General features: G+C 66.2%; 53 protein-coding genes and 1 pseudogene (2 of these 54 only partly in view). 29 read left to right on the top strand and 25 right to left on the bottom strand.

Going from position 1 to position 54,914, the window contains the following annotated elements:
- Nucleotides 1–1,048, bottom strand: partial view of an NAD(P)/FAD-dependent oxidoreductase gene (locus tag ACEF39_RS19540; RefSeq protein WP_500286262.1) — the 5' portion only. 161 nt of this gene lie to the left of the window's left edge; the window shows 1,048 of its 1,209 coding nt (coding positions 1–1,048); the start codon lies at nucleotides 1,046–1,048; the stop codon falls past the left edge of the window.
- Between the two features lie 12 nt (nucleotides 1,049–1,060).
- Entirely contained in the window at nucleotides 1,061–1,555 is a 495-nt protein-coding gene (locus tag ACEF39_RS19535) for a lipocalin family protein (protein WP_500286261.1), read from the bottom strand.
- Nucleotides 1,556–1,737: 182 nt separating this feature from the next.
- On the opposite strand from ACEF39_RS19535, the gene ACEF39_RS19530 reads away from it, so the two are divergent.
- Complete coding sequence (locus ACEF39_RS19530) at nucleotides 1,738–1,986, top strand: hypothetical protein (protein WP_176022161.1); 249 nt, start codon at nucleotides 1,738–1,740, stop codon at nucleotides 1,984–1,986.
- Between the two features lie 90 nt (nucleotides 1,987–2,076).
- Nucleotides 2,077–4,503 carry a DUF3772 domain-containing protein gene (locus ACEF39_RS19525; RefSeq protein ID WP_500286260.1) on the top strand — a complete coding sequence of 809 codons (2,427 nt, stop codon included), beginning with the start codon at nucleotides 2,077–2,079 and terminating at the stop codon, nucleotides 4,501–4,503.
- Between the two features lie 568 nt (nucleotides 4,504–5,071).
- Here the strand turns inward: ACEF39_RS19525 and ACEF39_RS19520 are convergent.
- Both ACEF39_RS19520 and ACEF39_RS19515 read right to left on the bottom strand, forming a co-directional pair.
- Complete coding sequence (locus ACEF39_RS19520; RefSeq protein WP_500286259.1) at nucleotides 5,072–7,177, bottom strand: phosphoglycerol transferase I; 2,106 nt, start codon at nucleotides 7,175–7,177, stop codon at nucleotides 5,072–5,074.
- A gap of 271 nt (nucleotides 7,178–7,448) precedes the next feature.
- Nucleotides 7,449–9,101: pseudogene (locus tag ACEF39_RS19515) on the bottom strand (ABC1 kinase family protein); the annotation flags it as partial.
- 203 nt (nucleotides 9,102–9,304) lie between these two features.
- On the opposite strand from ACEF39_RS19515, the gene ACEF39_RS19510 reads away from it, so the two are divergent.
- Nucleotides 9,305–10,231, top strand: a complete 927-nt coding sequence (locus ACEF39_RS19510) for a DUF808 domain-containing protein (RefSeq protein WP_500286258.1) — start codon at nucleotides 9,305–9,307, stop codon at nucleotides 10,229–10,231.
- A 280-nt stretch (nucleotides 10,232–10,511) separates the two neighbouring features.
- On the opposite strand, the gene ACEF39_RS19505 is transcribed toward ACEF39_RS19510, so the two are convergent.
- The gene (locus ACEF39_RS19505) at nucleotides 10,512–12,050 is read right to left on the bottom strand and encodes a GGDEF domain-containing protein (protein WP_500286257.1); all 1,539 of its coding nucleotides are present in this window, start codon (nucleotides 12,048–12,050) and stop codon (nucleotides 10,512–10,514) included.
- A 106-nt stretch (nucleotides 12,051–12,156) separates the two neighbouring features.
- Between ACEF39_RS19505 and ACEF39_RS19500 the strand changes: the two genes are divergently transcribed.
- The 3 genes from ACEF39_RS19500 (at nucleotide 12,157) to ACEF39_RS19490 (ending at nucleotide 14,117) form a co-directional block, all read left to right on the top strand.
- The gene (locus ACEF39_RS19500; protein ID WP_500286256.1) at nucleotides 12,157–12,792 is read left to right on the top strand and encodes a Rossmann-fold NAD(P)-binding domain-containing protein; all 636 of its coding nucleotides are present in this window, start codon (nucleotides 12,157–12,159) and stop codon (nucleotides 12,790–12,792) included.
- Nucleotides 12,792–13,499, top strand: coding sequence for a helix-turn-helix transcriptional regulator (locus tag ACEF39_RS19495; RefSeq protein WP_500286255.1), 708 nt, complete (start codon nucleotides 12,792–12,794; stop codon nucleotides 13,497–13,499). Before ACEF39_RS19500 ends, ACEF39_RS19495 begins: the two co-directional genes overlap by 1 nt.
- Before the next feature lie 231 nt (nucleotides 13,500–13,730).
- On the top strand, nucleotides 13,731–14,117 hold the full coding sequence (locus tag ACEF39_RS19490) for a VOC family protein (protein ID WP_500286254.1): 387 nt from the start codon (nucleotides 13,731–13,733) through the stop codon (nucleotides 14,115–14,117).
- Between the two features lie 107 nt (nucleotides 14,118–14,224).
- On the opposite strand, the gene ACEF39_RS19485 is transcribed toward ACEF39_RS19490, so the two are convergent.
- Genes ACEF39_RS19485 through pdhA form a run of 4 tightly spaced genes read right to left on the bottom strand, consistent with a single transcriptional unit; the run spans nucleotide 14,225 to nucleotide 18,113 of the window.
- Entirely contained in the window at nucleotides 14,225–15,619 is a 1,395-nt protein-coding gene (locus ACEF39_RS19485) for a dihydrolipoamide acetyltransferase family protein (protein WP_089237418.1), read from the bottom strand.
- Entirely contained in the window at nucleotides 15,616–15,969 is a 354-nt protein-coding gene (locus ACEF39_RS19480) for an SH3 domain-containing protein (protein WP_025874583.1), read from the bottom strand. The genes ACEF39_RS19485 and ACEF39_RS19480 overlap by 4 nt, the downstream gene beginning before the upstream one ends.
- 1 nt (nucleotide 15,970) lies before the next feature.
- The gene (locus ACEF39_RS19475) at nucleotides 15,971–17,038 is read right to left on the bottom strand and encodes an alpha-ketoacid dehydrogenase subunit beta (RefSeq protein ID WP_500286253.1); all 1,068 of its coding nucleotides are present in this window, start codon (nucleotides 17,036–17,038) and stop codon (nucleotides 15,971–15,973) included.
- Complete coding sequence (pdhA, locus tag ACEF39_RS19470; protein WP_032976633.1) at nucleotides 17,031–18,113, bottom strand: pyruvate dehydrogenase (acetyl-transferring) E1 component subunit alpha; 1,083 nt, start codon at nucleotides 18,111–18,113, stop codon at nucleotides 17,031–17,033. The genes ACEF39_RS19475 and pdhA overlap by 8 nt, the downstream gene beginning before the upstream one ends.
- A 325-nt stretch (nucleotides 18,114–18,438) precedes the next feature.
- Between pdhA and ACEF39_RS19465 the strand changes: the two genes are divergently transcribed.
- The 4 genes from ACEF39_RS19465 (at nucleotide 18,439) to ACEF39_RS19450 (ending at nucleotide 22,923) form a co-directional block, all read left to right on the top strand.
- Complete coding sequence (locus ACEF39_RS19465; RefSeq protein WP_140225246.1) at nucleotides 18,439–19,314, top strand: tryptophan 2,3-dioxygenase; 876 nt, start codon at nucleotides 18,439–18,441, stop codon at nucleotides 19,312–19,314.
- A 179-nt stretch (nucleotides 19,315–19,493) separates the two neighbouring features.
- A complete protein-coding gene (locus tag ACEF39_RS19460; RefSeq protein WP_500286252.1) occupies nucleotides 19,494–20,993 on the top strand; it encodes a peptide MFS transporter in 1,500 nt (499 codons plus the stop codon).
- Between the two features lie 16 nt (nucleotides 20,994–21,009).
- Entirely contained in the window at nucleotides 21,010–21,612 is a 603-nt protein-coding gene (locus tag ACEF39_RS19455) for a thioredoxin family protein (RefSeq protein WP_100462741.1), read from the top strand.
- A 171-nt stretch (nucleotides 21,613–21,783) separates the two neighbouring features.
- The gene (locus tag ACEF39_RS19450) at nucleotides 21,784–22,923 is read left to right on the top strand and encodes a hypothetical protein (RefSeq protein WP_500286251.1); all 1,140 of its coding nucleotides are present in this window, start codon (nucleotides 21,784–21,786) and stop codon (nucleotides 22,921–22,923) included.
- A gap of 41 nt (nucleotides 22,924–22,964) precedes the next feature.
- Here the strand turns inward: ACEF39_RS19450 and ACEF39_RS19445 are convergent, their stop codons facing one another.
- The 3 genes from ACEF39_RS19445 to ACEF39_RS19435 all read right to left on the bottom strand — a co-directional run bounded on the left by ACEF39_RS19445 (nucleotide 22,965) and on the right by ACEF39_RS19435 (nucleotide 25,309).
- The gene (locus tag ACEF39_RS19445) at nucleotides 22,965–24,026 is read right to left on the bottom strand and encodes a PDDEXK nuclease domain-containing protein (RefSeq protein WP_191077707.1); all 1,062 of its coding nucleotides are present in this window, start codon (nucleotides 24,024–24,026) and stop codon (nucleotides 22,965–22,967) included.
- A 19-nt stretch (nucleotides 24,027–24,045) separates the two neighbouring features.
- Nucleotides 24,046–24,273 (bottom strand): hypothetical protein, encoded by a 228-nt coding sequence (locus ACEF39_RS19440; protein WP_500286250.1) that lies wholly within the window; start codon nucleotides 24,271–24,273, stop codon nucleotides 24,046–24,048.
- A 541-nt stretch (nucleotides 24,274–24,814) separates the two neighbouring features.
- The gene (locus ACEF39_RS19435) at nucleotides 24,815–25,309 is read right to left on the bottom strand and encodes a MarR family winged helix-turn-helix transcriptional regulator (protein ID WP_050815698.1); all 495 of its coding nucleotides are present in this window, start codon (nucleotides 25,307–25,309) and stop codon (nucleotides 24,815–24,817) included.
- 129 nt (nucleotides 25,310–25,438) lie between these two features.
- On the opposite strand from ACEF39_RS19435, the gene hppD reads away from it, so the two are divergent.
- Both hppD and hmgA read left to right on the top strand, forming a co-directional pair.
- Complete coding sequence (gene hppD / locus ACEF39_RS19430; protein WP_251474013.1) at nucleotides 25,439–26,551, top strand: 4-hydroxyphenylpyruvate dioxygenase; 1,113 nt, start codon at nucleotides 25,439–25,441, stop codon at nucleotides 26,549–26,551.
- A gap of 85 nt (nucleotides 26,552–26,636) precedes the next feature.
- Nucleotides 26,637–27,935, top strand: coding sequence for a homogentisate 1,2-dioxygenase (hmgA, locus tag ACEF39_RS19425; RefSeq protein WP_500286249.1), 1,299 nt, complete (start codon nucleotides 26,637–26,639; stop codon nucleotides 27,933–27,935).
- A 116-nt stretch (nucleotides 27,936–28,051) separates the two neighbouring features.
- On the opposite strand, the gene ACEF39_RS19420 is transcribed toward hmgA, so the two are convergent.
- A complete protein-coding gene (locus ACEF39_RS19420; RefSeq protein ID WP_500286248.1) occupies nucleotides 28,052–28,588 on the bottom strand; it encodes a hypothetical protein in 537 nt (178 codons plus the stop codon).
- Between the two features lie 124 nt (nucleotides 28,589–28,712).
- Here ACEF39_RS19420 and ACEF39_RS19415 point away from each other — a divergent pair, with 124 nt between their 5' ends.
- Both ACEF39_RS19415 and ACEF39_RS19410 read left to right on the top strand, forming a co-directional pair.
- Entirely contained in the window at nucleotides 28,713–29,357 is a 645-nt protein-coding gene (locus ACEF39_RS19415) for a hypothetical protein (protein ID WP_500286247.1), read from the top strand.
- Nucleotides 29,358–29,431: 74 nt separating this feature from the next.
- On the top strand, nucleotides 29,432–30,388 hold the full coding sequence (locus ACEF39_RS19410; RefSeq protein ID WP_500286246.1) for a sodium:calcium antiporter: 957 nt from the start codon (nucleotides 29,432–29,434) through the stop codon (nucleotides 30,386–30,388).
- A 36-nt stretch (nucleotides 30,389–30,424) separates the two neighbouring features.
- Here ACEF39_RS19410 and ACEF39_RS19405 read toward each other — a convergent pair whose 3' ends face one another.
- From ACEF39_RS19405 to ACEF39_RS19370, 8 genes are all read right to left on the bottom strand, one after another.
- A complete protein-coding gene (locus ACEF39_RS19405; protein WP_099819703.1) occupies nucleotides 30,425–30,811 on the bottom strand; it encodes a Na+/H+ antiporter subunit G in 387 nt (128 codons plus the stop codon).
- On the bottom strand, nucleotides 30,808–31,092 hold the full coding sequence (locus ACEF39_RS19400) for a K+/H+ antiporter subunit F (protein WP_500286245.1): 285 nt from the start codon (nucleotides 31,090–31,092) through the stop codon (nucleotides 30,808–30,810). Before ACEF39_RS19400 ends, ACEF39_RS19405 begins: the two co-directional genes overlap by 4 nt.
- Complete coding sequence (locus ACEF39_RS19395) at nucleotides 31,089–31,595, bottom strand: Na+/H+ antiporter subunit E (protein ID WP_093818195.1); 507 nt, start codon at nucleotides 31,593–31,595, stop codon at nucleotides 31,089–31,091. The genes ACEF39_RS19400 and ACEF39_RS19395 overlap by 4 nt, the downstream gene beginning before the upstream one ends.
- Nucleotides 31,592–33,127, bottom strand: a complete 1,536-nt coding sequence (locus ACEF39_RS19390; protein ID WP_500286244.1) for a monovalent cation/H+ antiporter subunit D — start codon at nucleotides 33,125–33,127, stop codon at nucleotides 31,592–31,594. The genes ACEF39_RS19395 and ACEF39_RS19390 overlap by 4 nt, the downstream gene beginning before the upstream one ends.
- Nucleotides 33,124–33,501, bottom strand: coding sequence for a Na+/H+ antiporter subunit C (locus tag ACEF39_RS19385; RefSeq protein WP_500286243.1), 378 nt, complete (start codon nucleotides 33,499–33,501; stop codon nucleotides 33,124–33,126). The genes ACEF39_RS19390 and ACEF39_RS19385 overlap by 4 nt, the downstream gene beginning before the upstream one ends.
- Nucleotides 33,501–36,329, bottom strand: a complete 2,829-nt coding sequence (locus tag ACEF39_RS19380; protein WP_500286242.1) for a monovalent cation/H+ antiporter subunit A — start codon at nucleotides 36,327–36,329, stop codon at nucleotides 33,501–33,503. Before ACEF39_RS19380 ends, ACEF39_RS19385 begins: the two co-directional genes overlap by 1 nt.
- 331 nt (nucleotides 36,330–36,660) lie before the next feature.
- The gene (locus ACEF39_RS19375; RefSeq protein WP_049467559.1) at nucleotides 36,661–37,146 is read right to left on the bottom strand and encodes an Mpo1 family 2-hydroxy fatty acid dioxygenase; all 486 of its coding nucleotides are present in this window, start codon (nucleotides 37,144–37,146) and stop codon (nucleotides 36,661–36,663) included.
- Between the two features lie 209 nt (nucleotides 37,147–37,355).
- On the bottom strand, nucleotides 37,356–38,282 hold the full coding sequence (locus tag ACEF39_RS19370; protein ID WP_162291998.1) for a phosphoribosylaminoimidazolesuccinocarboxamide synthase: 927 nt from the start codon (nucleotides 38,280–38,282) through the stop codon (nucleotides 37,356–37,358).
- Between the two features lie 141 nt (nucleotides 38,283–38,423).
- Here ACEF39_RS19370 and ACEF39_RS19365 point away from each other — a divergent pair, with 141 nt between their 5' ends.
- From ACEF39_RS19365 to yegS, 4 genes are all read left to right on the top strand, one after another.
- Complete coding sequence (locus ACEF39_RS19365; protein ID WP_005411327.1) at nucleotides 38,424–38,753, top strand: J domain-containing protein; 330 nt, start codon at nucleotides 38,424–38,426, stop codon at nucleotides 38,751–38,753.
- Between the two features lie 57 nt (nucleotides 38,754–38,810).
- Complete coding sequence (gene rpe, locus ACEF39_RS19360; protein ID WP_046983681.1) at nucleotides 38,811–39,488, top strand: ribulose-phosphate 3-epimerase; 678 nt, start codon at nucleotides 38,811–38,813, stop codon at nucleotides 39,486–39,488.
- Between the two features lie 12 nt (nucleotides 39,489–39,500).
- Nucleotides 39,501–39,983 carry a GNAT family N-acetyltransferase gene (locus tag ACEF39_RS19355; RefSeq protein ID WP_500288055.1) on the top strand — a complete coding sequence of 161 codons (483 nt, stop codon included), beginning with the start codon at nucleotides 39,501–39,503 and terminating at the stop codon, nucleotides 39,981–39,983.
- 260 nt (nucleotides 39,984–40,243) lie between these two features.
- Complete coding sequence (yegS, locus tag ACEF39_RS19350; RefSeq protein WP_500286241.1) at nucleotides 40,244–41,176, top strand: lipid kinase YegS; 933 nt, start codon at nucleotides 40,244–40,246, stop codon at nucleotides 41,174–41,176.
- 8 nt (nucleotides 41,177–41,184) lie between these two features.
- Here yegS and ACEF39_RS19345 read toward each other — a convergent pair whose 3' ends face one another.
- A complete protein-coding gene (locus ACEF39_RS19345; protein ID WP_500286240.1) occupies nucleotides 41,185–42,210 on the bottom strand; it encodes an ankyrin repeat domain-containing protein in 1,026 nt (341 codons plus the stop codon).
- Here ACEF39_RS19345 and ACEF39_RS19340 point away from each other — a divergent pair.
- From ACEF39_RS19340 to ACEF39_RS19310, 7 genes are all read left to right on the top strand, one after another.
- Nucleotides 42,148–44,529, top strand: coding sequence for a Tle-like phospholipase domain-containing protein (locus tag ACEF39_RS19340; protein WP_500286239.1), 2,382 nt, complete (start codon nucleotides 42,148–42,150; stop codon nucleotides 44,527–44,529). The two genes, ACEF39_RS19345 and ACEF39_RS19340, sit on opposite strands and share 63 nt — an antisense overlap.
- Before the next feature lie 177 nt (nucleotides 44,530–44,706).
- Nucleotides 44,707–46,182, top strand: a complete 1,476-nt coding sequence (trpE, locus tag ACEF39_RS19335) for an anthranilate synthase component I (RefSeq protein WP_500286238.1) — start codon at nucleotides 44,707–44,709, stop codon at nucleotides 46,180–46,182.
- A gap of 67 nt (nucleotides 46,183–46,249) precedes the next feature.
- Nucleotides 46,250–47,029, top strand: coding sequence for an SIMPL domain-containing protein (locus ACEF39_RS19330; protein WP_500286237.1), 780 nt, complete (start codon nucleotides 46,250–46,252; stop codon nucleotides 47,027–47,029).
- A gap of 2 nt (nucleotides 47,030–47,031) precedes the next feature.
- Nucleotides 47,032–47,619, top strand: a complete 588-nt coding sequence (locus ACEF39_RS19325; protein ID WP_088101793.1) for an anthranilate synthase component II — start codon at nucleotides 47,032–47,034, stop codon at nucleotides 47,617–47,619.
- A 16-nt stretch (nucleotides 47,620–47,635) separates the two neighbouring features.
- Nucleotides 47,636–48,667, top strand: a complete 1,032-nt coding sequence (gene trpD / locus ACEF39_RS19320) for an anthranilate phosphoribosyltransferase (RefSeq protein WP_089237368.1) — start codon at nucleotides 47,636–47,638, stop codon at nucleotides 48,665–48,667.
- A gap of 74 nt (nucleotides 48,668–48,741) precedes the next feature.
- Nucleotides 48,742–49,536, top strand: a complete 795-nt coding sequence (gene trpC / locus ACEF39_RS19315; protein ID WP_500286236.1) for an indole-3-glycerol phosphate synthase TrpC — start codon at nucleotides 48,742–48,744, stop codon at nucleotides 49,534–49,536.
- The gene (locus ACEF39_RS19310) at nucleotides 49,533–50,249 is read left to right on the top strand and encodes a haloacid dehalogenase-like hydrolase (RefSeq protein WP_500286235.1); all 717 of its coding nucleotides are present in this window, start codon (nucleotides 49,533–49,535) and stop codon (nucleotides 50,247–50,249) included. Before trpC ends, ACEF39_RS19310 begins: the two co-directional genes overlap by 4 nt.
- 167 nt (nucleotides 50,250–50,416) lie before the next feature.
- On the opposite strand, the gene ACEF39_RS19305 is transcribed toward ACEF39_RS19310, so the two are convergent.
- Together ACEF39_RS19305 and crp are read right to left on the bottom strand one after the other, a co-directional pair.
- Nucleotides 50,417–51,178, bottom strand: a complete 762-nt coding sequence (locus tag ACEF39_RS19305; protein WP_500286234.1) for a sulfite exporter TauE/SafE family protein — start codon at nucleotides 51,176–51,178, stop codon at nucleotides 50,417–50,419.
- A gap of 139 nt (nucleotides 51,179–51,317) precedes the next feature.
- Nucleotides 51,318–52,007 carry a cAMP-activated global transcriptional regulator CRP gene (crp, locus tag ACEF39_RS19300; RefSeq protein WP_089238148.1) on the bottom strand — a complete coding sequence of 230 codons (690 nt, stop codon included), beginning with the start codon at nucleotides 52,005–52,007 and terminating at the stop codon, nucleotides 51,318–51,320.
- A 150-nt stretch (nucleotides 52,008–52,157) separates the two neighbouring features.
- Between crp and speD the strand changes: the two genes are divergently transcribed.
- Nucleotides 52,158–52,952 carry an adenosylmethionine decarboxylase gene (gene speD, locus ACEF39_RS19295; protein ID WP_025874620.1) on the top strand — a complete coding sequence of 265 codons (795 nt, stop codon included), beginning with the start codon at nucleotides 52,158–52,160 and terminating at the stop codon, nucleotides 52,950–52,952.
- Nucleotides 52,953–53,117: 165 nt separating this feature from the next.
- Nucleotides 53,118–53,438, top strand: a complete 321-nt coding sequence (locus ACEF39_RS19290; RefSeq protein ID WP_025874621.1) for a DMT family transporter — start codon at nucleotides 53,118–53,120, stop codon at nucleotides 53,436–53,438.
- 72 nt (nucleotides 53,439–53,510) lie between these two features.
- On the opposite strand, the gene coq7 is transcribed toward ACEF39_RS19290, so the two are convergent.
- The gene (gene coq7, locus ACEF39_RS19285; protein WP_500286233.1) at nucleotides 53,511–54,155 is read right to left on the bottom strand and encodes a 2-polyprenyl-3-methyl-6-methoxy-1,4-benzoquinone monooxygenase; all 645 of its coding nucleotides are present in this window, start codon (nucleotides 54,153–54,155) and stop codon (nucleotides 53,511–53,513) included.
- A 197-nt stretch (nucleotides 54,156–54,352) separates the two neighbouring features.
- On the opposite strand from coq7, the gene rplM reads away from it, so the two are divergent.
- Together rplM and rpsI are read left to right on the top strand one after the other, a co-directional pair.
- Nucleotides 54,353–54,781, top strand: a complete 429-nt coding sequence (gene rplM / locus ACEF39_RS19280; RefSeq protein ID WP_025874623.1) for a 50S ribosomal protein L13 — start codon at nucleotides 54,353–54,355, stop codon at nucleotides 54,779–54,781.
- A 2-nt stretch (nucleotides 54,782–54,783) separates the two neighbouring features.
- Nucleotides 54,784–54,914, top strand: the 5' portion of a protein-coding gene (rpsI, locus tag ACEF39_RS19275) for a 30S ribosomal protein S9 (RefSeq protein ID WP_005411311.1). The gene runs 262 nt beyond the window's last position; 131 of the gene's 393 nt are visible here — the first part of the coding sequence; the start codon lies at nucleotides 54,784–54,786; the stop codon falls past the right edge of the window.

Here is a 54,914-nt window from a genome sequence, read left to right as displayed (position 1 = left end):
ACGGCAGGCCGTCAGCGGTCTCGGCAAAGGTGCCCGCCCATGAAAACGCCGGGGTCGGCTGCAGGTGCGGGAACCACTGCAGCAGCTGCTTCATCAGTTTGCGGGCCTTGCTGTCCACCCGGCCATCGCGGCGGGCGGGGATATCGATGGCATCGTCCAGCCCGCCCACCAACAGCCTGCGGTCGCCGGTGGCACGCAGGTAGAGGTAGGGGCGGGCGCTCTCCCAGACCATCGTGCGCTGCAGCCAGCCCAACTCGTCGGCGTTGACCGGGTCGGTGATGAACGCATAGCTGCTGCGGTTGCGGGCCACGCGCGGGTCCAGCCACTGCTGGTTGGCATAGCCCATCGCCAGCACCACGTGGCGGGCGCGGATCTGCATGCCGGATTCGGTGCGGGCGGTCACGCCGCGCGCGCTGGGGGTGAGGGTATGCAGCACGGTGCGGTCATGCGCCACGCCGCCGCGCCGCTGCAGTCGCCGCAGCAGCCCGTAAGTGAAGCAGTAGGGATCGACCCGTGCGGCCTGGCGGGTCAGCAGCGCGCCGCCGGCATCGACGCTGAAACGTTCCTGCAGCGCATCCCGGTCCAGCCAGCGCGCATCCAGGCCGATGCCACGGCGCGCCGCGCCTTCGGCCATCAGCCGCGGTACGTCACGGCGGCGACTGGCCAGGTACAGACTGTCCATCTGCTTGAAATTCACGTCCTTCAGGCCGCGCGCGACCTCGCCCAATGCAGGGATCGCGTCCGCACAGGCCTGGTAGGCCAGTGCCGCCGCGTCCTGGCCATACTGCGAGGCCAGTTCCAGCAGATGGGTATCGATCTCGTACTGCAGCAGCGCGGTACTGGCTGCGGTGCTGCCCCAGCCGATGTCACGCTGCTCGATCAGCGCAACGTTGTGGCCATGGGCCGACAGCTCATCGGCGATCAGCGCGCCGGTGATGCCGCCACCGACCACCAGCACATCGCACTGCAGATCCTGTTCCAGCGGCGGAAAGGCCTGGATCAGGCCGTTGCGCACCGCCCACCACGGGTAGCCACTCTTCAGGTCCATGCGGGTTCGTGCTCAGGCCGTGGGGTGGCCGGTATGCGGGGTCTGGATCAGTTCGGACAGATCGAAGCCCTGCAGGCGTGCGGCTGCCAGATAATGGTCCTGCACGGTGGCATCGAGCCGGGGCTCGCGCGCCAGCAGCCACAGGTACTTGCGGTCCGGGCTGCCGACCAGGGCAACGCTGTAGTCCGGCGCTACCTGCATCACCCAGTAGTCACCCTTGGCGAAGGGGAGCCAGCGCAGGCCCTTGGGCAGGAAGCTGACTTCCAGCCGCGCGCTGTCGTTGTCGATGGCGCAGGCCTCACCGGTGGCTTCCTCGATCTCGCCGTCCATGCGGCAGCGGTTGGTCACGCCCACGTTGCCGTTGTCCAGCAACTGGTAATGGGCCGACACATCGGTGCAGCCCTGCGGCTCGTGGCGCATCGGCAGGCGGGCGATCTCGTACCAGGTGCCCAGGTAGCGGGGCAGCTTGAGGTCGGTGACTGTCTTCAGGGGTGGCAGGTCGGTCATTGTCAGGCGTGGCAGAAGAGGACCTCCACGATGCCGAGGACACTGCCACGGGCGGGTGAAGCCGGGGCGAGGGCCATGTCCAGAACGTTCCGTCGCCTCGGCGGAGCGCGTACCGTCATCGGCGCAGCGGTATGCTTCCGCCAGCGCCGCGTTTTTCCGATCCAACCGAAGTGGAGGTGCCGATGTACCAGGTGATCCTGTTGAAGAGTGAAACCCAGTTCGCCCGCGAGCAGTGGCCGCAGGTCGACGATCTGGTGGACTACGAAGGCGTGGCCTACAGCCTGCGCGCCGGCCCGCGCCAGCCGTTGCCGACCGATCATGATTGGCACCCGATCGCGGTGTACGCACCGGACGAGATCACCGAGGAAGAATTTCAGGACTGGTACGCGCTGCAGCAGCCGCAGGTGGAAGAGCTGCGCCTGAAGTACTGAGCCACAGCCAGCGGCCAGCGCCTGCGTATCCGCTGTTTACGGCACCTGCCGTATAGTCGCGCGCAGGCGCGGTGGTCCGCGTGAACCGGTGTGGCTGGCTTGTCTTCCTTCTTCCGAACGATCCTGGTGCGCGGCCCCTGGTTGGGCCTGCTGGTGTGCTGCATGCTGCTGCTGGCTGTGCCGGCGCTGGCCCAGGAGGACGACCCCACGCCCAAGCAGCAGCTGGCACAGATCGACAGCACGCTGAAGGATGTCGAGCGCAAGCGTGTTGACGCCGCAGCTGTGGAAACCCTGTCGATGTTGTCCGAGGAGGCTTCGCAGGCGCGACGCGATGCTGAAGCCCTGGAGAAAGCGCTGCAGCCGCAGCTGGATCGGCTCGACGAACAGCTGGCGCAGTTGGGTACACCCGCCGAGGGAACCACCGAGCCGCCGGAGCTGGTGACGCAACGGCGGACCATTACCCGCCAGCGCGATGGCCTGGTGGCCTCGATGGCACAGGCAAAGGCCAGCGCGGTGCGCGCCCAGCAGATGGCGGCCGACATCGACCAGCAACGCACGGCACAGCGCACGGAGGAGCTGGGGCAGAAGGTCGCTTCGCCGCTGTCTCCTGCGCTGTGGACCAAGGTGGCCGAGCGCTTACCGATCGATATCGCACGCGTCGCACCGCTGGCGCAGATGGGCCGGGACGCGCTGGTCGCCGGCATCCGTACGCACGGTTGGGGCACCCTGTTGCTGGGCGTGGTGGCCGCACTGGTGATGATGTTCCCGCTGCGGCTGTGGCTGCGCGCGCTGGGGCGCCGGTTCGCCGCATCCGAACGTGCGCCTGACGGCCGACTGCGCCGTTCCGGGCTCGCTATGTGGCTGCTGCTGATAGGTACGCTGCTGCCCGGCTATGCCGTGGTGGTGCTGATGGCGGCACTGAGTGCGATCAATGCGATCGCACCGCGCCTGCAGGTGGTGGCCGAGGGGGTGGAGACTGCCACCTTCCGCGCGGCCTTCATCGCCGCGCTCAGTGCCTGCATGTTGGTGCCCCAGCGTCCGTCGTGGCGCCTGTTGAATCTCGATGACACCGCCGCGCTGAAGCTGCGCAAATACGCCTGGGGTGCGGCGGCACTGGCCTGGCTGAGCACGGTGCTGGTGGCTGTCGACCAAGCCACGCGCACCAGCGATGTCACCACGGTGGCGCTGGACGGCGTGATCGCGCTGACCTATCTGGGCCTGATCATGGCCATGCTGGTGACCCTGGCGCGCCTGCATCGGCGCCAGACCGCCGAGGCCGAGGCGAAGCTGGAAGCGCAGGCCGACGGTCAGGGCGCGGCCGTTCCGGTACGCCGCAGCAGCTGGCTGGTGCTGGCACGCGTGGCCGGCAACATCGCCGTGGTGGCCGCGATCATCGCCACCCTGATGGGCTATGTGAACTTCGCCAAGTTCGTCAACCAGCAGTTGATCGGCGGCAGCATAGTGGTGCTGGCGGCAACGCTGCTGTTCAAGTTCGTCGACGATTTCTCCACCTGGCTGCTCAACGCCGACAGCAAGGTCGGCCAGACCATCCTGCTCAGCACCGGCCTCAGCGTGTCGCGGCTGGAACAGGCCGGTGTGCTGCTGTCCGCCGTGTTGCGAACGTTCGTGGTGTTGATCGCGCTGCTGGCGCTGGCGGCGCCGTTCGGCAACATCGGCTCGGTGGTCGAGCGCGTCGCTTCGCTGGCCAACGGCATCCCCATCGGCGACATCACGCTCAAGCCCGCGCGGATCGCCATAGCGCTGCTTGTGATGCTGGTCGGGCTGGGGCTGACGCAGCTGCTGCAGCGCTGGTTGACCGACACCTACCTGCCCAAGACCGAACTGGACCTGGGCGCGCGCAATTCAATCAGCACGATCACCCGCTACGTGGGCATCATCCTGGTGGGCCTGTGGGCGCTGACCGCGATGGGCCTGAACCTGAAGAACCTGGCGCTGCTGGTCAGTGCGCTCTCGGTGGGTATCGGCTTCGGCCTGCAGGCGATCATCCAGAACTTCGTCTCCGGCCTGATCCTGCTGACCGAGCGCCCGGTGAAGATCGGTGACTGGGTGAAGCTGGGCGATCAGGAAGGCGACATCCGCCGGATCAACGTGCGTTCCACCGAGATCCAGGTGAGCGACAAATCCACGCTGATCGTGCCCAATTCGGAACTGATCACCAAGACCATCCGCAACATGACGATGGGCAACAACCAAGGCCGTATCCAGATCCAGTTCGCGGTGCCGGCCAGCACCGACGTGGCCGGTCTGCGACAGGCGCTGCTGGATGCATACGGCGCCCACACTACGGTGCTGCAGCAGCCGGCGCCGTCGGTGTACATCGACAGCATCGCTGGCGGCCAGATCACCATCAACAGCTTCGCCTACGTGGCCAGTCCGCGACAGGTGTATGGCACGCGCAGTGATCTGTATTTCAGCCTGCTGCAGATCCTGGCCGAGCGGAGCATCCCGCTGTCCACGCCGACCGACATCCACATCACCCGCGATCCGCCGCAGTAAGAGGGTGGGTCGGCAGGGCTGCGCCCTGCACCTGCAGAGGCCGAGGCAACGGCAACAGCCGAAGCAACAGCAAACGCGGGTATTCCGTGGGGTGGCGGGGCGGTGTCGGATTGCGGGGACGCCGCAAGTACGTCCTTGTAGGCTTGGCAGCCGCATCCATGCGGCTGACACCCCGCAATCCGACACCGCCCCACCTTCGACAGTTTCCCGATGTCTGGTAGATCCACGCTATGCGTGGATGAATCTCCATCGAAATCGAATATTTCGACAATTGATCAAAAAGCATCCACGCATGGCGTGGATCTACGTGTCGACCAAGGTCGACACCCACCAACAGCAACACAGAACGCCGTTCCGACAGATCGCGGAGACCTGTCGAAGGCGGGGTGGGTCCGGTTGCGGGGGTGTAAGCGCCATGGATGGCGCGCCCAAGCCTCCATGGACGGATTCACGGCGTCCCCCGCAACCGGACCCACCCCGCCATCCCTCAGGAAACCCGCTTTTGCTGTTGCCGTTGCTCTGGCTTGAGGCCTCGGCAGGTGCAGGGCGCAGCCCTGCCGAACCCCCTTTACCCCCGCGGCCGCCCGCGCGAGGGCACCAGTGCGAACGTATCCACTGCCAGCTTCTCGGCGTGGTTCAACCACGCGCGGATTTCCAGATCGTCCACTTCGTGGTCAAGACCGAACGATACGTTGATCTTGCCGTCGGCGTCGGGCTGCACCCACTGCTGGGCCAGCACCACCTTGCGCTGCGAGGACACCGCTTCGATCCAGAAACCGCGGTCCGGGCGCGTGCTCGCCACCAGCTGCAGCATGTACTGGCCGGCGCGGGTACGGCGGCCCTTCTGCGTGATCATATGTGCCTGGCGCACGCTGGGGCGGGGGCCTTGGAAGGCATCCAGTGGTGCATCCACATCGATGCCGTTGCGCAGCTGGCCATCGCGGTACAGCTTGATGCCGTTGTCGCGGTTCACCAGCAGCGCACACCAGTCACCATCGGCCGAGCCATCCTCGAACGCGGTGCAGCGATCGACGTAGGCGAGCGTGTTGTCCGGGTCGGCATCGTCGAACTGGCGCGAGGTGTTTTCCAGATACACCGATTTCAGGTCCCAGTCCTTGTCGTATTCCAGCAGCACCGGCGGCTGCACGTGCTGCAGGCCCACCACCACCTGGTCATCACCGTCGATCTTCAGCTGCCGCGTCGGCTCACCCAGCCACAGCGAGCGGGCGAAGGCCAGATACTGCGGATAGTCGCGGCCGCCATCGCGGCGTGCGGCGGCGCTGGCACTCGGCGCACGCTTGTCGTCCAGCAGCGAACGGCCAAAGCCCATCGTCTGCAGGTTCGGATCGAGCAGGCTGAGCAGGGTGGCCCCGGAATCCAGGGTCGAGCCGTCTTCGGCGGCCAGCTGGCGCGGAGTCACGCCGTCACCGAGGAACAACAGCAGGTTCTCGCGCTTCTGCCTGGTCAGGATATGGCTGAGGTCGTTGGGCATGGCCAGGTGATCGGAGGCGATCACGATCAACGTGTCCTTGCCGTAGGGGCTGGCCTGGATGCGTTCGACCAGCTGCGAGATCAGGCGGTCGGTGCACTTCAGCGCATTGAGCATGCCGATGTTGCCGTACTGGCTCTGGTAACGCGTGCCTTTGCACGCCACCGGCAGATGCCCGGCCGGGTGGTGCGTGTCCATGGTCAGCGTGGTCAGCATGAACGGCGCGTCCTGCCGCGACAGCTGCTCGAAGCGCTGGTAGGCGGTGTCCAGCAGCACGTCGTCATGCACGCCCCATGCCGAGTAGTGGATGCGGCCGATCTTCTTCTGCTGCTTGAACCACGCCAGGTCATGCACTTCGTCGAAGCCATGGCTGGCCAGGAACTGCCCCTTGCCGGCGAACTGGCCGTTGGCGCCGCCAAGATAGTGGTTGGTGTAACCCTGCTGCTTCAGGTAGTCGCCCAGGCACACGGCCTTGGGCAGGAAGCTGCCCATCCGGTCCATGCTGTTCTCATCGCCCTGCGAGGTGGTCAGCGGCACGCCGCACATCGACGACACCAGGCCGGCGATGGTCCAGCCGCCGCCTTCGGCCGAGGCCAGCCCGCGCACATCCAGCGACTTGGCCGCCAACCGGTTGAGATTGGGCATCAGGCCGGGAAACACGGCCTCATCCAGATAGGTGCGCTCCAGGCTCTCGCCGTAGATCCAGACGATGTTGCGTGGGCGCTGCAGGGCCTGCGTAGGCACCTGGTATTCGGGGGCGATACGGGCGAAATCCACCGGGCGCAGCTGCTGGTACAGGCGTTGGCCATCGCGCGCCAGTGGGCTGATCATGATCGTGGCCACCCACAGCGCGGCGAAACCGGCAAACCACGCACCACCGGCCGTGGGGCGGCGCCAACGCTTCACCCGCGTAGCGAACAGCGGCAGCAGCGAAACCGCCGCCAGCACGATGAAGCCGGCGATGTAGCCCTTGAAGTCGGCGACACCGGCGCCTTCCATGTCCGCACCCAGGTGGTACAGGGTGGCGGCGTTGAGTCCGTCACCGGACAGCTTGTCGATCAGCCACCAGGCACTGAGCGCCAGCAGCAACAGCGAGAACAAGCCGGCTTTCCACCACACCCACTTTGCGGACGCGAGGAACAACCAGGACAGCAGCAACAGCGACAGCAGCAGAATCCAGAGCATAGGCAGCTTCGGCAGTGACGGGGTGGCGATGGACGTCGTACCGACGCGTGTCCATCCGACCGGCGCTGCTGCAAGCACATCTGCGTGACAGGCCGATGACCCGATAGTGCATGCACGAACCTGACTGAAATGTTTGTTGAAATCGCGCGTGCGATATCACGCCGCGAACGTAAATCGAGCGTGAAAACTTACGCTCGATTGCATTAAAAACCGCATGAATGCGCTGTTTTTGTTGATGCGCACCACGCATGGATAAGACGACGTATCAATGCTATCGATGCCCACGTTCCTCGCGCGAGCGCGCACGGCGATCGAACAACAACGCGCTGGTCACGATGCCCAGCCCAAGCACCACGCCGATCAACAACAGCACCAATGCGATGGCAGGATAGCCCAGCACATGCCAGCCGGTGTCGATCTTCATCATCATTGCCGCCGCCATGATCAACGCGGCGCTGATGATGCCGGCGGCCACGCGGTTGGCGATCTTCTGCAGGTTCTCCATCAGCCGCGATTCTTCCAACCCGGTCACCTTCATCTGCAGCCGGTTCTCGGCCAGCAGCGCCATGATGTCCGACAGCTTGCGCGGTCCGTCGCGCAGCAGTTGCTGCAACTCCATCGCCTCGCTGGCCAGGTTGGCGGCCGACAGGGATTTCTTCAGGCGCGCGCGCATCACGTGCTGCAACTGGCGCTCGACGATGCGCCGCGTATCCAGGTCCGGTGCCAGCAGGCGGCATACGGTTTCAAGATTGAGCAGCGCCTTGCCGAGCAGGCTCAGCTCCGGCGGCGTGCGCAACCCGGACGAAGTGGCGATGCGCACCATGTCCAGCACTACGCGCCCTTCGGAGAAATTCGCGCTGGCCGCGTAGCGTGCGATCAGCTGGCCGGTCTCGCGCAGGTAGCGCTCCTCATCGAACGCTTCCAGCCGCGTGCTGATGCTGATCAGGTCGTCGGCCACTTCCTCGCCGCGGCCATCGACGGCGGCAAACAGGATCTTCAGCAGGCGCTCGCGCAGCCGCGGCGGCATGTGCGCGACCATGCCCAGGTCGAAGATGGCCAAGCGCCCATCAGGCATCACCCGCAGGTTGCCGGGGTGCGGGTCGGCGTGGATTTCGCCGTGCACGAAGATCTGGTCCAGGTAACCGCGGATCAGCGCCGCCGCCAGCGGGTCCATCGCCTGTTCGGTGCGGCGCACATCGGGAATGGCATCCACGCGCACGCCGGTGGCCAGTTCCATGGTCAGCACGCGATGGCTGCTGTAGTCCCACAGCGGCTGCGGAATCCACAGGCGCCGGAACGGCTTCAGATGACGGCCGAAGCGCGACAGGTTCTCGGCCTCGGCGTGGTAGTCCAGCTCCTGCATCAGCGTCTTGGCGAATTCGTTGAGCCAGTCGCGCAGGCGCACGCGGCGACCGATCTGGGTCAGGTGGTCGGCGGCCAGGGCGAAGCTGCGCAGCACTTCCAGATCCGAACGCAGCTGCGCGGCCACCTCGGGCTTCTGCACTTTCACCGCCACCTCGCGGCCGTCGTGCAGCACCGCGCGATGCACCTGGGCGATGGACGCACAGCCAAGCGGCTGCGGATCGAATGCGGCGAACAGTTTGTTCACCGGCGCGCCCAGTTCCTGTTCGACGATGGCGTGGATGCGTTCGACCGGGATCGGCGCCACTTTCTCCTGCATGCGCTCCAGCGCGGTGGCGAACTCCACCGGCACCATGTCCGGGCGGGTCGACAGCATCTGCCCGAGCTTGACGAAGGTGGGCCCCAGCGCTTCCAGGTCACTGACGAACTGCTCCGGATTGCCGTCCGGTGGCACGTCGGTGTGGCTGCCGGCAGCGTCCAGGTTCATGCCGGAGAACACGCCGGAATGGCGGTAGCGCATCAGCAGGCGCAGGATCTGGCTGCGCCGGTTCATGCCCCTGATCAGCGGCGGATTGCCTGTGGCAGTGGACGGATTGCTCAAACGACCCTCCTCGAAGACGACGACCTTATGCCCGTGATCCCACCGCCGGCGGGGCCGGATCACGCTGCCAGTGTCCCTGCCGCCCGGTGGGCGCGCGGTGAACCCGCTACCGCAGGGGGCGCCGGATCGGTCAGAATCCGCTCATTCCCCTTTCTGGATCCCCCATGGCCGGTGCCAGCCTGTTTGCTCTGCTCGACGATATCGCCTCCCTGCTCGACGACGTCTCGGTGCTGACCAAGGTCGCCGCCAAGAAGACCGCGGGCGTGCTGGGCGACGACCTGGCGCTGAACGCGCAGCAGGTAACCGGCGTCAACGCCAACCGTGAACTGCCAGTGGTGTGGGCGGTGGCCAAGGGCTCGCTGGTGAACAAGGTGATCCTGGTGCCGGCGGCGCTGGCGATCAGCGCGCTGGAAGCCTGGCTGCACAGCCGCGGTTGGAACGTGCCGCTGATCGTGCCACTGATGATGATCGGCGGTGCCTTCCTGTGCTTCGAGGGCGTTGAGAAACTGGCGCACCGTTTCCTGCATTCAGCCGACGAGGACGCCGAACACCAGGCCGAGCTGCGCAATGCGCTGGCCGATGCACGGGTGGACATGGTCGCGTGGGAAAAGGACAAGGTGAAGGGCGCGATCCGCACCGACTTCATCCTCTCGGCCGAAATCATCGTGCTGTCGCTGGGCGTTGTTGCCACGGCGTCGTTCATCAACCAGGTCAGTACCCTGGTGGTGATCGCGCTGGCGATGACGGTGTTCGTCTACGGGCTGGTCGCCGGCATCGTGAAACTGGACGACCTGGGCCTGTATCTGTCGCGCAAGGGCGCGGCGCTGGCGGCAGTCGGCCGCGGCCTGCTGGTGTCTGCACCGTGGCTGATGAAGTTCCTGTCGGTGGCCGGTACCGCAGCGATGTTCCTGGTCGGCGGCGGCATCCTGGTGCACAACGTCCCGGCGCTGCACCACGCAGTGCAGGCGCTGGGCGGTGAAGGCCAGTGGGGCTGGCTGGTCAACGCGCTGGGCAACATGGTGGTCGGCATCATCGCCGGTGCGATCGTGCTCGCGGCGGTGACCGGGTTCCAGAAGCTGCGCGGAAAGTAAGCGCCGGCCCGTGGCCCGGTAGAGGCCGACCTTGGTCGGCGGTTTGTTTGCCGTGCGTGCCAACCAAGGTTGGCACCTACCAAGCGGTTTCCGGCGCCTTGGCCGGTAGAGGCCGACCTTGGTCGGCAGTTTGTTTGCCGCGCGTGCCAACCAAGGTTGGCACCTACCAAGCGGTTTCCGGCGTCCTGCCCGGTAGAGGCCGACCTTGGTCGGCGGTTTGTTTGCCGCGCGTGCCAACCAAGGTCGGCACCTACCAAGCTGTTTCCGGTGCGCCGGGGAACTATCCCGCGTGCACCCGGTTCTTGCCTTCGCGCTTGGCCACATACAGGGCGTCATCGGCGCGCCGCAGCATCGAATCCGCATCGTCGCCCGGCTGCCATTGCGAAAGTCCGGCACTGAAATGCACCGGTACCCGCCGGGCCTGCACGGTCAGTACGCGATGCGCCAGCGAGCGCTGCAGCCGCTGCACCGTAGCCATGCTGTCCGCGCCGGGGGTTTCGGGAAGCACCAGCACGAACTCGTCGCCGCCCAGCCGGGCGATGCCATCGGTGGCACGCAGCAGCAGGCGGCACACCGCCACCAGGTGCTGCAGCAGCGCGTCGCCGCCGGCATGGCCGTGTTCGTCGTTGGTCTGGTGGAAATCATCCAGGTCGATCACCGCCAGTCCCAACGGCGAGTGGTTGCGTGCGGCCCGGGCCAGCTCGCGCTGCAGCAGTTCATCCAGGCCACGCCGGTTCAGGGCCTGGGTCAGCGGATCGATACGTGCCAGATCGCCGGCTGCGCGCAGATCCTGTTCCAGCTGGTTGATGCGCTGCTCGGCGCGTTCCACTTCCTGCCGCGCGCTGGCCAGGTGATCGCGCGCCTGCGCCGCCTGCTGCTGCACTTTGCCGGTGTCCTGCATCACTTCCTGCAGCAGGTGGTTGAGGTCGGCGATGCTGCGCGCCTCGCGCAACTGCAGCGCGTAGCTGCCGATGCGGTCGTGGTATTCACCGGTGCTGGCAGCCATGCCATCCATGCGCTCGATGAACTCGCCCATCAAGCTACGCATGGCCGCTTTCGAATCGTCGATTCCCTGCCGCAGCAGGCCCTGCTTGTAGATCACCTCGCGCAGCTCGGCGCGGGTGCGCTCAACTGATTCGGCTTCCAGCGGTCCGGCCAGCAACTGGCGCACGGCCGCGATCTGGCCCTGCAGCCAGCTGCGGTCATCCAGCAGCTCGCTGACGTTCTCCAGCAGCAGGGCGAACAACTCAAGCAACAGCGCCTGCTGTTCCTGCCAGCTTTCGGCGCGCACGCCGATCTGGTGGCCCAGCTCGCGCGCGCCCTGTTCGATCGGCTCCAGTGCCGCGCCCGGTTGCCATTGGCGCAGGCGTACGGCCAGGGCCTGGGCCTGCTCGCGCAGGTCGGGATCGTGCTGCAGCAGTGCCACCACCGCGCCGCCCAGCAGCAACCGCAACTGCTCGGACAGGCGCAGGCTGTCGGGCTGGCCATCGGGTGAGTGCTGGTCGATGGTGCGGATGTACTTGTCGATCAGCTGCCGCATCGCCCGGCCATAGCGCGGCCAATCGGCACTGGCCTGCGCCGACTGCAGGCGATCACCCATGTCGCCCAGCTCGCCCGGCAAGGTGGCCATGCCATTGGCGAAGGCAGCCAGCAGCGGCTCGGGTGCATCGGCCCCGGCAAACAGCTGCTGCAACGCCACGCTGTTCCCACCCTGCAGCACCACCCGGTCGCCGCGCCCGTCATCGACCACCGCGCGCACGCGCGCAGGCGGCCCGATGGCGGTACCGGGGGCAGGGCGGGGGTCGGGCTGGTCCGTCATGGAACGCATCCTGGGATGGCAGGGGGGCTGGTCACAGCATATCGGCGCAACCGGCGGTGGCTTGAACCGATAGGATGGGCGACAGGATGCCGCAGTGGAGGTGGGTATGCGTGTGATGTTGCTGGGGGCGACGGGACTGGTCGGAGGCCACGCCCTGTCGCAGCTGCTGGCCGACCCGCGCTGCAGCGCCGTGGTCGCGCCCAGCCGTCGCTCGCTGGCTGCGCCGCACGGGAAACTGCACAACCCGGTGCTCGACTTCGCCCGGCTGCCCGATGCGCCGGACTGGGCCCGGATGGACGCGGTGATCTGCGCCCTGGGCAGCACCATCGCCCAGGCCGGCAGCCGCGAGGCGTTCCATCGCATCGACCACGACTATCCGCTGGCCTTCGCCCGCTTGGCCCTCGCGCAGGGTGCCCAGGCCTTCGCGCTGAACTCGGCCGCAGGCGCCAACCCGCGTTCGTCGATCTTCTACAGCCGGGTCAAAGGCGAGCTGGAGCGCGACCTGCGCGCGTTGCGGTTCCCGTCGCTGACGCTGGTGCGGCCGGGGCTGATCGGCGGTGAGCGGCAGGCGGTCCGCCGTGGCGAACACTTCGCGCTGCAGGCACTGGGCGTGCTGGGGCCGGTGTTGCCACGCGCTTGGCGGATCAATCCGGCACCGGAGATTGCGCACGCGCTGGTGGACGCGGTGCTGGCGGCAAAGCCGGGCGAGCACGTGGTGCCGTCGCGCGATCTGGTCGGCTGATGTCCCGCGCGCTACGCCTGAACCAGCTGCTGCAGGTGCTGCGCCGCCACCGCCGTCCAGTGGCCGGGCAGGCGCTGGCCGAGGAACTGGGCATCAGCCTGCGTACGCTCTACCGCGATATTGAAACGCTGCGCGAGCAGGGCGCCGACCTGCGCGGGGAAGCCGGTGTCGGCTACCAGCTGGAACCGGGCGATGTGCTGCCGCCGCTGACCTTGCCACCGGCCGAGATCGACGCCCTGGTGCTGGGCCTGCGCTGGGTGGCGGCACGCACCGAGCCGGCGCTGGCCGAGGCCGCGCGTGATGCGTTGGCGCGCATCGCGCACGTGCTGCCGGCGGCGCGACGCGAGGCGCTGCGTGACAGCGGCTTGCGCGTGGGCCCGTCGCGTACGGCGGCTACCGTGCCACCGGCGCGCCTGCAGGCCGTGCGCGAAGCGGTGGGCACGCAGCAGCGGCTGCAGTTCGCCTATGAAGATGCGCAGGGACGGCGCAGCGAGCGCGTGGTCTGGCCGTTCGCACTGGGGTACTTCGATGAAGTGCCCATGCTGGCGGCGTGGTGCGAGGGCCGCGAGGACTTCCGTCATTTCCGCCTGGATCGCATCCGCCGTGTGCGTGCACTGCCGGATCATTATCTTGTGCCGCGCGCCACCTTGCTGCGGCGCTGGCAGAAGGCGCAGGGCATCGCTCCGGACTGGCTGGACCGTTCGTGACGTATCCGTTTTGGTAGAGGTCGAGCCTGCTCGACCGCTTTTGCTCTCTGCTCTTTGCTCTTGGTAGATGTCGAGCTTGCTCGACTGCTCTTGCTGCTCGCGGAGAGCAGTCGAGCAAGCTCGACATCTACCAGGGCCAGAGCACCAGCAGCAGAGCAGGTTCGACGCTGCTGACAGGATCTGTCAGCAGGGCAGGGCCACCATGACCGCTCCCAACCACGGAGCTTTCCCATGTTCAAGCCAAGCACCCTGCTGCAGTACGTGCGCGACGTTGCCACCAGCGCCACCTTCTACCGCGGCATCCTCGGCACGGCACCGGTCGAACAGTCGCCCGGCTTTGCCCTGTTCCTGCTCGGCGATGGCGCCGCGCTCGGCCTGTGGCAGCGCGATGACGTGCAGCCGCCAGTGGATGCGCAGGCCGGCGCCGCTGAACTGGCGATGGTGGTGGCAGATGCAGCAACGGTGCAGCGCATGCACGACGAGTGGCGCGGGCTTGGCGTGCGCATCACCCAGGCGCCGGTAACGCTGGAATTCGGCCACACCTTCGTCGGTGTCGACCCCGATGGTCACCGCCTGCGTGTCTACAGCCGCGCCGAGGGCATGGTTGCACGCGATTGATCGTCGCCCCGTGCGTAAAAAAACGCCGGGCAATGCCCGGCGTTTTCTATTCATGTGCCAACCAAGGTTGGCACCCACCGATCAGTTCGTCGATGGCACCCACCCGATCAGCTGGCCAGCGCCAGATCGTCCATCATCGCGCGCAGGAAGCGGGCCGCTTCACCGCCGGTGGCGGCGCGGTGGTCGAACGTCACCGACAGCGGAATGACCTTGTGCGCTTCCACGCCGCCCATCACCGGGGTCATCTGGTGGCGGGCACGGCCGGCACCGACGATGGCCACGCACGGCGGCACCACGACCGGGGTCGCGTAGCGGCCGGCGAACATGCCGAAGTTGGACAGCGAGATGGTATAGCCGCTCAGTTCCGAGGCAGCGATCGAACGCGCTTCCACCTGCTCGCGCAGACGGTTCACGCCTTCGCGGATGCCCCGTGCGTCGAGCATGTCGGCATTCCGCAGGGCCGGCACGAACAGGCCGTCGTCGGTATCCACGGCAATGCCGATGTCGACCTGCGCATGCAGGGTGCGGGTCAGCGCTTCACCGTCGAACCAGGCGTTCATCGCCGGCACCTTCTGCGCGGCGACCACGATCGAGCGCACCAGGCGGGCGGTGACGTCGTTGCCCGGCAGCCAAGCGTGGATGTCGGCGTCGTCGTTCAGCGTGGTTGGCACGACCTTGCTGTGCGCATCGGCCATGACACGCGCCATGTTGCGGCGCACGCCCTTCAGCGGCTCCGGCTGGCCCTTGGCAACCACGCCCGGCGGCTGGGTGCGCATCGGCTTGCCAGCGGCAGACAGCGGGGTGCGTGCGTCGGACTGTACCGGCGCGGCCACCTGCGCCGGAGCCGGTGCGGCAGCCGCCGGTGCAGCAACCGCTGCCGGTGCCGCGCCGATCTTCGCGCTGCCGTCGGCGGCGGCCTGCTTGACGTCGGCCATGGTCACCGCGCCATCGGTGCCGGTGGCACGCACGCGGCTCAGGTCCACGCCCAGCTTGCGCGCGGTGGCACGCACGGCCGGTACGGCCTTGACGCCGCCAACGGCCAGCGCCTGTTCGGCATGCACCGCATTGGAGCTCTGCATCGCGCCGACCACGGTGCCGGCGTCATCACGCTCGGCGGCGGCCGGCTTGGCTTCTTCAGCAGCTACCGGGGCGGCTGCGGTCGGCAGCGGCGGCGGCGTCGGTGCGGCCGGAGCCGCCGGAGCGGCATGGCCGTGGCTGTGGCCGGTGTCCTGGCCGTCAGCGCGCTGCGGCAGGTTCGGGTCCAGCGCGAAGCTGGCCAGCACCGCGCCGGTCGGGATGATGTCGCCGGCAGCGCCGGACAACTTCAGCACCGTGCCAGAGAACGGCGAGGGCACTTCGACGACGGCCTTGGCGGTTTCCATCGAGACCAGCGGCTCGTCCAGCTTGATCACATCGCCTTCCTTGACGAACCACTCGACGATGGTCGCGTCCGGCAGGCCTTCGCCCAGGTCGGGCAGGTTGAAGTTCTTGGTCTGGCTCATTTGCAGTTCTCTTCCAGCAGTTCCAGTTCGCGGGCAGGCAACCAGCCCGTCGCGCCATTGGCGCGCTCGGACCACCACCACCCGCCGTGTTCGTGATGAAGCTTGACCATCTCACCGTTCTCCACATCCAGCTCGCGGGCGTCATAGTCGCGCAGGGCTTCTGCGCGACCATCGTCCAACAGCTGCAACCACGCTACCGGTGCCCATCCGGCGCGCCCATCACTGGTGCGCACCCAGGCAAACGCCGGCCATTCCTCGTCACGTACGCCTACTTCGACGATCTGGCCGGTGCGGAACCGGAGCGGGTTGGGATACTGGCTGCGGTAAGCCCCGAGAAGGCGGGCCCGCATGTCAGCCTGCCGCCACCGCGCGCTTGGCCGCCGCCACGATCCGCTCCACGCTCGGCAGATACTTCATCTCCAGGCGGAACAGCGGAATGTGGGTGTCGTAGCCGGTAACGCGCTCGACCGGAGCCAGCAGGTCGTACAGCGATTCCTCGGCCAGGCGTGCGGCGATTTCCGCGCCGAAGCCCGCGGTCTTCGGGGCCTCCTGCACGATCACGCAGCGGCCGGTCTTGGCCACCGACTCGGCGATGGTGGCGAAGTCCAGCGGACGCAGCGTGGCCACATCGATGACTTCGGCACTGATGCCTTCGCCGGCCAGCTTGTCGGCCGCTTCCAGCGCTTCCTTCACCTGCGCGCCCCAGGTCACCAGGGTCACGTCGGTGCCATCGCGCAGCACGAAGCACACGTCCAGCGGCAAGGCTTCGCCGTCGTTGACGACCACTTCCTTGTACTGGCGATAGATGCGCTTGGGCTCCATGTAGATCACCGGATCCGGCTCGCGGATCGCGGCCAGCAGCAGGCCATAGGCGCGCTGCGGCGAGGACGGCAGCACCACGCGCAGGCCCGGCACGTTGGTGAAGATCGCTTCGTTGGCTTCGCTGTGGTGTTCCGGCGCACGGATGCCACCACCCCACGGCACGCGCAGCACCATCGGGCAGTGCAGGCGGCCACGGGTGCGGTAACGCAGGCGCGCGGCGTGGCAGATGATGTGGTCGACCATCGGGTACATGAAGCCATCGAACTGGGCTTCGGCCACCGGCTTCATGCCCTGTGCGGCCAGGCCGATGGTGAGGCCGGCGATGGTGGTTTCATCCAGCGGGGTGTCGAGGATGCGGTCGGCGCCGAAGCGCTGCTGCAGGCCTGCGGTGGCGCGGAACACGCCGCCGTTGACGCCCACGTCTTCGCCCAGCACCAGCACCGACTTGTCGTGCTCCAGCTCCCAGGCCAGTGCCTGGGTGATGGCTTCGATGAGGGTGATCGGGGTGTCGGTCATGTTCTGTTCTCCGCGCGCGACGGCAGCGCTGTCGGCGGCGTTGGTGTGCGCGCTGGACGCGCCGCTCTTGATCTCATCCATGGCGCTGCTCCAGGGCGATCGCCTGGGCGCGCTGGGCCAGCAGGTCCTGCGGCGGGTCGGCATAGAGGAAATCGAACATCGCCTCGACCGGCTGCACCGGCGTGTTGAGGTACAGGTTCACTTCCTCGTCCACGCGCTTGCCGCACTCGGCGGTCCAGGCGGCTTCTTCTTCCTCGCTCCAGACACCGGCGTTGGTCAAGTACTTGCGCAGGCGCAGCATCGGCTCGCGCTGCCAGGCATCCTTCACTTCGGCGTCGTCGCGGTAGCGGCGCGCGTCATCAGCGGTGGTGTGATCGGACAGGCGATAGGTCATCAGTTCCAGCACGGTGCCACCGTCGCCGGCCAGCGCACGTTCGCGCGCCTGCAGCATGGCGGCCATCACCGCGATCAGATCGTTGCCGTCCACCTGCAGGCAGTGCAGGCCGCCGGCCAGGCCCTTCTGTGCCAGCGTCTCGGCACCGGTCTGGGCCGAACGCGGGACCGAGATGGCCCAGCCGTTGTTGACGATGCACAGGATCAGCGGCAGCTTGTAGGCACCGGCCGAATTCAGTGCCGCGTAGAAGTCGGTCTTGGAACTGCCACCGTCGCCGCACACGGCCACCGCGATCTGCGGTTCCTTGTTGAGCTTGAACTTCAGCGCAGCGCCTGCGGCGTGCAGGCACTGGGTGGAAATCGGCACGCAGAACGGGAAGTCCTTGGCCGCATTACCGCCGTAGTCGTTGCCGCGCTCGTCGCCGCCCCAGTACATCAGCACGTCGTGCGGGCGCACGCCCCGCATGAACATCGCGCCGTATTCGCGGTAGGACGGTGCGAACACGTCGTCCTTCTGCATTGAGGCGCCGATGCCCACATGCGCGGCTTCGTGGCCGAGGCAGGCCGCGTAGGTGCCCAGCTTGCCGGTGCGCTGCAGCGCGATCGACTTGCCGTCGAACACACGCACGAACAGCATCTGCTTGAACATCGGCAGCAAGGCGCGCGGGTCGCGCAGGGCTTCGGGCAGGTCATCGCGGACGAGCGTGCCGTCCGTGTCCAGATACTGCAGGTATTCGATCTTGAACTCAGCGGCAACCGTCATTGCGTACTGCACCTTCGACAGAGAAGTTACAAATGATATGAATCGCCATGTTAAGGAATGCGTACGAAAAAGCTCTCCTGCGGCGCAGCACGGCCTGCCCGCCTTTGTACGCCCTTCCGGGTGCATGATGCCAATAACTTCAACGTATTCAGCCATTGCTGCAAAGCATCACAAACGCCTCTGGGCTGAGCGCCAGTAGAACGGCGCGAACGGTTCCACGCGCAACGGCCGTTCCACAGCCGCGCCGCACGCCCCGGTACGGTCATCGCGGCTGCCAGCGCGGCAGCAACGCGCTACCCTTGCCGCCCCCGATCTGGTCCCGCCCATGTCCGTCGACAACAACCAACGCGATCTCGAAGCCGGTATCCACACCGACCTGCAGGGGCGGCTGACCTACGGCGGCTACCTGCGGCTGGACCAGCTGCTCAGCGCGCAGCAGCCGCTGTCCAATCCGCCGCATCACGACGAGATGCTCTTCATCATCCAGCACCAGACCTCCGAGCTGTGGCTGAAGCTGCTGGGCCATGAGCTGGGTGCGGCGATCGGCTTCCTGCAGCGCGACGAGGTCTGGCAGTGCCGCAAGGTGCTGGCGCGCAGCAAGCAGGTGCTGCGCCAGCTGACCGAGCAGTGGTCGGTACTGGAAACGCTCACCCCGTCCGAGTACATGGGCTTCCGCGACGTGCTCGGCCCGTCCTCGGGCTTCCAGTCGCTGCAGTACCGCTACATCGAGTTCCTGCTGGGCAACAAGAACGCGCAGATGCTGCAGGTGTTCGAGCACGACACGGCCGGGCAGGCGCAGCTGCGCACCGTGCTGGAGGCGCCGAGCCTGTACGAGGAATTCCTGAAGTACCTGGCCCGCTTCGGCCATGCCGTGCCGGCGGTGTACGAGGCGCACGACTGGACCCAGCCGCACGTGGCCGACGACAGCCTGCAGCCGGTCTTCGAACGCATCTACCAGGACACCGACCGCTACTGGCGCGAGTACGCGCTGTGCGAGGACCTGGTGGACCTGGAAACGGCCTTCCAGCTGTGGCGGTTCCGGCACATGCGCACGGTGATGCGGGTGATCGGCTTCAAGCGCGGCACCGGCGGTTCATCCGGCGTGGGCTTCCTGGCCAAGGCGCTGGAACTGACCTTCTTCCCCGAGTTGTTCCAAGTGCGCACCACGCTGCAGGTCGCGCCCCCGCCGGATCTGGCCTGATCCGCATTCAGCTTGGCCGCCTGCGGCTGGCTGGATCGTTTCAGATGCAAGTTCAGCGAGCAGGCCGCGACCTGCCTCAAACGGCGTGTATTTGACGTGAACGCCAGAAGTCGGTGATCCTCGCGCGTTGCTTCACCGCACATCGGACGTGCCTCCATCCACCGAACCAGGAATTCCGCATGAGCGTAAACGCCACTGCGAACACCCCAGAGCCGGCGCTGCCGGACTTCAACACCACGATGGGCCACCCGCGCCCGTTGTGGATGCTGTTCATGACCGAGTTCTGGGAGCGCTTTGCGTTCTACGGCATCCGCTGGGCGTTGGTGCTGTACATCGTTGCCCAGTTCTACAACGGCAACGCCGCCGGTGAAGGCGACGCCAGCCGCATCTACGGCGCCTACCTGGCGCTGGTGTACGCCGCCGCGATCTTCGGTGGTTACGTGGCCGACCGGGTGCTGGGGTACCAGCGCTCGATCCTGACCGGCGCGATCATCATGGCCGTCGGCCTGTTCATGATCTCGCTGCCGCAGGAGCACATCTTCAAGCTCGGCCTGGCCACGATCATCGTCGGCAACGGCCTGTTCAAGCCGAACATCTCGACCATGGTCGGCAAGCTGTACGGCCTGAAGGACGAGCGTCGCGACTCGGGCTTCACCATCTTCTACATGGGCATCAACATCGGCGCGATGATCGCTCCGGTGCTGACCGAGTACCTGGCCCGCAAGGTCTTCGGTACCTCGGAAATGCCGTCCTACAAGGTCGTGTTCATCGCTTCCGGCGTGGGCATGCTGGTCTCGCTGGTGTGGTTCTACATCGGTCGTGACGGCCTGAAGGGCATCGGTGCACCGCCGGTCGGTGCTGAAGGTTTCGGCCGCATCATCATGGTGCTGGTCGGTTCGCTGTTCGCCATTCCGGTGGCTTACTTCCTGCTCGCCACCGGCGCCACCGCGCTGGCCTGGATCCTCGGCGTGATGTTTGCCGCCCTGGCCGTGCTGCTGCTGGTGGAAGGCATCCGCGAGGGCAAGGTGCAGCGCGACCGCGTGATCGCCATGCTGATCATCTTCGCCTTCAACGTCATGTTCTGGATGTTCTTCGAACAGGCCGGCAGCTCCTTCACCTTCCTGGCCGAGAACATCGTCAACCGCCAGCTGGGTGAGTGGACCTTCCCGACCGCGTGGTTCCAGTCGGTCAACTCGGTGGCGATCATCACCCTGGCGCCGATCATCGCCTGGATCTGGGTGGCCCTGGGCCGCGCCAATCCGTCCATCCCGCGCAAGTTCGGCCTCGGCCTGCTGTTCAACGGCGCTGCCTTCGCACTGCTGATGTTCGCCCTGTCGACCATGGTCGTGGACGGCAAGATCCCGTTCTGGACCCTGTTCATGGTCTACGTCATCCAGTCTGTCGGTGAGCTGTGCCTGTCGCCGATCGGCCTGTCGATGGTGACCAAGCTGGCTCCGGTGCGCCTGGTCGGCTTCGGCATGGGTGGCTGGTTCCTGTCCACCGGCATCGGCAACAACCTGTCGGGCATCTTCGCCGGTGCGGTCAGTGGTGAAGGCGGCATGACGGTCGAATCGGCACTGAAGGGGTATACCTTCGGGTTCTGGGCCTTGATCGGTTCGGGTGTGGTCCTGTTCCTGGTCGCGCCGCTGATCAACAAGCTGATGCACGGCGTGAAGTAATGAGAGGGTAGTGGGCATGCGTACAACGTTCGGCGGTGCAGTGGTGGCAGTGGTGTGTGCGGCGCTGATCGGCGCCTGTTCGCAGCCTCAACCTCCCGCGGCCCCCGAACCCACGCAGCCCCTCGACACACGCCCCACCGAGCCACCGGTCGCTGACCCCAGCGAACCGGTGGCCTCGGGCAACACCCCGGCGGCGGCCGATATCGCCGCCATCGCCGGGCTTGGCGCGCAGTTCGACCCGGCCCGCAATCCCGTTGCCGACCTGGAAACCGCCAAGGTCGAAGCCCAGCGTGGCAACAAGCGCATCATCCTGGAAGTGGGCAACGCCGCCTGCGAGCCCTGCCATGCGCTGGATGAAGCCGTGGAAGGCAATGGCGATCTGCGCCGCTTCCGTGATGCCCACTACGTGTGGGTCAAGGTCAACGACAGTGCCGAGAATCCGAACGCGGCCTTCCTGGGCCAGTTCCCGCCGCTGCAAGGCGAGCACCCGCACCTGCTGGTGATCGATGCCGACGGCACGCTGCTGGCGCCACAGCCCAGCGAAGCGATGCACAAGGGCAAGACCGTGCAGACCGCACGCGTGATGGCGTTCCTCAAGCAGTGGGCGCCTGACCGGTAGCACCGGGCCGCGCCCGGCGGCCTCTCCGCTGCCCGGCCATCCACGCATGGCGTGGGTCTACTGCGCGCGCCGTCACACTCTCCGACTCCACATCTCAACTTCAGCGTGCACACGCCGTTACCGGCAAGGACTTCAGTCGACGCCCCGTCGATGCAACCTACCGGAACGCCCATGCACAGCGACCACGCCGAACGTCTGCACGAACCTGCCACTGAACTGGCCGAAGGCGGAGCAGGCGACGGCGTGACCCTGCCACCGCAGGAAGCCCTGTTGGACGACGCCGGCACCGGCGAAGCCGCCCTTGAACTCGCGCCGCCGCGGCATCGGTTGCCGCAGATCGCCTTGCCCGACAACGTGGTGCTGAAGGGCGCGGTGCAGAAGCTGGTGGAACAGAAGGCGCGGCTGGATCGACTCGCCGCCGAAGGACAGCTGGCCGGCCTGCTGCCGCCGGAATGGCACGGCAACGGCGTGCGCGCGATCGAGCTGTCCAGTTTCGTGCAGGGGGTGCTGCCATTCCTGCAGCCCGGCGAGCGTGGTGAAACCGCACCGGCCCGCCTGCCGGTGCGCCATGTACTGGGCGACGACAGTCGCTGGGGCCTGGCCGACGTGCCCGAACCGAAGTCACTGGCCTGGTACCTGGCCAGCGATGACCGCGCCAACGCGGGCAGCAAGGATGTCGCCGAGGCCTATCTGGTCGGCGCGCTCGGCCTGGCCTGGATGCAGGAAGGGCGCAGCCGCCCCGGCTTCCTGCGTGCGATGGACCAGGACAGCCTGGCGGCGCGGGTGACCATGCTGGGTTATCCGCCGCCGAGCGAGTTGGCGCTGTACAGCGTGACCGCGCACGGGCAGCCGCAGATCTGGTGCGTGCATGGCCGGCGCAGGCTGCGTCCGCTGGTGGCGCCGTGGCTGAGCGTGCCGCTGCTGACCGCCTATGGCGTGCCTGCACCGGTAGCGTGGCCGGGCAGCTTCCCGCCCGTTGAAGCCGTGGCCGAAGCGATTGCCGCCGCGCGTCCAGGCAAGCTGCTGCCGGAAGTGGATCTGGGTAGAGTGGTGGCGAAGATCGCCGAAGACGCCTCGTCCGAGGCGTGGCAGCCGGTCAGCCTGCTGCAGCTCAACACCTGGTCGCCGCGCTGGCCGTTCTTCCTGGGCACCTTCGTCGGCCTGCCGTCGCTGCTGCTGGTCACTGCCGCATTGGCGTTGCCCGGCGCTGTGGAAGCGACCACTGTTGCTGCCTCGCTGGGCTTTGCCGGCGGCGCCATCGGCGCGCTTGCGGTGCCGTGGATCCATGCACGGCGCAAGCATCTGAGCTGAGTGCGTGGGCCATCCGCGCGTGGCGTGGGTCTGTTGACCCCCTAACGGTCGATCTCTGCAGCAGTGAACTCCATGCGTTGCCGCGCACGCTCCGTGGCGGCCTGCAGACGTTGCTTGAGGACTTCCCGGGAGGGAAGGGATGTCAGGTACTCCGCCACATGGATGCCTGAGCGGTCCAACTCCAGCAACTCGATCTGGCCTGCCTTCTTGCCTGTGCAAAGGATGATGCCCAGCGGTGCCTCTTCACCTTCCTCCCGCTCATAACGATCCAGCCAACGCAGATAGAGCTCCATCTGGCCTTTGTACGCTGGCTTGAAGTCACCGATCTTCAGTTCGACGGCCACCAGCCTGCGCAGGCGGCGGTTGTAGAACAGCAGGTCGAGATGGAAGTCGTCGTCATCGATCTGGATGCGTTTCTGGCGGGCGACGAAACTGAAGCCTGCCCCGAGTTCAAGCAGGAATCCCTGCATTTCACGCAGGATGGCGCCTTCCAGCTCCTGCTCGTCCCAGCACTCCTTCAGCCCGAGAAAATCCAGTACGTACGGGTCGCGCAGGACCAGACCCGGGGAGAGCTGCTGGTTCCGGCGCAACGCCGACAGCTCATTGGCAATGGTCTGCTCGGGCTGGCTGGAAAGTGCTGTACGTTCGTACAGCATCGAGTCGATGCGCTGGCGCAACATGCGGACACTCCAGCCCTCCGTGCTGGCCATCTGGGCGTAGAAGTCGCGCTTGAGCGGATCAGACAGCGGAATCAGCGCGATGAAATGGGTCCAGCTCAATTGTCGTAGCAGTGATACGACAATCTGCTCGTCGGCAAATGCGATGGAGAACTGCACCATCCTGCGCAGGCTCTTTTCACCGAACGAACCGCCGAACTCGGCAGACAGTGTCCTGGCGATGCGCTTGAACAGGACCTCTCCATAGCGTGCCCGGCGTCCATCCATCTGATCGACATGGATGCGACGTCCTATGCGCCAGTACAGCAGCGTCAGTTCGGCATTGACGGTCCTGACCATCCCGGCGCGGGCCGTGGATATCAGTTCCCGGATATCAGCCAGCAGATCGTGGGTATGCGGCAGGGTGAGGGGCGGTGTGTCATCCATGAGGTGCCTTCCAGCAGGGTCAGGGTTCGGCAATCACCCGCAGCGCGCTGGCATAGCCCTTGGCGAGACTGGTCAGGTCGAGCAGCCGGTTCAACGACAGCAGCAACCCCGGCGGGCAGGCCTTGAGGCGCTGATGTTCGAACCATGCCTGGGTGACCGTTTCCAGCGTGGCCAACGCCTCATCGATGCGCTGCAGGTCGGCTTCGCGGTCGATGGGCGCGGTAGTGGGGTGATGGGGGCGTGTCATGGCGAAGCTCCGTGGCGAGGCCGCCGGAAAGGCGGCAGGCGATGCGTGGTTGAAAGACCGTGATCCGAAGGAAGAACGGCGGCCATGCGGCCCCACGCACCGCCCGCCAAAGCTGGGCAGCGCGAGTCGTCGCCGCCCGCGATGGGCGGCGACGGGTGCGGCGTGGTTTCCTTCGGATCAACGGGCTTTCAACCCCGGCAGCGGTGATCCGCTGCGCGCCTACCCTCAGGCCGATGGAACCGGCCGTCCAATAGGCAATGCCACTCGATGCGCGAATTTCGATACAACCGCTCTGTCGATCAGGACTTTACCGGCCTGATGCCGAAACATCAGGTGGTAAACGCGACACTTCGAGTCGAACCCGGCCGAAAGACCGTTCGTCGGCGGGGCCATGCACAACACGCGTTGGGCGTCATCGATGGAGCGCGTCGGGTCCCTCGCAGCGCAGCCCGCGACATTCATCCACGCCTGGCGTGGGTCCATGTGTCGACCAAGGTCGACACCTACCAAGAGCGGCGGGGTGGGCGCCGCCCCGAAGGGGTCAGACCCCTTCGCCCATCCGCTCCAGGCCATCGCCGGCCAGGCGCAGGATCAGCTTCTCCAGCACCTGCTCCTCTTCCTCGCTCAGCACCGACATCAGCTTGCGGGTGATCTCGATCACCATCGGCGCGATCGTCTCGTACACCTCGAACCCCGCCGCCGACAGCGCCAGCACCGAGCGGCGGCGGTCATCGCCATGCGTCTCACGCTTGATGAAACCGCGCTCCAGCAGGCGCGCCACCGCGCGGCTGACCGCCACCTTGTCCATCGCCGTGCGGTCGGAGACCTCGCTGGCCGACGACCCGGGGTACAGCGCCAGGATGGTGATCACCCGCCATTCCGGGATGGCCAGGCCATAGCGGTCGCCGTACAGCTTGGCGATGTTGCCGCTGACCCGGTTGGACAGCACGCTCAGCCGGTACGGCAGGAACTGTTCCAGGTCGAGCAGGACGTGGGAGGCACGCAGGCGGGTGGAAGCGGGATCGGCGGGGCTCATGTTGCGGTGCACCTTGCTGGTGGTTTCAAGTGTAACTATAAGTGTTGGGTCCGTACCCTGCATTCTCGCCGGGTCCAACCCCGCCCGCACCTGGTTTGTGCCGATGCGGCACCGATTCGGAGCCACGCCATGAATACCGCAGTCCCGTCCGCCTCGCATCCCAACCCCGGCATGCAGGTCACCACCTTCGAAAACCCGATGGGCATCGACGGCTTCGAATTCGTCGAATTCGCCGCACCGGCCGGCCGTGGTGCCGAGTTGCACGAGTACTTCCGCAAGATGGGCTTCAGCGCGGTGCTCAAGCACAAGCAGCGTCCGATTACCGTCTATCGCCAGGGCGACGTCAACTTCCTGGTCAATGAAGACCCCGATTCGTTCGCTGCCGACTTCGCCGAAAAGCACGGTCCGTGCGCCTGCGGCTTCGCCATCCGCTTCAAGAAGCCGGGCGCGGAGGTCTACCAGACCGCGCTGGGCAATGGCGCTGAAGCCATCGCCTTCAAGCCGGAGAGCAAGGCGGTCAACGCCCCGGTCATCAAGGGCATCGGTGACTGCATGCTGTACCTGGTGGACCGCTATGGTGATGCCGGCAGCATCTTCGATGGCGACTACGAGCTGATCGCCGGCGCCGAGCTGCGCCCGAAGGGGTTCGGCCTGACCTTCATCGACCACCTGACCCACAACCTGTACTTCGGCAACATGCAGCAGTGGTCGGACTACTACGAGCGTCTGTTCAACTTCCGCGAGATCCGCTACTTCGACATCAAGGGCCTGAAGACCGGCCTGGTGTCCAAGGCGATGACCGCGCCGGACGGCATCGTGCGCATTCCGCTGAACGAGTCGTCCGACCCGAAGAGCCAGATCAACGAATATCTGGATGCGTACAAGGGCGAAGGCATCCAGCACATCGCCTGCTTCACCGAGAACATCTACGACACGGTCGAAGCCATGCGCGCGCAGGGCGTGGATTTCCTCGACACGCCGGAGACCTACTTCGATGTGATCGACCAGCGCGTGCCGAACCACGGTGAGGACGTCGCCCGCCTGGCGAAGAACAAGATCCTGATCGACGCCGACCCGGAAACCCACCAGCGCAAGCTGCTGCAGATCTTCACCCAGAACTGCATCGGCCCGATCTTCTTCGAGATCATCCAGCGCAAGGGCAACGAAGGCTTCGGCGAAGGCAACTTCACCGCGCTGTTCGAGAGCATCGAACGCGACCAGATCCGCCGCGGCGTGCTGTAAGGTCTGCAGGCAATGCCGGCCACTGGCCGGCAACCCCTGTCCGAATGGTAGTGCCGGCCGCTGGCCGGCAACCTCTGGAGCTCCCATGTCCCCCTCCATCACCGCCCGCGGCTACCAGTCCGGTTTCGGCAACGAGTTCGCCAGCGAGGCCGTGCCCGGCGCACTGCCCGTCGGCCAGAACTCACCGCAGAAGGTGGCCCATGGCCTGTACGCCGAGCAGCTGACCGGCACCGCGTTCACCGCACCGCGCGGCAGCAACCGCCGCAGCTGGCTGTACCGGATCCGTCCGGCGGTGACCCACGGTGAGTTCACTCCGTTCGCGCAATCGCAGCTGCAGTGCGATTTCGGTGCGCAGCCAGCCTCGCCGAACCAGCTGCGCTGGAGCCCGCTGCCGCTGCCGGAACTGCCCACCGATTTCGTCGAAGGCCTGTACACGATGGGCGGCAACGGTTCGCCCGACGCGCATGCCGGTGTTGGTATCCATCTGTACGCCGCCAACCGTGACATGGTCGGCCGCTACTTCTACGACGCCGACGGTGAACTGCTGATCGTGCCGCAGCTGGGCAGCCTGCGGCTGCTGACCGAGCTGGGCGTGATCGAGATCGAACCGCAGCAGATCGCGGTGATTCCGCGCGGCGTGCGCTTCCGTGTCGAGCTGCCTGACGGCCCGAGCCGTGGCTACATCTGCGAGAACTTCGGCGCACTGCTGAAGCTGCCCGACCTGGGCCCGATCGGCTCCAACGGCCTGGCCAATCCGCGCGACTTCGAGACCCCGCATGCCGCGTTCGAAGACATCGATGGCGATTTCGAACTGATTGCCAAGTTCGATGGCCGCCTGTGGCGCGCCCTGATCAACCACTCCCCGCTGGATGTGGTGGCCTGGCACGGCAACTACGCGCCCTACCGCTACGACCTGCGCCGCTTCAACACCATCGGTTCGATCAGCCACGACCACCCGGATCCGTCGATCTTCCTGGTGCTGCACTCGCCCAGCGACACCCCGGGCACCAGCAACATGGATTTCGCGATCTTCCCGCCGCGCTGGCTGGTGGCGCAGAACACGTTCCGCCCGCCGTGGTTCCACCGCAACATCGCCAGCGAGTTCATGGGCCTGGTGCATGGTGCCTACGACGCCAAGGCTGAAGGCTTCGTGCCGGGCGGTGCGTCGCTGCACAACTGCATGAGCGGCCACGGACCGGATGCCCCGACCTTCGACAAGGCCTCCAATGCAGACCTCTCCAAGCCGGACGTGATCAAGGACACCATGGCCTTCATGTTCGAAACCCGCGGCGTGATCCGCCCGACCGCGCAGGCGCTGGCAGCAAGCCACCGGCAGGGCGATTACCAGCAGTGTTGGAACGGCCTGCGCAACAATTTCCGTTGATCGTCCGCATCCACGCATGGCGTGGATCTACTGCATCACGCACACGGATGGATCCGCGCCATGTGCGGGTGCGCTATCGCGTAGATCCACACCATGCGTGGATGCTGTTCGCCGGATCAGGCGATGGCCGCGAACGCGCCGCAATGCTCCACCGGCAGCGCCTCCATCAGCCGCTGCCGCACGCGTTGGCAGTAGCCTTCCGAGGTCAGCGCCGGCAGCACCTGCAGCGCCGATTGCATCACCCGCAGCACCTCGCCTTCGGCGCGCGCCTGCTGCAGATCGCGGAACAGCGCCGCTGCATTGGGATGCCGCTGCATCTCCAGGATTCCCAGCACATAGATGCGCGCGGCGACCAGCGAGCGGCGGCGCTCGACCGGCGCGGCAGAAGCGGCAGTGACTGACGGCGGCAGCGGAGCCGTCATCGCAACCGGCGCAGGTTGCGCGGAGGCGGGGGCGTCCGCAGCGGTCACCAGGTAGCCGCCCTGGATCAGCTGGATCACCATCGCTGCCGCGTCCTGCCCCAGCAGTGCGGTCAGCTCGGCGATGCTGCGCTGGCCATCACACAGGATCAGCAGCCGTCGCTGGCGCATGTCCAGCGGCGCGCGGTGGGCCTGCAGCGCGGTACGGGCGAGGTCGGTCTTGCGCGGTTGCATGGGGAGGACAGCCAAGTCGGTGCTTGCCCAGCCTGAATGAGGGCGATGAAACCGCGATGACAATGCAGCGCCTGCACGCGCGCTGGGGTAGCGTGCACCCACCCTGTGCCAAGGATCCGCACCGATGAAGCACCTCCCGATTGCCGGCCTGCTGCTGTTGTCGCTGGCCGCCTGCAACCGTAGTCCCGAAACCGCCGCCCCGGACGCGCCTCCGGCCGCAACCGCACCGGCGAAGGATGCCTCCGTCCCCGCCGACGCCGATCTGGCCACCGCTTCACCGGTGGACCCGCGCCGCGACAGCCCGGCACGCCTGGATGGATTCGGCGGCGCCACGCTGGGCGCAGGCATCGCCGAGGTCCGCAGTGGCTTCGGCACCCCCTTGCAGGGCCTGGGCACCGACGCGGCTGGCAAGCCGCTGCCGGCGGATGACAGCAACGACGGTTGCTACTTCCTGCGTCCGCAGGGGGCTGAAGACCCGCGCCTGATGTTCGAGGCACGCAAGCTGGTCCGCTACGACGTACGCAGCCCGTCCATCGTCGCCCCCGGTGGCGGCCGGGTCGGCATGACCCTGGGTGAGCTGCAGGTGCTCTATCCCGAGCGCGCCGATGTCGGCCCGGACAAGTACGACGACAAGGCCCGGCACCTGCGCGTGCGCCCAGCGCAGGAGGGCGCGGCGATCATCGATTTTGCCCTCGGCGCTGATGGCAGGGTCGGCGCCTGGCGGGTCGGCAGGACCCCGCAGGTGGACTACGCCGAAGGCTGCGGCTGATCCATCATCCTCGGCTCACCCGCTGCGGGTGGGCCGAGCGTAGAATTCGCGCCACGACCGCTGGGGAGTGCTCGATGATCGCCATTGCCATTGCCTGGTTCCTGCTCGGCCTGCTGTTGCTGGCCCTGGGCGGGGATTCCATCGTCAAAGCCGTTTCCGGCCTGGCCCAGCGCTTCGGTGCCAGCGCGTTCATCGCAGGCCTGCTGCTGCTGGGCATCACCACCTCGCTGCCAGAGCTGGCAGTCAACGCCCGCGCGCTGGTGGTCGGCCAGCCGGAGCTGGCCCTGGGCAACGCTGTCGGCAGCAGCGTGGTCAACCTCGGCCTGACCCTGGCAATGGCGGCGATGGTCACGCCGTTGCTGCTGCGCGCGCGCCTGCAGGCCGTGCTGTGGTGGGGGCTGCTGGCGGCGGGCCTGCTGCTGATCGTGTTCGGGCTCGATGGCCGCCTGGTGCGCTGGGAGGCCGGCGTGCTGGTGGCCGGATTCGTGGTGGTGCAGTTCCTGCTGCTGCGACGCGGGCGCCATGAGAGCGCCGAGGTACAGGCGATCATCGCCGAGTCGGCACTGAGCCGTACCAGCCTGCCCTTGAATGTGCTGCGCGTGCTGATTGCCGCATTGGCGTTGTACTGGGGCGCGCGCCTGGTGGTGGGGGCTGCCGCTGATTTCGGCACCGCGCTGGGCTGGACACCGCTGCTGGTCGGTCTGCTGCCGGTGGCGATCGGCACCGCGTTGCCGGAGGTGGCAGCCGCCGTCGCGGCGGCGCGTCGTGGTCACGGTGACATGGTGCTGGGCCACGTACTCGGTTCCAGCGTGGTCAACCTGATGCTGGTGATCGGTGCGATGGGGTTGCTGCAGCCGCTGGCGCTGCCGGCCTCGTTCGTCCGCCTGGAGCTGCCGGCGCTGCTGGCCTTCGCGTTGGTGCTGTACCCGATGCTGCGCGGTGATCTGCGCATCAGCCGCGTTGAAGGTGCGGTGCTGCTGGGCGCGTTCGTGGCCTGGTTGGGATTGGAAATCGCATTGACCGCCGCCTGATCGAATGTCGTGCCGACCAACGGTCGGCACCCACCGTCAACGCGTGGTGGTTTCCTCTTCCCGCTCCGGTTCCGGCGGCGGCAGCTGTTCTTCTTCCGCACGCTCGTTGCCTGGCAGGCTCGGGCGCGTTTCCATCAGCAGCGACAACGCCGCCTTGGCCATCAGGTGCGCGCTGATCGGTGCGGTGATGAACAGGAACACGGTGATCAGCAGCTCGCGCGGCTGCGGGTCCTGGCCCAGGAAGATGTGGTAACACACCGAACACACCAGCACGCAGCCCACGCCCAGCGTGCTGGCCTTGGTCGGTGCGTGCAGGCGCTTGAAGAAGGTGGACAGCTTCACCAGCCCCAGTGCGCCGACCAGGATGAAGAAGCAGCCGAACAGCAGCAGGATCGACAGCGCGATCTGGATGAAGGTGATCATTCGACGATGTCCCGGCGCAGCACGAACTTGCTCAGCACCACCGTGCTGCCGAAGCCCAGCATGGCGATGATCAGTGCCGCTTCGAAGTAGATCGCCGAATTGAGGTACATGCCGAACAGCATCAGCTCGGCGATGGCCGTCACCGACAGCGTATCCAGTGCCAGGATGCGGTCGGGCACGGTCGGCCCGCGCAGCAGGCGCCAGGTGGCCACCAGCATGGCCAGGCCGACCATGTGCATGCATACCACCAGGGTGGTCTGGATGATCTGGAATCCAGTCATGGGAAGATCTCCATCAACGGGGCTTCATAACGGCGCTTGATCGTGTCGATCAGCTCCTGCGGGTCTTCCAGGTGCAGCACGTGCACCAGCAGGAACTTCCGGTCGTCGCTGAGTGCGGCCGACACCGTGCCGGGGGTCAGGGTGATCATGCTGGTCAGCGCAGCGATGCCGTGGATGTTGGCGATGTCCAGCGGCAGCCAGATGAAACCGGGGTGGATGTTCTTCTCCGGGCCCAGCACCTGGATGGCCACGCGGATGTTGGACATCAGGATGTCCCACAGGGTCACCAACAGCAGCTTCGGCAGCGGCCGCAGGGTGCCGATGCGCGCGAACTCGCGGTCCAGGCGCGCAGCGAACAGTGGAATCACCACGCCCAGCAGCAGGCCCAGCAGGAACTGGCCGAGCGTGAAGCTGTCGGACATCAGCAGCCAGAACACCACCACCATCACGCTCAGCGCGGGCGAGGGCAGCAGGCGGCGGATCGGGGAACGCTTGGCAGTCATGGCTGGCGGATCTCCGGCGTGGTCGCGCGCAGCTGCTGCACATAATCGCCCGGCTGCAGCAGCTGGGTGGCGATGGCGTCGGTGTGCTGCATCAGCGGGGCAGCGAACAGCGTCATGCCGATGCCGTACGCCAGCAGGATGCAGGCGGCAAACAGCTCGACACGGCGCAGTGCGGCCTTGCGCGGTGGCGGTGCATCGGGATCAGGCAGCGGCACGCGCCAGAACAGGCGGATGCCGCCGCGGGTCAGGCCCATGATGACCAGCAGGCTGCTGACCAGCACCGCCGTCCACACCGCGCCGGTGTACTGCGCGGGCATGCCGGCCAACAGCGAGGCCTTGGCCAGGAAGCCGGACAGTGGCGGCAGACCGGCTACCGACACCGCTGCGATCAGGAACAGCACGGCCGGGGTTTCCTTGCCGGGCATCGGTGCGATCACTTCCTTGCGGTCGCTGGCGCCGCCACGGCGGCGTCGGATCAGGTCGGCGACCAGGAACAACGCGGCAGCGACGAAGCTGCTGTGCGGCAGGTAATACAGCCCGGCCGACAGCACCTTCGGGGTGCCGACAGAAAACGCGATGAACAGCGTCGCCGCCGAGACGATCACCAGATACGAAATCAGCACGCGCAGGCGCGCGGCGGCCAACGCACCCAGGCCGCCCAGCACCAGCGTCGCTACGCCGGCCCACAGCAGCCAGTCGCGGCCGTAGCCGGCCATCGCACCCGCATCCTCGCCGAACCACAGCATCTGGATGCGCAGCACGGCATACAGGCCCACCTTGGTCATGATCGCGAACAGCGCCGCTACCGCCGCCGGTGCACGCGCATACGATTCGGGCAGCCACAGGTACAGCGGCATCAGCGCGGCCTTGGCACAGAACACCAGCAGCAACAGGCCCATCGTCGCCTTCACCAGGGTCAGCTGCGCGGGCGGCACTTCGGCAATGCGCTGCGACAGCTCGGCCATGTTCAACGACCCCAGCGAGGCGTACAGCAGGCCCAGCGCGATCAGGAACAGGGTCGAGGCGGTGACGTTGAACACCACATAGTGCAGACCGATGCGCATGCGCAGGCCGCGGCCACCACTGAGCAGCAGGCCGTAGGAGGCGATCAGCATCACCTCGAAGAACACGAACAGGTTGAAGATGTCGCCGGTCAGGAAGGCGCCGTTGAGGCCCACCAGCTGGAACTGGAACAGCGCATGGAAGTGCGGTGCGCGCCGGTCCCACCCCGAACACGCATGCAGCAGACAGGGAATGGCCAGCAGCAGGGTGGTCAGCAGCATCCAGGCGGACAGCTGGTCGGCGACCAGGGCGATACCCAGCCGCGACGGCCAGTCGCCCAGCAGGTACACGCGGATGTCGCCACCTGCAGTGTCGGCAAACAACAGGCCGACCACCACCGCCAGCGCGCCCAGCGATGTCCACGCCACGGCACGCTGCACCTTCGGCCCATAGCGGCGGTGTTCAACGAACAGCGACAGCGCAGCGCCGAGCAGCGGAACCAGGATCGGCAGGATCACCAGATGATTCATGCGCGGTCCTCGCCCCGGCGCGGCGGTGCATCGTCGTCCGGCTCGTGCGCGTCCACATGGTCACTGTGGTTGTCGCTGCGGCTGCGCATGGCCAGCACGATGCTGACGGCGGTCATCGCAAAGGCAATGACGATGGCGGTCAGCACCAGCGCCTGCGGCAGCGGATCGGTGTAGTTGCCCAGGTGGCTCTCCACGCCTTCCTGCAGCACCGGCGCCTTGCCCTGCACCACGCGGCCACCGGCGAAGATCAGCAGGTTGGTGGCGTAGGACAGGAAGGTCATGCCGAGGATCACATCGAAGCTGCGCGCGCGCAGCAGCAGGTAGATGCCGATGGCGGCCAGCACGCCGATCGCAGAGGCCAGGGCCAGTTCCATCAGTGCATCTCCCCCGTTCGTGCCGAGCGGCGTTGCAGGTCGATCTCGCCCTTGCGCGCGGTGCGCGTCCGCGAGGGTTTGACGGTGGCCATCATCGACAGCATCAGCATCGCGCCACCGAACACCACCAGGTACACGCCGATATCAAAACCAATCGCGCTGGCCAGCGGTACATCACCGATCAACGGCAGGTGCAGGTCCAGGTGACCACTGGTCAGGAACGGCACACCGAACAGCATCGAGGCGGCGCCGCTGAGGATGGCGATCAGCAGGCCGATGCCGATGCAGCGGATGTAGTCGAAGCCGAAGCGGGATTCCACCGAAGCCGTGCCCTGGATCACGTACTGGATCAGCAGCGGCACCGCCAGCACCAGGCCGGCGATGAAGCCGCCGCCGGGCGCATTGTGTCCGCGCAGGAACAGGAAGATGGAGACCGTCAGGGTCAGCGGGAACATGATCTGGGCCAGATCGGCCGGCACCGGCAGCTTGATCGGCGGGCCGGGCATGATCTGCTCCGGCGCCATCCGCGTACGCCGCAGCAGCGCATGCACGACCAGTGCGGCGATGCCGAACACGGTGATCTCGCCGAAGGTATCGAAGCCGCGGAAGTCGACCAGGATCACGTTCACCACGTTCTGGCCGTACGCCTCGGGCAGGGCGCGGGCAAGCAGTTCGCCGGCCATGGTGTTCGGCGGCAGGGTCATCGCGCTGTAGGCCAGTGCGCCCAGGCCGGCACCGGCCACGATCGCGATCAACGCATCACGGCGCTTGCGCCAGCGCGGTCGCTCCGGGCCGGACTGTGCGGGCAGATAGTTCATGCCCAGCAGCATCAGCACCAGGGTCACCATCTCCACCAGCAGCTGGGTCAGCGCCAGGTCCGGTGCGGACAGGAACACGAAGGTCAGTGCCACCATCAGGCCGACGCCGCCGACCAGCAGCACCGCCAGCAGGCGCTGCTTGTACATGCGCAGGGTCGCCACCGCGCAGGACATCATCACCAGCCACAGTGCCCAGCCCAGCAGCGGTATCGGCTGCGGCCTGGTCCATTCCGGCGAGGCCGGGTTGGCGATGTAGGGCGCGGCGGCGACCACGATCGCCACCAGCACCAGGCCCAGCAGCATGCGCTGCAGGCTGCCGTTGGCGATGCCAGCGGTCAACCGCTGTGCAGCGGCTGACAGCAGGTCCAGCTGGTGGTGGAAGACGTTGCGTCCCGGCGTGGTGTTGGTCACCCCGTGCAGGTCGATCAGCTTGCGCAGGCCGAAGTAGAGGGCCACGCCACCAACCACGCCAGCGGCGCTCATCGCCAGCGGCAGGTTGAAGCCATGCCAGATCGACAGGTTGTATTCGGGCATTGCGCTGCCGAGGATCGACGCGGCAGCCGCGTGCAGTACCGGCGCCACCGTCAGTGCCGGGGCGATACCCACCGCCACGCAGATCACCACGAGGATTTCCACCGGCACCTTCATCCAGCGCGGCGGCTCGTGCGGCACGCGGTCCAGGCCATGCGGGCCCTTGCCAAAGAAGGTGTCGTGCACGAAGCGCAGGCTGTAGGCCACGCCGAATACACCGGCCAGCAGCGCGGCGATCGACACCGCCGTACGCATGGTGTCAGTGCCACCGGCCGACAGCGCTTCGGCGAACAGCATTTCCTTGGACAGGAAGCCATTGAGCAGCGGAATGCCGGCCATCGCCAGCGAGGCGATGATCGCCAGCGCGCTGGTGAACGGCATCAGCCTGCGCAGGCCACCGAGCTTGCGCATGTCACGGGTACCGGTCTCGTGGTCGATGATGCCGGCGGCCATGAACAGCGACGCCTTGAAGGTCGCGTGGTTGAGGATATGGAACACGCCGGCGACCACCGCCATCGGCGTGGACAGGCCGAACAGCAGGGTGATCAGGCCCAGGTGCGAGATCGTCGAATAGGCCAGCAGGCCCTTCAGGTCATGCTGGAAGATCGCGTTCCAGGCACCAATCAGCAGGGTGATCGCACCGATGCCGCTGACCGTGTAGAAGAACAGATCGCTGCCGGCCAACGCCGGATGCAGGCGCGCCAGCAGGAACACGCCGGCCTTCACCATGGTGGCCGAGTGCAGGTAGGCCGACACCGGGGTGGGGGCGGCCATCGCGTGCGGCAGCCAGAAGTGGAACGGGAACTGCGCGCTCTTTGTGAAGATGCCCGCCAGCACCAGGAACAGTGCGTAGGGATACAGCGCGCTGGCGCGGATCTGCTCGCCGGCGGCCAGTACCACATCCAGGTCGAAGCTGCCGACGATGCGGCCGATCAGCAGCACGCCGGCCAGCAGCGCCAGGCCGCCGCCACCGGTGATCACCAACGCCATCCGCGCGCCCTCGCGCGCGTCCTGGCGATGCGACCAGAAACCGATCAGCAGGAACGAGCTGATGCTGGTCATTTCCCAGAAGACCATCAGCAGCAACAGGTTGCCCGACAGCACCATGCCCAGCATGGCGCCCATGAACAGCAACAGGTAGGTATAGAAGCGGTGCGCGTTGTCCTGGCTGCTGAGGTAGTAGCGCGCATACAGCACCACCAGCGCGCCGATGCCCAGCACCAGCCCCGCGAACATCCAGGCCAGGCCATCCAGGCGCAGGGCGAAGTCCAGACCGATCTGCGGCAGCCACGGCACCATCGTCCGCACTACCTGGCCATCTAGCACCGATGGGGTCAGCCAGGCGAGGATCGCCAGCCCGCCCAACGGCGCCAGCGCCGCCAGCCAGGCAGCAGTCGAGCGCGAACTACGGGGGAAGGCTGCGACAGCCACTGCCATGAGGAACGGCAGGGCCAGCAGCAGGGGCAGGCTGGGGAGCATGCAGGGAATCCATGATTCACGAGCAGGTCAGGGAGCATAACAGGCCGCCAAATGTCGCCGAAACCCATTGAACAGCGATCAATTGCATGTAACGTGCGCTGATTCATCTTTTTGGCGGCGCAGCATGCCGCGCGGATGAGCGTCTGGAGCCGGTTGGCGGGTGCACCCTGCGCCCGTGCAAGGTGTGCGCAGCCCCTGTCGCACAGGGACCGCAGCCGCCGCCCGGGACCAGGTAGGGAGGTCACCGCGGCAGGCTGGCAGCGGCACCGTGCAGTGCGGGTATCAGCATCCGCCCGTTCAGGAAACGGAGGCGTCGATGCAACGACGCAGGTCAGTAGCGCCAGTCGAGCTTGCGATAGGCCTTGGCCATCACCCAGGCCGGGCCGATCAGCAGGTAGGTCAGGTCGGTCAGGAAGCTGGGCTTGCGGCCTTCGAACTTGTGGCCGATGAACTGCGCGATCCAGGCGACGACGAAGACGCCGATGGCCAGCGAGCGCAGGTTATGCAGACCAATTTCCGCTTCCAGCAGCCGGCACAGGCAACCGAACACGAAGAACTGGATGAGCATGCCGATGCCCAGCGGACGCGACAGTTTGTTGTAGAAGCACCAGGCGCTGAACATCGCGAACGCCGACCAGATGCCGTACTGGAACCAGGTGATCAGCGGCGGAACGCACCACAGCAGGGCCACCACCGACCACAGGATCGCCGGCACCGCCACCACGTGGATGCGCTGGTTGACCACATTGCGGTGATCGTCGGAGTAGCTGGCGAAATAGCGGTCGATCGGCCGCGCAAGCTGGGTGGTGGTCTGCATGTGGCCAGCATACCCCGGGCGGGGCCGGCAGTAGAGCCAGGCCATGCCTGGCTGCAGTTTCGCCGGGGTTGCCGGCCAGCGACCGGCACTGCCAACCGCCAGTAGAGCCAGGCCATGCCTGGCTGCAGGTCCGCCGAGGTTGCCGGCCAGCGGCCGGCACTACCGCATTCAGAACGCCCCCAGCCAAGCCGGCCGGGGGCGCACGGGAATCAGTCGACGCTGATCCCGGCCAGGCGCTGTAGCGCCTCGGCGTACTTGGCGCGGGTGCGCTCGATGATCTCGGCCGGGATGCTCGGGCCCGGGGCGGTCTTGCCCCAGTCCAGCGTCTCCAGGTAGTCACGGACGAACTGCTTGTCATAGCTCGGCGGGCTGGTGCCCACCTCGTACTCGTCGGCCGGCCAGTAGCGCGAGGAATCCGGCGTCAGCATCTCGTCCATGATGTATAGGCGACCGTCGGCGTCGGTACCGAACTCGAACTTGGTGTCGGCCAGGATGATGCCGCGCTCTCGCGCGTAATCGGCCGCGAACTTGTAGATGCGCAGGGTGGCGTCGCGCACGCGCTCGGCCATCTCCGCACCGACCGTCTTCACCATCGCGTCGAAGTCGATGTTCTCGTCATGGTCGCCAACGGCGGCCTTGGTCGAGGGCGTGAAGATCGGCTCGGGCAGCTGCTCGGCCTGGCGCAGGCCGTCGGGCAGGTCGATGCCGCTGACCTTGCCGGTGCGCTGGTAATCCTTCCAGCCGCTGCCGATCAGGTAGCCGCGAGCGATCGCTTCCACCGGTACCGGCTTCAGCTTGCGGGTGACCACCGCGCGCTTGGCGTACAGGGCCGCGTCCACGCCTTCGGGCAGCACGCTGGCCACATCGATGCCGGTCAGGTGGTTGGGCATCAGGTGCGCGGTCTTGGCGAACCAGAAGTTGGACACCTGGCAGAGCATCTCGCCCTTGCCCGGGATCGGGTCGGGCAGGACCACATCGAACGCCGACAGGCGATCGGTGGCGACCATCAAAAGGTAGTCCCCCGGCGGGGTACCGGCCGGCAGCCGCTCGCGCGGGATATCGAACACATCACGCACCTTGCCGCGGTGGCGCAAGGGCAGGCCGGGGAGATCGGATTGCAACAGCGTGGTTGGCACGGGCACTCCTGGGGCTTCGTCGATACGGCTGCCCAACGGACCCGGCGGGCCCGCTGACCAGCGGGCGGCCTAGTGTAAAGCGGTCCGGGCCCGCTGTGACGTAAAATGAGCGTCCATTTCGTCGGCCGACCCCGGAGCGCCATGCGCTGGTACGGAAAACTGCTCGGATTCATCGCCGGGGCCCTGCTGTTCCGGCCCAATCCGCTGTTCGGCGCGGTGGTCGGCCTGTTGATCGGCCACGCTTTCGACTCGGACTGGTTCCGCCTGAACAAGGAGAACCCCTACCGCGAACTGGGGCTGACCTCCGAGGCCACCGATGCCGAGGTCGAGCGCGCCTACCGCAAGCTGATCTCCCAGTACCACCCCGACAAGCTGGGCGGCGCCGCCCCCGAGCTGCAGCAGCAGGCCGAGCAGAAGTCGCGGCGCATCAACGCCGCCTACGACCGCATCAAGACCCTGCGCAAGCGCTGACCCCATTGCCCCGCCTGCGGGCGGGAGACCCCTTTCCCCGTTCCGAAGGCCCCGGCCATGTCCAATTGCCTCATCGCTCCTTCCATCCTCTCGGCCAACTTCGCCCGCCTCGGCGAGGAAGTCGACAACGTCCTGGCCGCAGGTGCGGACTGGGTCCATTTCGATGTGATGGACAACCACTACGTGCCCAACCTGACCATCGGCCCGATGGTCTGCCAGGCGCTGCGCAAGCACGGCGTCACCGCACCGATCGACGTGCACCTGATGGTCGAACCGGTGGACCGCATCATCCCGGATTTCGCCGAGGCCGGCGCCACCTACATCAGCTTCCACCCGGAGGCCAGCCGCCACGTGCACCGCACCATCCAGCTGATCCGCTCGCTGGGCTGCAAGCCGGGCATCGTACTCAACCCGGCCACACCGGTGGACATCCTCGACTGGGTGCTGGACGACCTCGACCTGGTGCTGCTGATGTCGGTCAACCCGGGCTTCGGCGGCCAGGCGTTCATTCCGTCGGCATTGGACAAGCTGCGCGTGGTGCGCCAGAAGATCGATGCCAGCGGCCGTGACATCCGCTTGGAGATCGACGGTGGCGTGAAGGCCGACAACATCGGTGAGATCGCCGCCGCTGGCGCCGATACGTTCGTCGCCGGCTCGGCCATCTTCAACGCCAAGACCAGCTACCAGGATGTGATCGCGCAGATGCGCGCCAACGTCGCTGCGGCACGGGGCTGAGCCATGAACACGGTGGCCGTGTTGAACATCCGCCCGGCCACCGTTGCCGACGCTGGCCTGATCCTGCGCTTCATCCGTGAACTGGCGATCTACGAGAAGGCCGAGCATTCGGTGCAGACCGATGAAATCGGCATCGCCGAAAGCCTGTTCGGCGCCGACGCCACCGCCCGCGCGCTGGTCTGCGAGGCGAACGGCGAAGCCATCGGCTACGCGGTGTATTTCTACAACTATTCCACCTGGCTGGGCCGCAAGGGCATCTACCTCGAAGACCTGTACGTGAGCCCGGAAAAGCGTGGTTCCGGTGCGGGCAAGGCGCTGCTGAAGTACATCGCCCGGCAGGCGGTGGCTGAAGGTTGCGGCCGCTTCGAGTGGTCGGTGCTGGACTGGAACACCCCGGCCATCGACTTCTACACCGCCGCAGGCGCCAAGCCGCAGGACGAGTGGACGGTGTACCGGCTGGAAGGCGAGGCGCTGCACGATTTCGCCAACGGTTGAGGCGGAATGCATCCACGCATGGCAGGCAAAAAAAAAGCCACGCCAAACACTGGCGTGGCCCTGCTGCATGCGTGGGAGGCTGATCCTGCCTCCATCCGTCGTCCCTGCTATGGCCTTCCATTCTCCGGGCCGCCGATGACACCTGCATGACATCCCGCATTGGCGAGCGCAATCATCTGACCTGAACGGTTGCCACCGTCTTTCACTGACCCCGAACGCGCGATTGCTAGCCTGTGCCGCCTTTCCCCTGGAAGAACTGCATGAGCACACCGCGCTGGCGCCTGATCCTCAACGGCAAGTCCGCAGGAAACGATGACCTGCGCGATGCCGTGGGCCACTGGCGCGACCGTGGCGTGCACCTGGAAGTGCGGGTGACCTGGGAAGACGGTGACGCCGAGCGCTACGTGGCCGAGGCCATCGACCACGGCGTGGACGTGATCGTGGCGGCCGGTGGCGACGGCACGCTCAGCGCGGTGGCCGAGACGCTGGCGCATCGTGACGAGCCAGCTGATGCGCTGCCGTCGCTGGCGCTGGTGCCGATGGGCACCGCCAACGATTTCGCAACCGCTGCGGGCATTCCGGTGGAGCCGCAGGAGGCCTTCGCACTGATTGCCGGCACCACGCCACGTCCGATGGACCTGCTGCGTGTTGATGCCGACGGCAAGCCGTGGTGGTGCGCCAACCTCGCCAGCGGCGGCTTCGGTACCCAGGTCACGGTGGAAACCGATGCGGGCTTGAAGAAGATGCTCGGCGGTCTGGCGTATGTCATTACCGGCATCGCCAAGCTTGGTCGCATCGAACCGATCACCGCGCGCCTGAGTGGGCCGGATTTCCAGTGGGAAGGTGGGTTCATCGCGCTGGGTATCGGCAACGGCCGCCAGGCGGGTGGTGGTCAGCAGCTGTGCCCGCAGGCACTGATCGATGACGGCCTGCTGGACGTCACCGTGGTGCCGGAATTGGAGGGTGAAGTCGCCGCCACCCTTGGGCAGATGCTGACCGGTGGCAAGGAAGCGGCGCTGGAACGCGTCGCCACGCGCGCGCAGCTGCCGTGGCTGCAGATCGACGCACCGCAGCCGCTGACCTTGAACCTGGACGGCGAACCAGTGCAGGCACGCCGCTTCCGCATCGAATGCGTGGCGGGCAGGGTGCGGATGCACCTGCCGGATGACTGCGTGCTGCTTTCCGGCCTCTGATACAGGAACTACAGCAGGGGGATGTCTTCTTCCTTCGTGGGGAAGCCGAAGGCTTCACGTTTGTCGCGGATGCCTTTCGGCATCGGAGGACGAGGGATGTCGCGTGCGACGAGCCACTGCTGGCACTTCTTCTGCCATGGCAGAAGATCGGGTGTGGTGATGCCCCAGAAAATGTGCTCGGCGATCAGCATTCTGTCGGGGTCACCGACGGAGGATTTCAGCAGTACCGTAGGGTCTGCCCCGTGTTCCAGCAGCCAATAGGCATGCTCGAATCCACCCCGGGTGGTGTACCAGCTCAGTACTGTGTCGGCGGTGCCGCGATTGGATTCATTGATGTTCGCTCCATTCTCAATCAGCAGTTTCACGTTTTCCCACTGATTGCCCGCAATGAAGGCTTGAAACAGCAACGTTTCGCCCGCTGAGTTCCGCGTGTTGGGGTCTCCACCGTGCTGAAGCAGCAATTGCAGGTATCGCGGGTCGTCCAGCTTTGCGGCATAGACCATGGCGTTGTTGTAGCCAAGTCTGCGGCCATCCACGACCTTGTAGGCGCGGGCATTTGGATCTGCGCCGTTTTCCAGAAGTGTGCGGAGGCCGTCCAGATTGCCTGCGCGTAGAGGCCAGGCGGCCATGGGAATCCCGTCTTCGCGCGAGAACGTCTTGTCCGGATCGACCCCTTCTTCACCGATGAGGCGGTGAATAGCCTTTGAATCGCCGCTTTCCGTGGCGATGGCCAGCTGCAGAGCCTTTCCTTCAAAGTACTGGTCTGCTCCATGACTCGATGATGCCGCGCAGCCGCTGATCAGCAAAAGTGTGAGACAAGCCGCGGAGAGGAGGGCCTTCTGCACACATTTGTGAAAGTGAATGGGCATTATCATCCTGATGATTGGGCTGAAGCGTGACATTAGCAAAAAGTTCTGATAATCGATAAGCATCGCGTGCTCAAGCCCGTGCCCGGCGCAATGGAGTTTGCCATGAATGGAACCGACATCGAGGCGCGCGTGCGCGCCCTCCAGGAGCAGAATCTTCTCGTTCAACAGCTGCGGGAAAGCGGCAATGACAGAGAGGCTGATCGTCTTCAGGAGACCTATCACGCACGTGAAATGTCTGGTCTCGCAGCTGATGTCTATCAATCAGCCAAGCACGAAGGTGCGCCTCCCGTGGGATGGACGCGCGGCAGCTCCGATCCGGATGCGCTGCGCGCTGCAGGCATCAACATGTCTGACGAAGAGTTGCGCGAGCTTCTGCAACCGCCGCAGTCTGGATTCCGCGCGGAGATATATATTCCCGACAAAGAGCTTTTCGGTACAGACGCAAAGCCGGTGGTGGTCTACAAAGGCTCCACCGGTAAGATCGTCGACCCTCTTGCACCGAATGGATGGCGCGAGTCTGGTGGTGAAGATTTTCTGAACAATGGGCAGCAAGGCATTGGGATGCGAAGCGACTACTACGATCGCGCCATGTCACTTGCCACACAGCTGAATGATCGCATTGGCAACAGCTTCGAAATCGCCGGCCACTCCCTCGGCGGTGGCATGGCCTCGGCTGCGTCGGCCGTCACTGGTGCACGCGCCACCACCTTCAATGCGGCAGGCCTGCATCCGGAAACGGCGGCACGTTTCGCGAAGGAAAATGGTCTGCCCACCTTCAACCCGCAACAAAGCGTGCACACCTACCAGACCACCGGCGAGGTGCTGAATGACGTGCAGAACGGCATGCAGCGCCTGAGCGAGCAGCAGCGCCGCGGCTATGGCGTGCTTGCCAATGAAATGGGCATGTTGCTGAAGGAGCCCGCCATGCAGAAGCTGGTGGGCGACAAGCTGCGCGAGATGATGCCACCGGGTGCGCAGACGTCCGCGGCGCAGTTCATCGAACAACTGGCGACACAGCCGGGGCAGGAAGCTCTGCGCAATATCCCGGTGGCCGCTGGCCGTGCCGAACTGCTGCTTGAGGCCAAGACACGCGACGCACAGGGCAATATCGTCAATCGTTCGCAGGTAGCGGCGCCAAGCCAGGTTGCAGAGCTGGCTGGGCCGCTGTCCACCGTGCTGCACGCCACCGGCTACGGCATGCGCGGCGGACGTGTGATCGGTGAGCAGGTTGAGCGCGCGGGGGCGGTTGGCGCGCATGTACTGGACAGGGCGGGCGATGGCGCAGAGCAGATCCTGAGGACCCAGGGCATGGCCATTGGCCAGGTCGTGAACATGGGATCGACCACGCTCCAGGTGGGTACCCGGGCGACCACCACCGTGATCGCCTCCGGGCGCGAGTTGACCGGAAGCATCGAGGCGACCCTGCATCGGACGCAATCGCAGGCCAGTTCCCATGGCATGTCCGCACTGTCGTGGGTGGCCGGTAGGATCGGTTTGGATGACGCGTCCGACAGGTTGGCCAAAGAGGCCGAAAGGACACGTACTACGGGCGAGCAGCGCGCGGTGCATGCGTCGCGACAAGCACATGCCGATGCCGAGGGGACGCGTGCCTTTGGCGAGCGGACGGCCACTGCCATCGGCCATGACGGGCAGTGGGTGGCCGGCAAGCTGCAGAACGGTTTTGCCACCGCCGGCGCTCATGTGGACCGCGGCTATGACCTGGTGGCATCGAAGGTAAAGGGCGTTACCGCCCAAGCGCCAGCCGCCATGGCGACGGTCGGGGGTATCAGTGTGGGAGTGGGTACCGCTGCTGCCACCCATGTACCCACCGGTGTCCTGCCATCGGATGCAGTGAAGCTCTCCAATCTCGCTCAGTCCGCGCGACTGATCCGTAACATCGGTCCAGCATTTGGCGAGGCAACTGCCCGCCATGGCATGGCCGAGACTGTCATCCCCAGCCTGGATTCGGAACTGATCAAGCAGGAGGCTGCCGCCCGCAAGCTGGTCGAGCAGCACCAGCGCATACAGCATACGGAGGATGGCCGCCGCGCCGGCGTGGCGGCAGAGCCCGCTGCGCGCGGGCCCGGCATCAATGACCCTGGTCACACCGATTACCGGTTGTTCAATGGCGCACAGACCGGCGTGCACGCTCTGGATGCCGCCCACAACCGTGTGCCGAACCTGCAGAGCGACCAGCTCGCCGGTGCACTGGCCGTGCAGGCCAAGCGCGAGGGGCTGGAGTCCATTTCCCACGTGGTGCTCAGCGACGATCACAGCCGTGCCTTCGCGGTGGATACGCCCGACCTGAACGCCGCGCACCGCCGCCATGCCCACGTCGATGTGGCGGCGGGCATGGCCCAGCCGTTGAGCGCGAGCACCGCCCAGATCGACGCGATCAACGCCAGTCGCGAGCAGGCGCAAGGGGTATCGCTGGCCCAGCAGCAGGTGCAGGAGACCCAGGAACAGGCACGGCGGATGGGCTAGGGCGAAGACGAACCGCCCGTCGCCAAAGGGTTTCCCTGCGGCCAAAGCTGCGATACAGTCATTGGGTGTCCAGCCTGACGACCCCGCATACCCTTTCTTCCGCACGCCGTTGGTGGCGATGGTGGCCTGTTGCCGTCGTCCGTCCCCATAACGCTGTGTCCCGAAAGGAAAGTCGTCTTGATCTCGCACGCTCAGTTTCAGCAGCAGGCCGCTGAAGGCCACACCCATATTCCCGTTGTCCGCGAAGTGCTGTCCGACCTGGACACGCCGCTTTCGGTCTATCTGAAGCTCGCCGACGGCCCCAATACCTACCTGTTTGAATCCGTCGAAGGCGGCGAGCGCTTTGGTCGTTACTCGATCATCGGCCTGCCGGCACGTCGCGTGTACGCCTTCCACGGCCACACGCTGACGGTGCGCGAGCACGGCCATGTGGTGGAAACCCGCGAGGTGGCCGATCCGTTTGCCGAGGTCGAGGCGCTGCGCAGTGCCCACTCGGTGCCGAAGCTGGAAGGGCTGCCGGGCTTCACCGGTGGTCTGGTCGGCTGGTTCGGTTTCGAATGCATCGGCTACATCGAGCCGCGCCTGGCATCGCCGGCCGGCCGTGACGAACTGGGCACTCCGGACATCCTGCTGCTGCACTCCGATGAGCTGGCGGTGTTCGACAACCTGAAGGGCCGGCTGTACCTGATCGTGCATGCCGATCCACGTGTCGAAGGCGCCTTCGAGCAGGCCCAGGCCCGCCTGGATGCGCTGGCAGCCAAGCTGCGCGCGCCGGGTGCCGGCTATCCGGCGCCGCTGACCAGCGACGTGCTGGACGAGTCCGATTTCGTTTCCGGTTTCACCCGCGAGGGCTTCGTCGATGCGGTCCAGCGCAGCAAGGAGTACATCCGTGCCGGCGACATCTTCCAGGTGGTGCTCAGCCAGCGCCTGAGCGTGCCGTTCAAGGCGCGGCCGGTGGATGTCTACCGCGCGCTGCGTGCACTGAACCCGTCGCCGTACATGTATTTCCTTGATGTCGGCGACCTGCAGGTGGTCGGCTCGTCGCCGGAAATCCTGGTGCGCCTGCAGGACGGAGAAGTGACCGTGCGCCCGATCGCCGGTACCCGTCCGCGCGGTGCCACGCCGGAGCTGGACCAGGCGCTGGAGGTCGAGCTGCTGGCCGATCCGAAGGAACGCGCCGAGCACCTGATGCTGATCGACCTGGGCCGCAATGACGCTGGCCGCGTGTCCAAGGCCGGCACCGTCGAAGTGGGCGAGCAGTTCGTGATCGAACGCTACAGCCACGTCATGCACATCGTCAGCGAAGTGACCGGGCAGCTGCAGCCGGGCCTGAGCTACGCCGACGTGCTGCGCGCCACCTTCCCGGCCGGTACGGTCAGCGGCGCGCCGAAGATCCGCGCGCTGGAGGTGATCCGCGAGCTGGAACCGATCAAGCGCAATGTCTACGCAGGCAGCATCGGCTACATCGGCTGGCACGGCGATGCCGATACCGCGATCGCGATCCGCACCGCGGTGATCAAGGACGGCCGCCTGTATGTGCAGGCCGGCGCCGGCATCGTCTACGACTCGGACCCGGACAAGGAGTGGGACGAGACGATGAACAAGGGCCGCGCGCTGTTCCGTGCCGTCGCCCAGGCCGCCAAGGGCCTGTGAGTTTTCCTGTGCTGTGGCCTGCGCCGCAGCACCCCTCGCTGTTTCCATTCAAGACAAGGAGTACCGCATGAAGCTGCTGAGCGTTCTGCTGTGGTCGTCGCTGCTGGCCACGATGGCCCCGTCTGCCTGGGCGCAGGCCAACACCATTCCCTCGCAGCCGCACCTGCTGGTGAAGGGGCAGGGCACCCGCACGGTGATGCCCGACCGGTTCGGTCTGCAGTTGAACATCGAAGAAACTGACATGGACGCCGATGCCGCGCGTCGCCGCGTGCAGGACAACGTCGCCCGCGTGCTGGCGCTGTTCAAGCAGCACAAAGCGGTGGAAGGCAGCGTGCGCGCGGACAACCTGCGCATCGGCCCAGCGACGCGCTATGAGCAGAGCCGGCAGGTCTTCATCGGTACGCGCGTGTCACGCCAGCTGCGCGCCAGCTTTGCCAGCGTGAAGGCGATGCAGGATGTGCTGGGAGCGCTGAATGCCAATGAAAACGTACAGGTCAGCAGCCTGGCCCCGACGTACTCGGGCGAGGTGGCGCTGCGCCGTGAACTCAAGGGCGAGGCCGCAGCCAAGACCCGCGAGTCCGCGCAGGGTCTGGCCAAGGCCTATGGCACCCAGCTGCGCGGTCTGTACAGCATTTCCGATGTGGCGCCGGACTTCGCCTACGGCATCCAGGCAGGCAGCTGGCCCAGCAGCGGCGATCTGGTGACGTCACCTTCGCCGCCCTCGCCCGAGGCGCCGATGAACAGCATCGAGACCACAGGCTCGCGCCTGCCCGAATCGATCGAAGCCGGCCCCATCACCTACACCGAAAACGTGTACGCCATTTTCCTGATAAGCGACGGAACCTGACCATGTTGTGGATGATCGACAACTACGACAGCTTCACCTACAACCTCGTGCAGTACCTGCAGACGCTGGGTGCTGAAGTGAAGGTGGTGCGCAACGATGCGATGAGCGTGGACGAGATCGCCGCGCAGAAACCCGAACGCATCGTCATCTCACCCGGCCCGTGCACGCCCAACGAAGCGGGCGTGTCGCTGGAGCTGATCCAGCGCCTTGGCCCGACCACGCCGATCCTCGGCGTGTGCCTGGGCCACCAGGGTATCGGCCAGGTCTACGGCGGTACGGTCATCCGTGCCGGCAACATCATGCACGGCAAGACCTCGCCGATCCGGCACGAAGGCAAGGGCGTGTTCGCCGGCCTCCCGGATGGCTACCAGGCCACCCGCTACCACTCGCTGGTGGTGGACAAGAACAGCCTGCCCGACGCGCTGGAAGTGACTGCATGGACCGAGAACGAAGATGGCTCGATCGAAGAGATCATGGGCCTGCGCCACCGCCAGTTCCCGGTCGAGGGCGTGCAGTTCCACCCCGAATCGATCCTCACCGAGCATGGTCACGCGCTGCTGCGCAATTTCCTACAGCGCCCGGCTGCCTGATCCAAGGAGTATTCCGATGAGCTTCTCCCCCCAGGAAGCCCTGCAACGCACCATCGAGCATCGCGAGATCTTCTTCGACGAAATGGTCGACCTGATGCGGCAGATCATGCGCGGTGACGTCTCGCCGATGATGACCGCCGCCATCCTCACCGGCCTGCGCGTGAAGAAGGAAACCATCGACGAGATCGCCGCCGCGGCAACGGTGATGCGCGAATTCGCGCTGGCCGTACCGGTCGCCGATACCACCCACCTGGTCGATATCGTCGGCACCGGTGGCGATGGTTCGCATACCTTCAACATCTCCACCTGCGCGATGTTCGTTGCCGCTGCCGCCGGCGCGCGCGTGGCCAAGCATGGCAACCGCAGCGTGTCGTCCAAGTCCGGCAGCGCCGATGCGGTCGAAGCGCTGGGCGCGGCGATCGAACTGCAGCCTGCGCAGGTGGCCGCAGCGATCGAACAGACCGGCATCGGCTTCATGTTCGCGCCGATCCACCATCCGTCGATGAAGGTGGTGGCGCCAGTACGTCGCGAGATGGGCGTGCGCACCATCTTCAACATCCTGGGTCCGCTGACCAACCCGGCCAATGCGCCGTCGGTGCTGATGGGCGTGTTCCACCCCGATCTGGTGGGCATCCAGGCGCGCGTGCTGCGCGAACTGGGCGCCGAGCGCGCGATGGTGGTGTGGGGCCGCGACAACATGGACGAGATCTCGCTGGGTGCCGGCACCCTGGTGGGTGAACTGCGCGACGGCAAGGTGCGCGAGTACGAGATCCACCCGGAAGATTTCGGCATCGCCATGTCGGCCAGCCGCAACCTGCGCGTGGATGGCCCTGAGCAGTCCATCGCCATGCTGCGCGCGGTGCTCGACAACGAGCCGGGCCCGGCGCTGGACATCGTGGCCCTGAATGCGGGCGCAGCGCTGTATGTGGCCGGCGTGGCCAGCGATATCGGCGATGGCCTGGCCCGCGCCCGCGCGGTCATCGCCGATGGCAGCGCCCGTGCCCGCCTGCAGCAGTATGTCGATACCACCCGCGCGCTGGTTGCCTGAGCACGCGGTTCAGCCTGACCTACCCGATGGCCGATAATGGTCGTCCTCACCGCCCCAGCACCGACCCGACGACGATGAGCGATATCCTGCAGACGATCCTGGCCCGCAAGGCCGAAGAAGTAGCCCAGCGCCGCGCCCAGCGCCCGCTAGAGGAGCTGCAGGCGGCGCTGGCCGATGCGCCACCGGTGCGCGGCTTCGTGCGCGCGCTGCAGGCCTCCGTGGCCAATGGCGATCCAGCGGTGATTGCCGAAGTGAAGAAGGCCAGCCCGTCCAAGGGCGTGATCCGCCCCGACTTCCGCCCGGCCGACATCGCGGTCAGCTACGAGTTCGGCGGCGCCAGCTGCCTGTCGGTGCTGACCGACGTCGACTTCTTCCAGGGTGCGGACGCCTACCTGCAGCAGGCCCGCGAAGCGTGCACGCTGCCGGTGCTGCGCAAGGACTTCGTGATCGACGCCTACCAGGTGTACGAGGCGCGCGTACTCGGCGCCGACTGCATCCTGCTGATCGTCGCCGCGCTGGACGATACGCAGCTGGCCACGCTGTCCGAGCTGGCGATGTCGCTGGACATGGACGTGCTGGTGGAAGTGCACGACATCGACGAGCTGGAGCGTGCGCTGCAGGTGCCGGCGCCGATGATCGGCATCAACAACCGCAATCTGCGCACCTTCGAGGTGTCGCTGCAGACCACGCTGGACATGCGCCTGGCCGTGCCGCGCGACCGCCTGCTGGTCACCGAGAGTGGCATTCTCGGCCCGCAGGATGTGGCCTTGATGCGCGATGCCGGCATCCACTCGTTCCTGGTCGGCGAGGCCTTCATGCGCGTGGAAGAGCCGGGCGAGGGTCTGCGTCAGCTATTCTTCGCAGCATGAAAACGTACTATCCAATGCCGCGCGAGGATGCGCCGCTGGTGGTCTTCGACTTCGACCACACCCTGTATGACGGCGATTCGGGTACCCACTTGTTCGCCTCGCTGATCAAGCGCAACCCGCTGCGGATGCTGGCGGCGCTGCTGGTCACCCCGATTGCCGGGCCGATGGTGGCGATGCTGCCGACCCGCCGTGCCGGTATCTCGATCTATGTCTGGATCGGCAGCTTCGGCCTGCATCGCGCGCGCGAGTTCAACAAGGTGATCGATGCCTACGTGCTGCGCAATGAAGCGCAGATGCGCGCCAAGCTGCTGCCGCAGGCGCTGGACGTATTCGCCGCGCACCGTGCCAAGGGCGATCGCGTGGTGGTGGCCACCGGCGCACCGCCGGAACTTGCCCGCGCGATCCTGGCCTTCGTCGCCCACCAGGACGTGCCGGTGATCGGTACCGAAGTGGGGCCGCGGCTGGGCGGGGTAGGGCCGACCCGCCACTGCCACAACGAAGAGAAGATGCGCATGCTGCGCGAGCGCGGCTACGGCGATATCGATATCGCCTATTCGGACAGCACCGCCGACCTGCCGCTGCTGCTGGCGGCGAAAGCGCCGGTGGTGGTCAACCCGAAGCCGGCCAAGGTGGAATTCTTCCGCCGCGTGCTGCCGGCGGGCACCCGCATCCTCAACTGGGGCTGCGTGGACCGCGGTGGCGACAAGGCATAGTCCGGGGTCAGATCCCCGCAGGGGCTCTGACCCCATCGCACGATGACGGGTCTGCCGGGCAAGGACCCGGTAGTGCCGGCCGCTGGCCGGCAACCTTGCACGCGTTTCCGCAGGCCATGAGGTTGCCGGCCAGCGGCCGGCACTACCGGATCCCGCCCGGCGAGCGGTCAGCGGTACAGGTACCCGAACAGCGCATGGCCCACCTGGAACAGACTGATGCCCAGCACCAGCACGCCCACCGCGACCAGTACCCAGCGTTCCTTCACCCGCTTCACCAGCACCGCCGCCACCGGCGCGGCCATCATGCCGCCGATCAGCAGGCCGGCGACGATCTGCAGGTGCTGCATTCCCATCGACAGCAGGAAGGTCGCTGACACCGTCAGCGTGACCACGAACTCCGCAGCGTTTACCGTGCCGATCGTGGTCCGCGCCTGACCGCCGCGGGCGAGCAGGGTGGAGGTGGCCACCGGGCCCCAGCCGCCACCGCCACTGGCATCGAGCAGGCCGGCGAAGAAGCCCAGCACCGGTACCCGCCGGATCTCGCCCTTGGGCATCCAGCGGCCCGCCGCGCGGGCCAGGATGATGATGGCCAGCACCAGCAGGTACAGGTAGATCAGTGGGCGGATCAGGTCGCCAGGGACCTGTGTCAGCACGTACGCGCCGAGTGCGCCGCCCAGCGCGCCGGGCAGGGCGAGGCGGAAGAACAGTCGCCTGTCGACATTGCCGGCGACCAGATGCGACACACCGGAGGCCCCGGTGGTGAACACTTCAGCGGTATGCACGCTGGCGCTGACCTGTGCGGGAGGCAGGCCCATGCTGAGCAGCACCGATGAAGAAACCAGCCCGAATGCCATGCCCAGCGCGCCATCGACCAGCTGGGCGCCGAGGCCGATGAGGATGAACCACCAGAATTCGCTGCTCAGCTCCATGGATCGAGCCTAGCGGATGCGGGTGTGCGCGACATGCGATGGTGTGTCGCACGTACGACGATCCGCCGGGCATGGCCCGGCGCTACCGTGGTGGAGGCCTTGGGGTAGCGCCGGGCCATGCCCGGCGGACATCTGTCGATCAACGGGTGCCGTACAGCACCACGGTCTTGCCGCGGGCGTGCAGCAGGCCGTCGGTCTGCAGCTTCTTCAACACCCGGCCGGCCATTTCGCGCGAGCAACCGACCAGACGGGCCAGTTCCTGGCGTGAGACGCGCAGTTGGCTGCCCTGCGGGTGCGTCATCGACTCCGGCTCCTGCGCCAGATCGTGCAGGGTGCGCACGATGCGGTCGGTGACATCCAGGAATGCCAGACGGCTGGCCTTGCGGCTGGTGTCCAGCAGGCGCTTTGAGATCTGCTGGCCCAGCGCGTACAGCAGGCGCGGGGCATCGGCTGACAGCGGGCCGAGGAACAGCTGATGCAGGCGCTCGTAGCTGATTTCGGCCAGCTCACAGGCCGTGCGGGTGCGCAGGATCACCTCACGGCGGTCCGACTCCACGAACAGGCCCATCTCGCCGACGAACTCACCGGCGCCGAAATAGCCCAGCACCAGTTCACGGTCCTCTTCCTCCTCGGCCATGATCGAAACCGAGCCGCTGATGACGTAATACAGGGTGCCGGCCGGGTCACCGGGTCGGAAGACGTCGGTACGGGTGGGATAGCGCCGCCTGTGGCTGTGTGCCAGGAAGCGGTCGATTGTTGCGATGTCCAAGGCCAATGGGCTGCTAGCTAGGCGCACGGTTGACACGATAGGGGCGCTCCCTCTGCGCATGAACGGATTCACGGGGTCGATAGCGGAGCTTAACCAGCGCAATTGTTAAGGGCAAACAGTGTGCCAGAACCTGAGCGTCTTCACGTTCCCCCTGGAGACACTTATGCCGCATAATTCCCCCTTTCCCTTCTTACACAGGAATCGACCGCCGTGGTCAAGCCGTTGCCTCGCCTGAGGTTGCAGGGTTTCAACAACCTCACCAAGGCGCTGAGCTTCAACATCTATGACGTGTGTTACGCGCGCACCGAAGAGGAGCGTCAGCGTTACATTGAATACATCGATGAAGAGTACAACGCCGACAGGCTTACTCAAATCTTGACCGATGTCGCTGAGATCATCGGCGCCAACATCCTCAACGTGGCGCGCCAGGATTACGATCCGCAGGGTGCCTCGGTGACGATCCTGATCTCCGAAGAGCCGGTGATCGACAAGAAGCAGGCCGGCAAGGAGTTGATTTCCGATGCCGTGGTCGCGCACATGGACAAGTCGCACATCACCGTGCACACCTATCCGGAAACGCACCCGCAGGAAGGCATTGCCACCTTCCGCGCCGACATCGACGTGGCTACCTGCGGCGTCATTTCGCCGTTGAAGGCACTGAACTACCTGATCGAGAGCCTGGAATCGGACATCGTGATCATGGACTACCGTGTCCGTGGCTTCACGCGTGATGTGAAGGGCAAGAAGCACTACATCGATCACAAGATCAACTCGATCCAGAACTTCCTGGCCAAGAACATCAAGTCGCGTTACGAGATGTTCGACGTCAACGTCTACCAGGAGAACATCTTCCACACGAAGATGCACCTGAAGGACTTCGACCTGGACCAGTACCTGTTCGAGGAGAAGGCCAAGAACATCTCGTTCAAGGAACGCATGAAGATCGAAGCGCTGCTGCGTCGTGAGATCGAAGAGCTGTTCCACGGGCGCAACCTGGCTGAGTGACCCAAGCGCGATGCCGTCAGGCATCGCCACCCAGGCGGGACGCCCCGCCCCGTGGAGCCTGCGCTTGGCGCAATCTTCAGTTCCACGGCGATGTACCGACCTACGGCCCGGTGTGAAAACACCGGGCCGTTTCGTTTTTCTCAAAAAGGTAAGGAGCCCCCACCCATGCCCTGGATCTATCTGCTGCTGGCCGGTCTGTTCGAGATCGGATTCGCCCTTGGAATGAAGTACTCCGAAGGTTTCAGCAAACCCGTGCCGACCGCCCTGACGGTGGTGTCGGCGCTGATCAGCCTGTACCTGATGAGCCAGGCGATGAAGAACATTCCGGTCGGCACGGCTTATGCGATCTGGACTGGCATCGGCGCCATGGGCGTGACGGTGCTGGGCATCTATCTGTTCAACGACAGCGCCTCGCCGGCACGCCTGGCCTGCGTGGGCCTGATCGTGGCCGGTGTGATCGGCCTGAAGCTGGTGTCGCCCAACTGAAAGGTGGCCCGACCAACGGTCGGGCCCCACCGTGTGATCTGGTAGGCCCACACCGTTGGTGGGGGCTCCCCCTCAAATGCGGTAGGCAATGGTCTTCATCACCCTGGAGGCCAGCGCCATCGCGCCGGGAATCGGGAACGGCAGGCGGCGTGCGCCGGCCTGTTCGGCATGTTCGGCATGCCGGGCCTCGTCTTCCTTCATCACCCGGATGACCGCGCGGCTGCGCAGGTCGCCGGCCGGCAGGTCGACCAGGTGTTCGTCCAGATGGGCTTCCACCTGGCGCTCGGTCTCGACCACGAAACCCAGGTTCCAGCCATCGCCACGCAGCCCGGCCAGGGTGCCGATGGTGTAGCTGCCGGCGTACCAGAGCGGATTGAACAGGCTCGGGCGGCTGTCCAACTCGCCCAGGCGGGTGGCGCACCACGCCAGGTGATCGGTCTCTTCCTGGGCCGCCTCCAGCAGATGTTCGCGGGTCGCCGGATCGCGCGCCACTGCGGCCTGGCCGAAATACAGGCCCTGGGCGCAGACCTCGCCGACATGGTTGATCCGCATCAGCCCGGCCGCGTGGCGACGCTGCGCGCTGTCCATGCCCGGCTCGCCGGTGTCCATGGCCGGATAAGGGCGGCTGGCCGGCGGGTTGCCGAACACCGTGTCCAGAGCGCGCTGCGCCTCGGTCAGCAGATGGTCCAGCGGGGTGGTCTGGCGAAGCACGGTCATGGCGGCACGGCGTGGAGCGGGGGAGGCCCTGATTCTCGCCCGGCCCCGGCCCCCTGCCAACCCGGGGCGGAAGCCGGCTTGCACCCGCCAGCCAAGCTGCGTACAATGCCGCCCCTTACGCTCCACCTTTCACAACGCGTGGCAGAGTTCCGGCGAGTCCTTCGCCGCAATGAGCCCGACCTAACCAAGAGTTCTTCATGAGCACTTTCACTGCCAAGAACGAGACCGTCCAGCGCGACTGGTACCTCGTCGACGCCGAGGGCAAGACCCTGGGCCGTCTCTGCACCGAGCTGGCCCGCCGTCTGCGTGGCAAGCACAAGCCGGTCTACACCCCGCACGTTGATACCGGCGACTACCTGGTCGTCATCAATGCAGAAAAGATTGTCGTCACCGGCAAGAAGCTGCAGGACAAGATGTATCACCGTTTCACCGGTTACATCGGCAACCTGAAGACCGAATCCCTCGCCCAGGCGCTTGAGCGCCACCCGGAGCGCGTGATCGAGACCGCCGTCAAGGGCATGCTGCCGAAGGGCACGCTGGGTCGCCAGATGTACCGCAAGCTCAAGGTCTACGCCGGCACTGAGCATCCGCACGCCGCACAGCAGCCGCAGGTTCTGGATATCTAATCATGGCTATCACTCAAAACTACGGCACTGGCCGCCGCAAGTCCTCCACCGCTCGCGTGTTCCTGCGCAAGGGTTCGGGCAACATCACCGTCAATGGTCGTCCGCTGGACGAGTTCTTCGGCCGTGAGACCGC

Origin of the sequence: Stenotrophomonas indicatrix, assembly GCA_041545745.1 — a bacterium.
GTDB lineage: Bacteria > Pseudomonadota > Gammaproteobacteria > Xanthomonadales > Xanthomonadaceae > Stenotrophomonas > Stenotrophomonas indicatrix_A.
This window is presented reverse-complemented; position numbering and strand designations above follow the sequence as displayed.

Excerpts from the sequence above, each read along its gene's own strand:
- ACEF39_RS19495 (WP_500286255.1), top strand. The coding sequence starts at position 12,792 with ATGTCCCGCGCGCTACGCCTGAACCAGCTGCTGCAGGTGCTGCGCCGC.
- ACEF39_RS19325 (WP_088101793.1), top strand. The coding sequence starts at position 47,032 with ATGTTGTGGATGATCGACAACTACGACAGCTTCACCTACAACCTCGTG.
- ACEF39_RS19340 (WP_500286239.1), top strand. The coding sequence starts at position 42,148 with ATGAATGGAACCGACATCGAGGCGCGCGTGCGCGCCCTCCAGGAGCAG.
- ACEF39_RS19405 (WP_099819703.1), bottom strand. The coding sequence starts at position 30,811 with ATGATCACCTTCATCCAGATCGCGCTGTCGATCCTGCTGCTGTTCGGC.
- ACEF39_RS19305 (WP_500286234.1), bottom strand. The coding sequence starts at position 51,178 with ATGGAGCTGAGCAGCGAATTCTGGTGGTTCATCCTCATCGGCCTCGGC.
- ACEF39_RS19420 (WP_500286248.1), bottom strand. The coding sequence starts at position 28,588 with ATGCAACCGCGCAAGACCGACCTCGCCCGTACCGCGCTGCAGGCCCAC.
- ACEF39_RS19510 (WP_500286258.1), top strand. The coding sequence starts at position 9,305 with ATGGCCGGTGCCAGCCTGTTTGCTCTGCTCGACGATATCGCCTCCCTG.
- ACEF39_RS19520 (WP_500286259.1), bottom strand. The coding sequence starts at position 7,177 with ATGCTCTGGATTCTGCTGCTGTCGCTGTTGCTGCTGTCCTGGTTGTTC.
- ACEF39_RS19485 (WP_089237418.1), bottom strand. The coding sequence starts at position 15,619 with ATGAGCCAGACCAAGAACTTCAACCTGCCCGACCTGGGCGAAGGCCTG.
- yegS (WP_500286241.1), top strand. The coding sequence starts at position 40,244 with ATGAGCACACCGCGCTGGCGCCTGATCCTCAACGGCAAGTCCGCAGGA.
- hppD (WP_251474013.1), top strand. The coding sequence starts at position 25,439 with ATGAATACCGCAGTCCCGTCCGCCTCGCATCCCAACCCCGGCATGCAG.
- ACEF39_RS19385 (WP_500286243.1), bottom strand. The coding sequence starts at position 33,501 with ATGGAACTGGCCCTGGCCTCTGCGATCGGCGTGCTGGCCGCCATCGGC.
- ACEF39_RS19475 (WP_500286253.1), bottom strand. The coding sequence starts at position 17,038 with ATGGATGAGATCAAGAGCGGCGCGTCCAGCGCGCACACCAACGCCGCC.
- trpD (WP_089237368.1), top strand. The coding sequence starts at position 47,636 with ATGAGCTTCTCCCCCCAGGAAGCCCTGCAACGCACCATCGAGCATCGC.
- ACEF39_RS19435 (WP_050815698.1), bottom strand. The coding sequence starts at position 25,309 with ATGAGCCCCGCCGATCCCGCTTCCACCCGCCTGCGTGCCTCCCACGTC.
- rplM (WP_025874623.1), top strand. The coding sequence starts at position 54,353 with ATGAGCACTTTCACTGCCAAGAACGAGACCGTCCAGCGCGACTGGTAC.
- ACEF39_RS19440 (WP_500286250.1), bottom strand. The coding sequence starts at position 24,273 with ATGACACGCCCCCATCACCCCACTACCGCGCCCATCGACCGCGAAGCC.
- crp (WP_089238148.1), bottom strand. The coding sequence starts at position 52,007 with ATGCGCAGAGGGAGCGCCCCTATCGTGTCAACCGTGCGCCTAGCTAGC.
- ACEF39_RS19410 (WP_500286246.1), top strand. The coding sequence starts at position 29,432 with ATGATCGCCATTGCCATTGCCTGGTTCCTGCTCGGCCTGCTGTTGCTG.
- rpe (WP_046983681.1), top strand. The coding sequence starts at position 38,811 with ATGTCCAATTGCCTCATCGCTCCTTCCATCCTCTCGGCCAACTTCGCC.
- ACEF39_RS19290 (WP_025874621.1), top strand. The coding sequence starts at position 53,118 with ATGCCCTGGATCTATCTGCTGCTGGCCGGTCTGTTCGAGATCGGATTC.
- ACEF39_RS19375 (WP_049467559.1), bottom strand. The coding sequence starts at position 37,146 with ATGCAGACCACCACCCAGCTTGCGCGGCCGATCGACCGCTATTTCGCC.
- pdhA (WP_032976633.1), bottom strand. The coding sequence starts at position 18,113 with ATGACGGTTGCCGCTGAGTTCAAGATCGAATACCTGCAGTATCTGGAC.
- ACEF39_RS19530 (WP_176022161.1), top strand. The coding sequence starts at position 1,738 with ATGTACCAGGTGATCCTGTTGAAGAGTGAAACCCAGTTCGCCCGCGAG.
- ACEF39_RS19505 (WP_500286257.1), bottom strand. The coding sequence starts at position 12,050 with ATGACGGACCAGCCCGACCCCCGCCCTGCCCCCGGTACCGCCATCGGG.
- hmgA (WP_500286249.1), top strand. The coding sequence starts at position 26,637 with ATGTCCCCCTCCATCACCGCCCGCGGCTACCAGTCCGGTTTCGGCAAC.
- ACEF39_RS19400 (WP_500286245.1), bottom strand. The coding sequence starts at position 31,092 with ATGACTGGATTCCAGATCATCCAGACCACCCTGGTGGTATGCATGCAC.
- ACEF39_RS19310 (WP_500286235.1), top strand. The coding sequence starts at position 49,533 with ATGAAAACGTACTATCCAATGCCGCGCGAGGATGCGCCGCTGGTGGTC.
- trpC (WP_500286236.1), top strand. The coding sequence starts at position 48,742 with ATGAGCGATATCCTGCAGACGATCCTGGCCCGCAAGGCCGAAGAAGTA.
- ACEF39_RS19490 (WP_500286254.1), top strand. The coding sequence starts at position 13,731 with ATGTTCAAGCCAAGCACCCTGCTGCAGTACGTGCGCGACGTTGCCACC.
- ACEF39_RS19455 (WP_100462741.1), top strand. The coding sequence starts at position 21,010 with ATGCGTACAACGTTCGGCGGTGCAGTGGTGGCAGTGGTGTGTGCGGCG.
- ACEF39_RS19390 (WP_500286244.1), bottom strand. The coding sequence starts at position 33,127 with ATGAATCATCTGGTGATCCTGCCGATCCTGGTTCCGCTGCTCGGCGCT.
- ACEF39_RS19330 (WP_500286237.1), top strand. The coding sequence starts at position 46,250 with ATGAAGCTGCTGAGCGTTCTGCTGTGGTCGTCGCTGCTGGCCACGATG.
- ACEF39_RS19380 (WP_500286242.1), bottom strand. The coding sequence starts at position 36,329 with ATGCTCCCCAGCCTGCCCCTGCTGCTGGCCCTGCCGTTCCTCATGGCA.
- ACEF39_RS19365 (WP_005411327.1), top strand. The coding sequence starts at position 38,424 with ATGCGCTGGTACGGAAAACTGCTCGGATTCATCGCCGGGGCCCTGCTG.
- ACEF39_RS19500 (WP_500286256.1), top strand. The coding sequence starts at position 12,157 with ATGCGTGTGATGTTGCTGGGGGCGACGGGACTGGTCGGAGGCCACGCC.
- ACEF39_RS19415 (WP_500286247.1), top strand. The coding sequence starts at position 28,713 with ATGAAGCACCTCCCGATTGCCGGCCTGCTGCTGTTGTCGCTGGCCGCC.
- ACEF39_RS19445 (WP_191077707.1), bottom strand. The coding sequence starts at position 24,026 with ATGGATGACACACCGCCCCTCACCCTGCCGCATACCCACGATCTGCTG.
- ACEF39_RS19480 (WP_025874583.1), bottom strand. The coding sequence starts at position 15,969 with ATGCGGGCCCGCCTTCTCGGGGCTTACCGCAGCCAGTATCCCAACCCG.
- ACEF39_RS19395 (WP_093818195.1), bottom strand. The coding sequence starts at position 31,595 with ATGACTGCCAAGCGTTCCCCGATCCGCCGCCTGCTGCCCTCGCCCGCG.
- ACEF39_RS19460 (WP_500286252.1), top strand. The coding sequence starts at position 19,494 with ATGAGCGTAAACGCCACTGCGAACACCCCAGAGCCGGCGCTGCCGGAC.
- coq7 (WP_500286233.1), bottom strand. The coding sequence starts at position 54,155 with ATGACCGTGCTTCGCCAGACCACCCCGCTGGACCATCTGCTGACCGAG.
- ACEF39_RS19450 (WP_500286251.1), top strand. The coding sequence starts at position 21,784 with ATGCACAGCGACCACGCCGAACGTCTGCACGAACCTGCCACTGAACTG.
- ACEF39_RS19465 (WP_140225246.1), top strand. The coding sequence starts at position 18,439 with ATGTCCGTCGACAACAACCAACGCGATCTCGAAGCCGGTATCCACACC.
- ACEF39_RS19535 (WP_500286261.1), bottom strand. The coding sequence starts at position 1,555 with ATGACCGACCTGCCACCCCTGAAGACAGTCACCGACCTCAAGCTGCCC.